This is a genomic window from Chromobacterium haemolyticum (genome assembly GCF_002081825.1).
In the GTDB taxonomy this organism is placed as follows: domain Bacteria; phylum Pseudomonadota; class Gammaproteobacteria; order Burkholderiales; family Chromobacteriaceae; genus Chromobacterium; species Chromobacterium fluminis.
Genome location: NZ_MUKU01000043.1, coordinates 1 through 40,816, shown reverse-complemented (window position 1 = coordinate 40,816; position 40,816 = coordinate 1). Strand labels below are relative to the sequence as shown.

Annotated in this window: 50 protein-coding genes and 1 pseudogene; 41 read left to right on the top strand and 10 right to left on the bottom strand. The window is 56.3% G+C overall.

Annotated features, from left to right (window positions below; genetic code table 11):
* A partial coding sequence (locus tag B0T39_RS25980) for a hypothetical protein (protein ID WP_217806313.1) occupies window positions 1-206 on the top strand: 206 nt, incomplete at its 5' end.
* A gap of 36 nt (window positions 207-242) precedes the next feature.
* Here B0T39_RS25980 and B0T39_RS25325 read toward each other — a convergent pair.
* A complete protein-coding gene (locus tag B0T39_RS25325; protein WP_141111351.1) occupies window positions 243-650 on the bottom strand; it encodes a hypothetical protein in 408 nt (135 codons plus the stop codon).
* Between the two features lie 351 nt (window positions 651-1,001).
* On the opposite strand from B0T39_RS25325, the gene B0T39_RS21760 reads away from it, so the two are divergent.
* Window positions 1,002-1,568, top strand: a complete 567-nt coding sequence (locus tag B0T39_RS21760) for a hypothetical protein (protein ID WP_081550426.1) — start codon at window positions 1,002-1,004, stop codon at window positions 1,566-1,568.
* A gap of 18 nt (window positions 1,569-1,586) precedes the next feature.
* On the opposite strand, the gene B0T39_RS21755 is transcribed toward B0T39_RS21760, so the two are convergent.
* Window positions 1,587-2,225, bottom strand: a complete 639-nt coding sequence (locus tag B0T39_RS21755; protein WP_081550424.1) for a DUF4145 domain-containing protein — start codon at window positions 2,223-2,225, stop codon at window positions 1,587-1,589.
* Between B0T39_RS21755 and B0T39_RS21750 the strand changes: the two genes are divergently transcribed.
* The 6 genes from B0T39_RS21750 to B0T39_RS25315 all read left to right on the top strand — a co-directional run bounded on the left by B0T39_RS21750 (window position 2,224) and on the right by B0T39_RS25315 (window position 6,192).
* Window positions 2,224-2,421 carry a hypothetical protein gene (locus tag B0T39_RS21750; RefSeq protein WP_081550422.1) on the top strand — a complete coding sequence of 66 codons (198 nt, stop codon included), beginning with the start codon at window positions 2,224-2,226 and terminating at the stop codon, window positions 2,419-2,421. The two genes, B0T39_RS21755 and B0T39_RS21750, sit on opposite strands and share 2 nt — an antisense overlap.
* The gene (locus B0T39_RS25750; protein ID WP_081550420.1) at window positions 2,418-3,281 is read left to right on the top strand and encodes a hypothetical protein; all 864 of its coding nucleotides are present in this window, start codon (window positions 2,418-2,420) and stop codon (window positions 3,279-3,281) included. The genes B0T39_RS21750 and B0T39_RS25750 overlap by 4 nt, the downstream gene beginning before the upstream one ends.
* Window positions 3,271-4,101: a hypothetical protein gene (locus tag B0T39_RS21740; RefSeq protein WP_081550418.1), complete on the top strand. Its 831-nt coding sequence runs from the start codon at window positions 3,271-3,273 to the stop codon at window positions 4,099-4,101. Before B0T39_RS25750 ends, B0T39_RS21740 begins: the two co-directional genes overlap by 11 nt.
* Window positions 4,098-4,304, top strand: coding sequence for a hypothetical protein (locus B0T39_RS21735; protein ID WP_081550416.1), 207 nt, complete (start codon window positions 4,098-4,100; stop codon window positions 4,302-4,304). Before B0T39_RS21740 ends, B0T39_RS21735 begins: the two co-directional genes overlap by 4 nt.
* Window positions 4,305-4,386: 82 nt before the next feature.
* Entirely contained in the window at window positions 4,387-4,773 is a 387-nt protein-coding gene (locus B0T39_RS21730; RefSeq protein ID WP_081550414.1) for a hypothetical protein, read from the top strand.
* Window positions 4,774-5,112: 339 nt separating this feature from the next.
* Window positions 5,113-6,192 carry a hypothetical protein gene (locus B0T39_RS25315; protein ID WP_141111349.1) on the top strand — a complete coding sequence of 360 codons (1,080 nt, stop codon included), beginning with the start codon at window positions 5,113-5,115 and terminating at the stop codon, window positions 6,190-6,192.
* Window positions 6,193-6,340: 148 nt separating this feature from the next.
* Here the strand turns inward: B0T39_RS25315 and B0T39_RS25310 are convergent, their stop codons facing one another.
* Window positions 6,341-6,553, bottom strand: a complete 213-nt coding sequence (locus tag B0T39_RS25310; protein WP_141111348.1) for a hypothetical protein — start codon at window positions 6,551-6,553, stop codon at window positions 6,341-6,343.
* Between the two features lie 416 nt (window positions 6,554-6,969).
* Between B0T39_RS25310 and B0T39_RS25305 the strand changes: the two genes are divergently transcribed.
* Entirely contained in the window at window positions 6,970-7,296 is a 327-nt protein-coding gene (locus B0T39_RS25305; protein WP_141111347.1) for a hypothetical protein, read from the top strand.
* Here the strand turns inward: B0T39_RS25305 and B0T39_RS25300 are convergent.
* Window positions 7,259-8,365: a hypothetical protein gene (locus tag B0T39_RS25300; RefSeq protein WP_176219630.1), complete on the bottom strand. Its 1,107-nt coding sequence runs from the start codon at window positions 8,363-8,365 to the stop codon at window positions 7,259-7,261. The genes B0T39_RS25305 and B0T39_RS25300 overlap by 38 nt on opposite strands.
* A 438-nt stretch (window positions 8,366-8,803) precedes the next feature.
* Window positions 8,804-12,688 carry a non-ribosomal peptide synthetase gene (locus B0T39_RS21720; protein WP_081550410.1) on the bottom strand — a complete coding sequence of 1,295 codons (3,885 nt, stop codon included), beginning with the start codon at window positions 12,686-12,688 and terminating at the stop codon, window positions 8,804-8,806.
* 335 nt (window positions 12,689-13,023) lie between these two features.
* On the opposite strand from B0T39_RS21720, the gene B0T39_RS21715 reads away from it, so the two are divergent.
* Both B0T39_RS21715 and B0T39_RS21710 read left to right on the top strand, forming a co-directional pair.
* Window positions 13,024-13,137: a Com family DNA-binding transcriptional regulator gene (locus B0T39_RS21715; RefSeq protein ID WP_217806312.1), complete on the top strand. Its 114-nt coding sequence runs from the start codon at window positions 13,024-13,026 to the stop codon at window positions 13,135-13,137.
* 45 nt (window positions 13,138-13,182) lie between these two features.
* A complete protein-coding gene (locus tag B0T39_RS21710) occupies window positions 13,183-14,007 on the top strand; it encodes a DNA cytosine methyltransferase (RefSeq protein WP_081550408.1) in 825 nt (274 codons plus the stop codon).
* Between the two features lie 16 nt (window positions 14,008-14,023).
* Here the strand turns inward: B0T39_RS21710 and B0T39_RS21705 are convergent, their stop codons facing one another.
* The gene (locus B0T39_RS21705) at window positions 14,024-14,452 is read right to left on the bottom strand and encodes an antirestriction protein (RefSeq protein WP_081550406.1); all 429 of its coding nucleotides are present in this window, start codon (window positions 14,450-14,452) and stop codon (window positions 14,024-14,026) included.
* Between the two features lie 207 nt (window positions 14,453-14,659).
* On the opposite strand from B0T39_RS21705, the gene B0T39_RS21700 reads away from it, so the two are divergent.
* The 20 genes and pseudogenes from B0T39_RS21700 (at window position 14,660) to B0T39_RS21610 (ending at window position 27,069) form a co-directional block, all read left to right on the top strand.
* Window positions 14,660-15,106, top strand: a complete 447-nt coding sequence (locus B0T39_RS21700; protein WP_081550404.1) for a JAB domain-containing protein — start codon at window positions 14,660-14,662, stop codon at window positions 15,104-15,106.
* A 45-nt stretch (window positions 15,107-15,151) separates the two neighbouring features.
* Window positions 15,152-15,424 (top strand): helix-turn-helix domain-containing protein, encoded by a 273-nt coding sequence (locus B0T39_RS21695; protein WP_081550402.1) that lies wholly within the window; start codon window positions 15,152-15,154, stop codon window positions 15,422-15,424.
* A complete protein-coding gene (locus tag B0T39_RS21690) occupies window positions 15,421-16,119 on the top strand; it encodes a phosphoadenosine phosphosulfate reductase (protein ID WP_254894624.1) in 699 nt (232 codons plus the stop codon). Before B0T39_RS21695 ends, B0T39_RS21690 begins: the two co-directional genes overlap by 4 nt.
* Window positions 16,112-16,558: a hypothetical protein gene (locus B0T39_RS21685; RefSeq protein ID WP_081550398.1), complete on the top strand. Its 447-nt coding sequence runs from the start codon at window positions 16,112-16,114 to the stop codon at window positions 16,556-16,558. Before B0T39_RS21690 ends, B0T39_RS21685 begins: the two co-directional genes overlap by 8 nt.
* Before the next feature lie 395 nt (window positions 16,559-16,953).
* Window positions 16,954-17,061 (top strand): annotated as a pseudogene (locus B0T39_RS26530) (HGGxSTG domain-containing protein); the annotation flags it as partial.
* A 102-nt stretch (window positions 17,062-17,163) separates the two neighbouring features.
* A complete protein-coding gene (locus tag B0T39_RS21680) occupies window positions 17,164-17,583 on the top strand; it encodes a hypothetical protein (protein WP_176219629.1) in 420 nt (139 codons plus the stop codon).
* An 83-nt stretch (window positions 17,584-17,666) separates the two neighbouring features.
* The gene (locus tag B0T39_RS21675; protein ID WP_217806311.1) at window positions 17,667-19,139 is read left to right on the top strand and encodes a hypothetical protein; all 1,473 of its coding nucleotides are present in this window, start codon (window positions 17,667-17,669) and stop codon (window positions 19,137-19,139) included.
* 45 nt (window positions 19,140-19,184) lie between these two features.
* Window positions 19,185-20,519, top strand: coding sequence for a DUF4055 domain-containing protein (locus B0T39_RS21670; RefSeq protein WP_081550392.1), 1,335 nt, complete (start codon window positions 19,185-19,187; stop codon window positions 20,517-20,519).
* Window positions 20,516-21,532 (top strand): minor capsid protein, encoded by a 1,017-nt coding sequence (locus B0T39_RS21665; RefSeq protein ID WP_081550390.1) that lies wholly within the window; start codon window positions 20,516-20,518, stop codon window positions 21,530-21,532. Before B0T39_RS21670 ends, B0T39_RS21665 begins: the two co-directional genes overlap by 4 nt.
* A complete protein-coding gene (locus B0T39_RS21660) occupies window positions 21,529-21,882 on the top strand; it encodes a hypothetical protein (RefSeq protein WP_081550388.1) in 354 nt (117 codons plus the stop codon). The genes B0T39_RS21665 and B0T39_RS21660 overlap by 4 nt, the downstream gene beginning before the upstream one ends.
* Window positions 21,883-21,981: 99 nt before the next feature.
* A complete protein-coding gene (locus tag B0T39_RS21655) occupies window positions 21,982-22,767 on the top strand; it encodes a hypothetical protein (protein WP_081550386.1) in 786 nt (261 codons plus the stop codon).
* A gap of 64 nt (window positions 22,768-22,831) precedes the next feature.
* Entirely contained in the window at window positions 22,832-23,776 is a 945-nt protein-coding gene (locus tag B0T39_RS21650) for a major capsid protein (RefSeq protein WP_081550384.1), read from the top strand.
* 39 nt (window positions 23,777-23,815) lie between these two features.
* Window positions 23,816-24,142, top strand: coding sequence for a hypothetical protein (locus tag B0T39_RS21645; protein ID WP_081550382.1), 327 nt, complete (start codon window positions 23,816-23,818; stop codon window positions 24,140-24,142).
* Between the two features lie 4 nt (window positions 24,143-24,146).
* Entirely contained in the window at window positions 24,147-24,617 is a 471-nt protein-coding gene (locus tag B0T39_RS21640; protein ID WP_081550380.1) for a DnaT-like ssDNA-binding protein, read from the top strand.
* A 1-nt stretch (window position 24,618) separates the two neighbouring features.
* On the top strand, window positions 24,619-25,008 hold the full coding sequence (locus tag B0T39_RS21635) for a hypothetical protein (RefSeq protein WP_081550378.1): 390 nt from the start codon (window positions 24,619-24,621) through the stop codon (window positions 25,006-25,008).
* A gap of 2 nt (window positions 25,009-25,010) precedes the next feature.
* The gene (locus tag B0T39_RS21630) at window positions 25,011-25,397 is read left to right on the top strand and encodes an HK97 gp10 family phage protein (protein ID WP_081550376.1); all 387 of its coding nucleotides are present in this window, start codon (window positions 25,011-25,013) and stop codon (window positions 25,395-25,397) included.
* A 2-nt stretch (window positions 25,398-25,399) separates the two neighbouring features.
* Complete coding sequence (locus B0T39_RS21625) at window positions 25,400-25,777, top strand: phage tail terminator-like protein (RefSeq protein WP_081550374.1); 378 nt, start codon at window positions 25,400-25,402, stop codon at window positions 25,775-25,777.
* 61 nt (window positions 25,778-25,838) lie between these two features.
* Window positions 25,839-26,276: a phage tail tube protein gene (locus B0T39_RS21620; protein WP_081550372.1), complete on the top strand. Its 438-nt coding sequence runs from the start codon at window positions 25,839-25,841 to the stop codon at window positions 26,274-26,276.
* A gap of 5 nt (window positions 26,277-26,281) precedes the next feature.
* On the top strand, window positions 26,282-26,743 hold the full coding sequence (locus tag B0T39_RS21615; protein ID WP_081550370.1) for a hypothetical protein: 462 nt from the start codon (window positions 26,282-26,284) through the stop codon (window positions 26,741-26,743).
* A gap of 14 nt (window positions 26,744-26,757) precedes the next feature.
* A complete protein-coding gene (locus tag B0T39_RS21610; protein ID WP_081550368.1) occupies window positions 26,758-27,069 on the top strand; it encodes a phage tail assembly chaperone in 312 nt (103 codons plus the stop codon).
* Between the two features lie 98 nt (window positions 27,070-27,167).
* Here B0T39_RS21610 and B0T39_RS21605 read toward each other — a convergent pair whose 3' ends face one another.
* From B0T39_RS21605 to B0T39_RS21585, 4 genes are all read right to left on the bottom strand, one after another.
* Window positions 27,168-27,458 (bottom strand): addiction module antidote protein, encoded by a 291-nt coding sequence (locus B0T39_RS21605; protein WP_081550366.1) that lies wholly within the window; start codon window positions 27,456-27,458, stop codon window positions 27,168-27,170.
* Window positions 27,459-27,461: 3 nt separating this feature from the next.
* The gene (locus tag B0T39_RS21600) at window positions 27,462-27,758 is read right to left on the bottom strand and encodes a type II toxin-antitoxin system RelE/ParE family toxin (RefSeq protein WP_081550364.1); all 297 of its coding nucleotides are present in this window, start codon (window positions 27,756-27,758) and stop codon (window positions 27,462-27,464) included.
* 555 nt (window positions 27,759-28,313) lie between these two features.
* Window positions 28,314-28,889: a mobilome CxxCx(11)CxxC protein gene (locus B0T39_RS21590; RefSeq protein ID WP_176219628.1), complete on the bottom strand. Its 576-nt coding sequence runs from the start codon at window positions 28,887-28,889 to the stop codon at window positions 28,314-28,316.
* A gap of 89 nt (window positions 28,890-28,978) precedes the next feature.
* A complete protein-coding gene (locus B0T39_RS21585) occupies window positions 28,979-29,215 on the bottom strand; it encodes a hypothetical protein (RefSeq protein WP_081550337.1) in 237 nt (78 codons plus the stop codon).
* Between the two features lie 137 nt (window positions 29,216-29,352).
* Between B0T39_RS21585 and B0T39_RS25745 the strand changes: the two genes are divergently transcribed.
* The 10 genes from B0T39_RS25745 (at window position 29,353) to B0T39_RS21555 (ending at window position 40,726) form a co-directional block, all read left to right on the top strand.
* Entirely contained in the window at window positions 29,353-29,520 is a 168-nt protein-coding gene (locus B0T39_RS25745) for a hypothetical protein (RefSeq protein ID WP_176219627.1), read from the top strand.
* 89 nt (window positions 29,521-29,609) lie between these two features.
* Window positions 29,610-30,230, top strand: coding sequence for a hypothetical protein (locus tag B0T39_RS25290; protein ID WP_141111343.1), 621 nt, complete (start codon window positions 29,610-29,612; stop codon window positions 30,228-30,230).
* Between the two features lie 128 nt (window positions 30,231-30,358).
* On the top strand, window positions 30,359-30,703 hold the full coding sequence (locus tag B0T39_RS21580; protein WP_176219626.1) for a phage antirepressor KilAC domain-containing protein: 345 nt from the start codon (window positions 30,359-30,361) through the stop codon (window positions 30,701-30,703).
* A gap of 221 nt (window positions 30,704-30,924) precedes the next feature.
* The gene (locus B0T39_RS25285; RefSeq protein WP_141111342.1) at window positions 30,925-31,290 is read left to right on the top strand and encodes a hypothetical protein; all 366 of its coding nucleotides are present in this window, start codon (window positions 30,925-30,927) and stop codon (window positions 31,288-31,290) included.
* Window positions 31,291-31,315: 25 nt separating this feature from the next.
* On the top strand, window positions 31,316-31,732 hold the full coding sequence (locus B0T39_RS25280) for a hypothetical protein (protein ID WP_141111340.1): 417 nt from the start codon (window positions 31,316-31,318) through the stop codon (window positions 31,730-31,732).
* A 59-nt stretch (window positions 31,733-31,791) separates the two neighbouring features.
* Complete coding sequence (locus tag B0T39_RS21575; RefSeq protein ID WP_081550333.1) at window positions 31,792-35,130, top strand: phage tail tape measure C-terminal domain-containing protein; 3,339 nt, start codon at window positions 31,792-31,794, stop codon at window positions 35,128-35,130.
* Between the two features lie 72 nt (window positions 35,131-35,202).
* The gene (locus B0T39_RS21570; protein WP_081550331.1) at window positions 35,203-35,562 is read left to right on the top strand and encodes a hypothetical protein; all 360 of its coding nucleotides are present in this window, start codon (window positions 35,203-35,205) and stop codon (window positions 35,560-35,562) included.
* A gap of 69 nt (window positions 35,563-35,631) precedes the next feature.
* Window positions 35,632-36,108 (top strand): DUF1833 family protein, encoded by a 477-nt coding sequence (locus tag B0T39_RS21565; RefSeq protein ID WP_081550329.1) that lies wholly within the window; start codon window positions 35,632-35,634, stop codon window positions 36,106-36,108.
* Window positions 36,108-36,485: a hypothetical protein gene (locus B0T39_RS21560; RefSeq protein ID WP_081550327.1), complete on the top strand. Its 378-nt coding sequence runs from the start codon at window positions 36,108-36,110 to the stop codon at window positions 36,483-36,485. The genes B0T39_RS21565 and B0T39_RS21560 overlap by 1 nt, the downstream gene beginning before the upstream one ends.
* Window positions 36,476-40,726 (top strand): host specificity protein J, encoded by a 4,251-nt coding sequence (locus B0T39_RS21555; RefSeq protein WP_081550325.1) that lies wholly within the window; start codon window positions 36,476-36,478, stop codon window positions 40,724-40,726. Before B0T39_RS21560 ends, B0T39_RS21555 begins: the two co-directional genes overlap by 10 nt.
* Window positions 40,727-40,816: the final 90 nt, after the last annotated feature.

Below are 40,816 nucleotides of genomic sequence, written 5' to 3'. Positions count from 1 at the left end.
ATACCACCAGCAGTGTTTGCGGCACGCTATCGCCAGCAGCGGACCACCGAACTATCAAGCAGTACCACTACCATGCAAACCTAGGACTTCTCTCCTTATCGCTGGTATGGCTGGAGGGGGAAGATCAAATTATCTATAAAGGAGATGTGGAGAATCTTTTAGGTGTGGTAATTGAGCGGATGCCGTCATTTAATATTTTTAAGTAAGCAAGGCGGCATTGTGCCGCTTGATTATAGTGAGTGTTATTTTTTTAAACTACTATTCTCTGCAAGTAGTTTTATTAGCTTTAAAACATGTTCTTGCCCGCTTGCTTGTACTTGTCGAGCGATCTCTTCTAAATCCAGGCTGTTGTTTTCTCTATTTGTGGGCAAATCTGCTGTATGGACTTGCGGAATGATTTGTCGTGATTCTGTATTTAGTTTTGATGTGCCTTCTTTGTGATCAATCGAGTCAAGCCAGAATGGCGGCAAGCTGAGTCGATGCTCTAAGTCTCTAGCAATTTTTTCGCCAAATGATTTTGTCCCACGGACCATGTCCGAGATCTGGGACTGCTTTTTGCCTGTTTTTCCCGCAAAGACGGTCTGGTTGTTGTCAAACCGTTCTTCGATGAGCCTGATGAGGTTTTGGCGGCGGATGTCTGAAATTTTCATAAAGCTATTCAAGCAGAAATTCACCAATTGGTGAAATCCCCTTTTGGTGTTGATTGCAATCACCGAACGGTGATAGTATCGGTGTATGGACCTGAAAACTTACCTCTTCAGCATGCCCCAGGCCGAAAGGGAGCAGTTTGCCGCCAAGTGCGGCACAACTTTTGGGCACTTGAAAAACATCGCTTACGGTGGTCGAAGATGCAATCTGCAGCTTGCCATCGAGGTGGAGCGGCATTCTATGCGGGTGGTGCGCTGCGAAAGCCTGCGACCTGACGCCAGCGCTTCGGTCGGCTACCTGAGAGGCACTGGGCCAGGCTTTGCGAAATCTAGCAGGGTACCAGGGGAGTGACTATGTTGATGTCCCATCACTTTCAATCGCCTACCGATACCTTGATTTACTGGGCCAAGGCGCAGCTGGATGGCCGTGGTCAGCCGCTGACTAGGTTTGCCGAAGCTCTGGCAGATAACTATTTGTCCATGACGCCACCGCAGCGTCGCTCATGTCCACTGGATGAGATCCCTGTCGATGGCAGCATGGACGATTTCTACTCCATCAAGGCCAAGAACGCCTTGGTGGTCGAGCGTTGGATGAAACGTGCAATCAAGTTACCGATGGAGATCCTTGCCGCATGGCTGGCCACGCTGGAGGGGAAGTACCGCGATGCGTGCTTGGTAGATTTGTTTCAGGTGCACGGTATGTTGGCGGTCCCCAGTGGTTCTACCGCAGATGCTGCCACCCTCGGCGCCACGATGCATTCCACCGCGGATATGTTCGTTCATCTCGCCGCGATTATTGCGGACGGAAAGGTGGACGCACACGATAGGGAGCGGATTATGCAAGCGCGCCTGGCGATGCGCCAACTGGCCGGGCAGTTGGCCGGCTGGGAGCTGGAGTTCGCGAAGGTGGATGAAAAGTAGGGCAGTTCTATGGACAAATCATTCGCTCTGAACTGGCTTTGCTTGTTCGATCTGCTTCGGCAGCGAGTACAAGTAAATGAGCAAAAAACGAGTCAACTCGTGCATTTGGTTGCAGAGGTCTTCATCAGCCTCGTCAACACCGTGAATGGCCTCATTGCCCTCCAAACGAAGCTGGTGAGCCCACTCCTGAAGGGCTGGAGTGATCCTGTGTTCTGCCGCGAGTTTATCAATGCGTTTCTCAAGTTTCCACGCTTCGATGTCTGGGGCCAAGGCCTTCAATGCCATCTCCATTGTCCGACGGTAGCCGGCGCATGCAGGAGAATACAAGCGAGATTTGCGAGCTTGTGCAGAGTCCTGAAAAGCTCTAGCAATATTGGCTGGCAAATGATCCGGCACTTCAATCGCCTCTGGGGTAGGCAAGATAGCGACGATGGTTGCTACTGCGCGACCATCTGGCCCGTTCAAATCTCCTGCAAAGTCTTTTGGGTCATACGAGCTTGTACAAAAAATAACGACGCATACAGGCCAGGAACAACCTGGGCATTGAAAAAAGATATTCCAAAGATTTTCTTGAAGAGGGTGGCGTTTCGAGGCTACGGCGGTAAATCCGAAGTTTTTCCCGTGACAGTGAGGGCAATCGTGCGTAAGGACAGCCATGAGCAACTCCAGTCTTGAAAAAATCATTCGACATGACATCGAGATTTCGAATGTTATCAAAAACTGGCCTGAACGTGCGCACACTCTGTTGATGCAGCAGTACCTGATCAGCAGGGACAAAGATGCATTCATTAGTGCCTTGATTGGTCAGCTCTGTGTCATGCATTCAATGAAGAGACTGCAGGGTGACGAATGAGCAACCAATGGCTGAGACTCTGGCATGACATGCCGAACGACCCTAAGTGGCGCACGATTAGCCGCCTGTCGGGGCAGCCCATTGCCTTGGTACAAGCCGTGTTTTTGCATCTGCTGGTTGATGCGTCACGCAATGTCACGCGAGGTCACGTGACTGTCACGCCAGAAGATTTATCCAGCGCCCTCGACGTGACAGAGGGAGAAATTCTGGCCATCCAAGAAGCCATGCAGGGCCGCGTATTGGACGGCAATAAGCTGTCCGGATGGGAGGGACGTCAGCCAAAGCGCGAGGACTCGGGCAATGAGAAAACCGGCGCAAAGTCAGCAGCAGAGCGGAAGAGGGAGCAACGGCAACGAGAGAAGGAAGCCAAAGAGTGCTCAGAGTCACAAGCAGAGTCACGGCATTGTCACGACGCGTCACGCAATGTCCCGCTAGATAAAGATAAAGATAAACCCACCTCACTACGTTCGGTGGGTGAACGCGCGCGTGACAGCTGCGACGGGTTCGCCGTCCCTGACGACTTTCAAGCGGCGCGGGTAGATGTGGCGAAAGCGCAGTCGCTAGGTTTGGACCTGCCGACCGAGATCGCCCGCTTTGTTGCTCACTACCAGGCGAGACGTGAGACCCGCGCTGATCTGCAAGCCTGGGAGGCTCAATTCCGCAAGTGGCTGCTGGACCAGCACCAGTTCAACGCCGACCGACAGCGAGTGACCGATGCCAGGTTGCAAGCTGCCCAGCACTCCACCACCAGCTCCAGCGCTAAGCAGGCCGCCCTGGGCTCCGTGCTTAACCCTCCGCCGCGGGGCCTACGGCCTGGCGAGCGTGAGATTCATGGGGAGGTGATCCCGGATGACGGATGATTTGATTCTGAATGCGAGCGGAAGCATCCCCTTGCGCTGGGTGGATGAAATTTTCCGGCGGCTCTCCGGCCGATTCGGAGCCCAGTTCACGGAGAAATTCCGTAGCGGAGTCATCGTCGACCAGCGCACCGGCAAGCTCCTGCAGCAGAGCGACAGCATGGACTACGCCGTAGACGCCGGCATCGAAGAGGCAAAGAAAGTTTGGGCCGAAGAACTCGACCTTGCTCGCATCTCCCCCGACCAGATCAAGCGCGGCCTGCTTGCCCTCCACCAGTATCCACCCAGTTGTGACGCGTTCATTCGCGCTTGTCTTGGCGGCTCGGACCTGGATCCAGAGTCGCTGTTCTACCGGGCCCAGGCCGAAATGGCAAAACGGCGCGCCCGTCGGCCGCAGAACTGGCCAAGCTCGATGCTGTTCTGGGCAGCGGCATCCCTCGGCAACGACCTACTGCACAGCGATTACCGCAGCATGCGCGGGCGCTGGATGGCGGCGCTGGATTCGAACCGACACCACCTTGGCGATATTCCCGACGTCAGCGACGAGGAGGCGTTGCCGGCACCTGAGCTGAGCCAGCAGGACGTGCAAGTCCGTATTGCCGATGTGCAGCGTGCGGCCAAGCGCATGAAATTCCCCAGCGACAACAGGGTGCGTTTGGAGTGGGCGTTCAAGATCGCCGACGAGACCGCCCGCGGGGTCTATCGCGGAGGAATGAGCGGCAAGCGCTTGGCCGCTGAGGCGATCCGTCAGTCGCATCAGGCCGTGCCTGAGTCCTTGCAGCCATTCCTGGCGAAAACGAAGCCCATGGAGGATGCGGCGTGACGGAATGGGCCAAAACCGCCGACAACACGAGGGAATGGCGCGGCTACCGCGTCGTGAAGTATGGCCATGGCACCGGCGCTGGCGCGATCTACCGGGCGTTCACGCCGGAGGGCGCCATGTTGTCCGTCGGCGCTGGCCCGGCTCAGGACCACATGGCGCGGTGCGAACAGCACCATGCCAACGCGAATGTGAAAGGGCGGTGATGGACATGTCGTTGCTTGTGCTTGGTGCGCTGCTTGGCAAGGGCCGCTCACCGCGGCGGGATGCTCGTGGGGAGGGGCCGCAATGATCGAACCAGCAGCAGCATTGGCACAGTGGGGGAAGTGGGCTGTTGATCATGGCAGCTTACGCAGTACCTGTTTCTCCATCGAGGGGCGTTACGCCAACGATCCTGTTCGATACCGGTTTGCCGAGGACAAGGAGACGGCGCGCCGCCGCAGCGAGAACCGCTATAGCCCGCTTATTGCCGGCCAGGTAGAGCAACTGGTGAATCAGCTTGCCAAGGGCGAGAGGGCAGTACTCCGCGCGAGGCATGTTCATTACCCGCATCTTGCAGATGAGGACATCGCACGTCGTCTAGCTATGAGCTTCAGTTCGTTTGATGGGCTGTTGCTGCAGGCAACGGTACGGTTTGGCCGGGCCTGGCGTCTGCTCCATCAGGAGGCGGCATAGCATGAGACGGCCACGTGGGAAGGGGCTTGCTTCGAAAATCTGCGATGTGCTGGCTGACGCGACGCGGCCGATGTTCTTGGGGGAGATCGAGGCGGCGTTGGACTTCCAATATGGCGCCGCGGAAATTATGTCGGTGTTGGTGAAGTTACAAAGGCACAAGTCGATTGAGGCTCAGGTTAGACCTCGTTGTGGGCCAGGGAGAAAAATTGCAAAAGCTTACTTACTTTCACCCAATCCTATTAAAATATTCTAATGTATTTTTGATTTCTACTATAATGCATTGCAAGGGTATGTATTATAAATGTTTTTCTATTTAGCTATTTGTTGATTGGAGTTTGCATGCAGAATCGTAAGAAATTGATATTTTGTTCAATCCTATTTGTACTTGTTCCTGCCTGCTCAGTTGCTATGGATAGATGCGATGCGGCTTTGCAGGACCACTTAAAGGATAATACTAAAATTATAAATTGGGAATCAAGAAATTTAGCACTCAATTCTGCCGCCTGTGTAGTAGGCTCTTCTACGCAAGGGGGCGGTTTGAGTGGGTTCGGTAGTGAAATATTGGGTAGTGCTGATTACAAGGAGACAAAAAGTAATGAAAAATGTGAATCAAGTAGTCAAGCTGAGAACATGGCCCGTTTCTATGGTTATGCTTCGCGATCGATAAAGCCAGAACTTGTTCAGGCCTGGTCAAAATGCAAAACTGAAACTATAGATGGGTTATTTTGCGAGTTGCAAATGGGAAGCTCATCTACAAGTGCTCGTATACGAGTTGTGTGGAGAGATGCTGGCCAGGCTACAGTTACACGTTCAACAGCCTATCTCATGAAGTTGGTTGGTCGCAATGATCAAGCCATTTTCAATGAAGGAGAAAAGCTACCATATGGCATATCAGAATTTATAGTGGAAAAATCTGCAGGTGATATCCGTAAAGAAGGACAGGGTGTTGTCAATGCAACGTCAGGTCAAAAGGCATTTTCATGCTTTTTTGTTTGGCTTCCATCTATTACGCCAGATGGTGAGGAGGGGCCTGAATGCGAAACTCTGCGGACAAAAATATCAGCTGTATTTTCAATGTTGAAATCCGTGCCTCTTGATGTTGTTAACTGTTGGGAAAGCTCAGATTCAAAGTGTGCGGAAGTCTTGGCTGGCATGAGCAATATGGATCGCCAAAATTATGGACAAGCACAAATAATGCTCGAGGATGCCATGAGACCTCTAAAAAGTATGCCAAAGAACATTTTGTTGGATAAGTTTGGTGCGTGTTCGATTTCAGAAAGTTATGGGCGATTTATAGGGAGGGTTTGTGTCAATTCGAACCCCATGGCCTGCATTCAGGGACGTACAGGGGCTGTTGCGCCAAATGCACCGTCGGGTGGCCCTGGGCCAATCCCAGTTCCAGGTGAGCATAGACAATAGTCAAAAGAATGGTTTGTTCCAGTTTTGAGGCTTTGTAGAATAGATGCTTATCAATTATAGTCAAATTATTGTTGCGCTAATTTCTGTCGTTCAATTATGGGTTGATTGCATCTCTAATCAACTCTTGATATTTGATCGTTTTGTTTCTTTAATCTTGCTTTTTCTTTTTTTGAGTGTTTTTGTGTTTTAATGAGTTTTCTGTTCTGGGGGTGAGTCGGTGTGTTATGTTTGGTGTTGAATCTTTTTTATTTGGTATACCTTCAGGGTGAGTTATATTTTTTTCTAGTAGGCCGCGCATGTAATTACACTTGTCTTCATGGTCCATGACTTTGTTTTCTGGTTGTGTCTCTTTGTTGTCCATGTTTGACTTTGTCCTTTGTTGGTTTACTGTTTGATTGGGTGTTTAATTTTTGGTGAATTGACTTGTGTCTTGATGCTAAGTATAGCTCAACGTATTATTTTGGAATTTTTGAGGTGCTTAATGGAGGTTGGGCAAGAAGTATTATTGCAAAGGTCGCAAAAAGACAGTACAGAAAGAAACATACATTGAAACATATAATGATTTTTGTTCGTTCTTTGGCTGACCATAGAATTGAGTAGTGCTCAACAAATGCGGGCCCGCCATTCGCGCTAACTACGGTAGATAAATCTCTGCCTTGAGCTATTTTCTCGCCATTTTTGTGGTACGGGGCACCAATGTAGGTATTGTATTTTAAGCTCTGAGTAAAATCTTCCGGGTAGTGATAAGTGTATTTATGTATTAGTGCAATTAAGCTAATGAATGTGGAAATAAAAAGCAAGATAAAGAAGGATGTTGTTGAAATCCAAAGCAGGAATGAATTGATTCTGGGTGTTTTGAATTTTAGACATGCTAGCATCGAAATTGTAAAAAAAACGGAAATGGTTACAAATGAGGGGGCAAGGTCATTACTCATGAATGTGTTGAAGATATTTTCAAATAACGTCAAGATTGCTGTAAATAATGTGCCTGCGGCTATTGTTAATTTGGTTTGTAATTCCACCTTGTTTGATGTTGAATTTATTGACTGGGTTTTGAGTGGGGATGTCATCGCATTTCCACGTTGTCAGGGTAGAGAAATGTAATTGGTTTTGTGTTGGGTGTGTTTGTGGATGGGTGTATGGGTTTGTAGTATTTAACTTTATTGCTCATGACTTTTTGAGTTGTTGCTTGGTATAAAAAATCAGGACCTATCCAAAGGCGCATCTCCGATTGGGGTACATTCCAAGTTGATGGCGTAGTTAAGTCTTGAAAGGTTAGTGCCGTGAGCATGTCAAAAATTAATTCTTGATTGTAATTTGAGGGGTGATCAAAAACATCACTGGGTAGTGTGTATACTCTAAGTGATGGTGGCTTGTGTTTTCTTGATTTAGTTGTGACATGTACTGTGACTTTGTGATAGGTAATTGGAGGTTTGTCATTATTTTTTGATACAATAAAATTATTGACATTATCGAGGAATGATTTGATTTCCATTATAAATTCTTTGCTGATGTACTTATATTTTGCGTCAGAAATAATGCTGCTAAATTTTGCTTGTGTGCGGGCTAGTAAGTATTGAGCTAGTATTAAGTCAGTGTTGCTCATCTGGTGTGCATGTTTGGCGAGTTCAATTGAATGTTGATAAAAAGTGAATGATAGCTCTTGGAACTCTTTGGGCTTGACGTCCGGCCGGTATACCGATATTGGCAATTGCAGTGTTTTTAACTGGGTCTGTTTGGCCGCGTTGATTTGTGGTCCAAAACTAGCCCTGGCGATGTCGCCCATATTTACTGAAGTATATTCCCCTATTGTAGGTGAAGGAGAGTTTGAACTTTTTGTTGGGGTGAAGTAAAAAAGCCTGCTTCCGGTTGGAATGGTTTTTAATTTATGTAACTGCGGGTTTAACGTCAGAAATGAGTTTGCAGTTTGTGAGTCCGTGGCTAGACCATTCAGTTGTAGAAAATCATTAATGGTTATGGGGTGTTCCACCCACTGTACTTGCTTTTCAAAATATTGAATTTTACTTGATTTTATCAAATCATTATTTTCTTGATAAATTACTTGGTGGGTTTTATCGGGTTCATCTATAGGAAGTGCAATTGTACGAATGTTAATCGTTTGTGCAGCCGTGCATTCCATAAAAATATAGAAAAAATACATGCGTAAATACATGTTATTTCCTAGTGAGTAACGTTTACTCGTTTATCATAGGTTGTAATGGTGAAATTGCAAGAACGCTTACGAATGTTGTTTGATTGATGCTGGAAGTGTGCTGGCTTAGATTAAGAGGATTCGCCAATACAATATGTAATTAGTTCTTTACTGCCAAGATAGGTTGTGTTTTATAATTAAAACTCGCCTAGTGGCGCGTTACCAACGCTTCATCCGACGTTGGCCGCTCGTGAGAGTAGCGAAATCGGATGACCTAATTGCAATAAAAAAAGCCCCCGGAAAGGGGTAATGCCAGTCAGTTAAGGATTTTGAAGCTACTTTTTTGATGCCAAATGTAGCTGAAACCATAGAAAAAACACCGTTCCCCATGCTTGGCGAACGGTGTTTTTCTCTTAACTGACTAGCATTACCGGAAAGGGGGCTTTTTGCTATCTGCGCTTAGCTCAAACGCCGCGCCAATTCCTCGCCTATCCTTCTCATCGGCTCCGGATCACTCATACCGAAGTGGTCGCAGTCCAGCTCCACGCACTCCAGCGTGCCGCCGAGGAAGGGCCGCCAGTCTTCCGGCTTGGGCGCGTCTTCCGGGTGGATGCCGGCGCGGAACAGCAACACATCGCCGTCGTAACGCGGGGTTTCGCTGTCGCGGAACAATTGCATGCCATGCAGCGAGGCCTCGCCCAGCCGCTCCAGCGCGGCGCGGCCCAGCGGCGCCAGCGGGCTGCCGGGGCGCAGTAGGCGTTGATAGATCGCCTCATTGTCCAGCGGCTGGCCGTTCTCGTCGGCGTCCACTTCGCCGTTGACGCTGAGCACCGTCACCAGCGCGTCGTGCAATGTCGGTTGCGGCCGGCCCTGCCAGCTGGCGGTTGGATAGCTGTCCATCAGCGCCGCCAGTTCCACGGTTTCGCCGGCGGCGCGTAGCTGTGCAGCCATCGCCTGCGCCAGTCCGCCGCCCAGCGACCAGCCCAGCAGCCGGTACGGCCCTTGCGGCTGGACTTCGCGCACGCGGGCCACGTAGTCCGCCACCATCGCGTCGAAGCTGGCCGGCTTGTCGCCGGTGATGCCGGTGGCCTGCAGGCCGTAGATGGCCACGCCGGGCAGGTGCTTGGCCAGGCCCAGATAGCACCAGGACAAGCCTTCCGCCGGGTGCAGGCAGAACAGCGCCGGCAGCGCGCCGGGCTGGATGGTCAGCAGCGGCGCGAACTCCTGGCCCTCGCTGGCGGACGGCGGCCGGTGCGCGGCGGGCGCGCTCAACGCCTGCGCCAGCGCCGCCACCGTGCTGTGGCTGAACAGCGCGGACACCGCCACTTCGCGGTTCAGGCGCTGCGCCAGCCGGTTGGCCACCTGGATGGCTTGCAGCGATTTGCCGCCCAGTTCGAAGAAATTGGCGTGGCGGCTGGGCGGGGTGACGCCCAGCACTTGCTGCCACACCTCCATCACCTGACGTTCCAGCGGGCTGGCGTCTTCCGCCGCGGCCGGCGCTTGCGCTTCCATGCCGGCGGCCAGCTGCTTGCGGTCTATCTTGCCGTTGACGTTGCGCGGCAGGCTGTCCAGCCAGCGCCAATGATCCGGGATCGCCGCCGCCGGCAGCACCTCGGCCAAGCGCGAGCGCATCGTCGCCGGCTCGGTCTCGCCGCCGCTGAGGAAGGCGGCCAGGGTATAGCCGCCGCCGGCCAGCGGCAGGCCCACCACCGCGGCCTCGCGCACCTCCGGGCAGGCCAGCAGCGCGTTTTCGATTTCGGCCGGATCGATGCGCAGGCCGCTGATCTTCATTTCATGATCCAGCCGGCCCAGGAAGCGCAGCTGGCCGTCGCTCAGACGCGCGCGGTCGCCGGTGCGGTAGGCGCGCGGCGCGCCGGGCAGGGCGTCCAGGGTGACGAAGCGGCGCGCGGTCAGTTCTTCGCGGCCCAGGTAGCCGATGGCCAGTGCGTCGCCCAGCAGGCACAGTTCGCCGTCCTCGCCCTGCGCCACGGGCTGCAGGCGCTCGTCGACGATGACGGCGCGCACGCCGGGGCGCGGCAGGCCGATGGGCACGCTGTCTCCGCCGTCCCACACCGCGCCGGGGCCGGACAGGATGGCGCTGGTGGCGATGATGGAGGCCTCGGTGGGCCCATAGCTGTTGAGCAGCACGCTGCTGGGCAACAGCGCCTGCCAGCGGCCGGCGCGTTCCGGCAGCGCGGCTTCGCCGCCGATGATGGTCAGCCGCACGCTGGCCAGCTGCGCGGCCAGTTCCGGCTGCAAGGCGAAGGCCAGTTCGTGCCAGAAGGCGGTGGGCAGGTCCAGCACGCTGATGCGCTGGCGCGCCACCGCGGCGGCGAAGGCCGGCATGGATTCCAGCATCGCGTCGGTGCGCAGCACCAGGGTGCCGCCATGGCACAGCGCCAGGAAGATTTCCTCGATGCTGGCGTCAAAGTGCAGCGGCGCGAATTGCAGAATGCGTTCGTCGGCGCCGATGCGGTACAGCTGGCCGGCGCTGCTGACGAACTGGGCCAGCGCGCCGTGGCTGACCAGCACGCCGTTGGGCTTGCCGGTGGAGCCGGAGGTGTAGAGCAGATAAGCGGCTTGCTCAGCCGCCGGCGCCGGGTCCGCGGCGGCTAGCGCGTCCTGTTGCGGCGGCAGGTCCAGGCACAGCGCCGGCACGGCGCCCAAGAGCGGACGCCAGGCGCTCAGGGTAACGGCCAGCCGCGGCTGCGCGTCGTCCAGCACCATGGCCAGCCGCGTCGGCGGGCCGTGCGGGTCCAGCGGCACATAGCAGCCGCCGGCCCACAGCGTGGCCAGGATGGCGACAATGGCTTCCGGGCTGCGCGGCAGCACGATGGCCACCCGTTCCTCCGCCTGCAGGCCGGCGGCTTGCAAGCGGCCGGCCAGTTGCAGCACGCGCTGCAACAGCTCGCGGTAGGACAGGCGCTCGCCATCCTGTTCCAGCGCCGTCGCGTCCGGCCGCGCGGCGGCGGCGGCGCGGATCAGGCTCAGCACCTCCCGCGGTTCGCGCTCCAGCGCCGCGCCGTCCAGCACGCTCAGCGGCGGCAGCTCCGGCAGCAACTCGCTCAGCGCGGCGTCCGGCGCGCGGCCGGCCCAGGCGTCCAGCCAGGCCAGCAAATCGTCGCGCAGGCCGTCCAGTTCCGTCTGCGGATAGGCGTTGGGGTTGGCTTCCAGGCACAGCCGCCATTCGGTGTTCAACAGACTGAAATTGATCGACACGTCCTCCACCGGGCCGGAGCCCAGCGGCAGCACCCGGCTGTCCAGGCCGGCGAATGGCGCGCGGCGGTCGAAAGGCATCAGGTTCACCACCGCGCCGAACAAGCGCTGCTGGCCGCCGACGCGCGCCAGATCGCCGCGCAGCTGCTCGTAGCGATAGCGCTGATGCGGCCGGATCGCGCGCAGGCTGTCCGCCAGCTGGCGGCTCAGCTCCGCCGCGCCCAGCTCTTCGTCCAGCCGCAGGCTCAGCGGCGCGATATTCATCGCCATGCACGGCACCGCCAGCGCTGGCGTGCCCAGGCGGTTCATCACCGGCAGGCCCAGGGTCAGCGCGCGGCGGCCGCTGTGTTTGGCCAGCCAAGCCCCCACCGCCGCCAGCAGCCAAGCGCCCCAGTCCACGCCGTGCTGTTTGGCGGAGGCCTGCCAGGCGGCGATCTGCGCCGGGCTCAGCCATTGCTCGGCCTTGTTCACCCCGTCCGCCAGCAAGGCGGCGGGCGCCAGCGTGCTGGCCGCCGGCTGCCGGCCCTGGCGCTGCAGCCAGAAGGCGCGGTCCTGCGCGCAGGCCTCGCTGGCCTGGTAGGCGTGATCGGCGGCGACGATCTTGTCCAGCGACCAATCCGCCAGCGGCGGCAGGGCCTGCTGCTTGACGCGGGCGCTGTAGCGCGCCGCCAGCGCCTGGCTCAGCAGGCCGTAGGCGAAGCCGTCCAGCGCGATATGGTGGGTCTGCAGATACCACCAGTGCCGCTCCGGCCCCAGCTTCAACACCGCGCCCAAATAGAGCGCGTCCCGCGCCGGATCGCACGGCCGCGCCAGCGCCTGAGCCACCCAGGCCCGCGCCGCCGCTTCCGGTTCCGCTTCCGCGCTGAAGTCCAGGCAGGCAATCTCCGCCTGTGCGGCCACCGGCTGCTGCCACAGCTGGCTGCCGTCAAACTCGAAGCGCATGTTCAGCGCCGCGCAGTGAGCCAACACCTCCGCGGCACTGTCGCGCAAGGCATCCAGGTTCAACGCGCCGCGCAACTCCGTGGCTTCGGCGGTGAGGTAACTCGGGTTGTCCGGGGAAAGTTGCTGCCCCATCCAGATGCCGTGCTGCGCGGCGCTGACGGGGAGGCGAGAAGCGGTCAAAGTCATAAGAAGGCGTGCCGATGCGGTTCCATGCCTGCGCGATGATGCGTGGGCAGATCAAGTGAGAGCCGCAATCTTACACCACAAACGGGAATGATTATCAATACTGGTTAGTTTTTTTTGTCATATTTCTTCACGCCAGATGGCCCAGCGACAGCTGAAGGGAAGAGGCCATGAATCCGCTTTGGCGCTAAAGCCGGCTAGCTTGTTCAAATTGTTGCAGTTCGGCATATATGAAATTGGGCAGGTCATATATCAATAAACACAAGGCTTTAGTATATTGACGACGTGGTGCCGAAGTTGCGTTCCACACATCAAAAACAAGAAGAGCGGGTAAATTCGTGGCAATTGAGGTCCGTTGCAAACACTGTTCACGAAAGCTTGCGGAGGGCATTTATTCGTATTTGTCGATTAAATGTCCGCGGTGCAAGATGATCAATACCTGGAGGGCCTAGAGCCCCTATCCAGAGCGTCCATGAGCGCCAGCCATCAAGGTGCTCATGGATGCCTCAGCAAAACCAACAGTTGGAAGCTTGTTCGCCGGGATCGGCGGATTTGACATTGGGTTTGAAAACGCAGGATTCAGAACGGTCTGGCAAGTCGAAATCAACCCCATATGCAGAGCAGTGCTCTCCGACCGATTCCCCCATGCAAAGCAGTATGAAGACGTCCGAGCAGTCGGCGCCGGCCTTGAACGGGTTGACGTCATTGTCGGAGGTTTCCCATGCCAAGACCTCTCAACCATGGGCAAGCGAAGAGGGCTGGAGGGCGAACGCTCAGGGCTGTTCTACGAAGTCTGCCGCATTGCAACCGAGCTTCAGCCTCGCTGGCTGGTCCTTGAAAACGTCACGGGGCTGCTCTCTTGCGGACATGGCCGAGACTTCCAGGAAGTCATTTCAACGCTTGCCGAATGCGGGTATGTGGGATATTGGCGGGTGCTTAATGCTCAATATTTCGGAATCCCCACGAGCCGCCGAAGGGTATTCATTGTCGCAGGTCTTCGCGAGCATCCCCCCGTGGAGTTGCTGGCTGACGCCGCGCCAATGGGAGTGTTACCAAGGCAGGAGATTACGGGACAATCGCAGAAACCTTTTCCTACCTTACTTGCAGGATCATCGCCTAGCCAGGTTGATCTTAGCGGCGCCAACATCGTCGTTGAGTCCAACGGATGGCGTGCGATGGCTGACAGGGCCCGAGCGTCTGACGATCATGGGCTTTGCCTCGGACTGGATGCGACCAACTTTACAGAGGCTCATGCTGCCGGCAACGCCGTTGCCCCGCAAATCGCGGCGTGGATCGCGGGGCACTTGATCAGGGCTATGTGATGGAGTGTTCGTCTACTTAGTCTATTGCGGAGAGGATTTGACTCGCTTCTTCATGCTGCTTTGCAAACGCCAGCAACCGGTGATAGCAATGAGTCAAATGCTCGGTAGAGCGGGGGCTTAGTTTGCTGAATAGCAACTGGTTAATTGCAAAAAGCGTGGCAACTATACCGGCTGCCGGTGCAGACATTTCGCCTTCAAAATAATTGCCTGGGCATGAGATTTTGAAATTCTGTCTTGCATCGGGAGCCATAAAATACCCGTTATTCGATAATTTATAGAATATCCAAGATCCACCGTTGTAGTCAGTGGATAGAGCCTCCATCCAAGAGTAAACCAAATTTTCGCCCTGAATCATCAGGCTGAGCCCAAAAAAGTCAGGAAGGAACTGGCTGCGCGAGCATGTAGGGACTTTAGCGGATTGGATATGGTCTCTTGTCGTAGTCATCAGATTTCTCCGGTTGTGACCTAGCATGAGCTGGCCTTCAGTGGGGAAGTTAGGTCAAAATGTCCTAGCAATCAAGGGTATATAGCTCCTTTGTGTAAAATGATGCATGTATGCAACAAATTGATTTTGTGGCTTGACCGTTAGGACATAATGTCCTAAATTGCTTGTGAAGGCCGCCTTCTGGCAGGTCAAAACCGGAGCAAACCGATGAATGCAAATGAGATCAAGGCTATCAACAAGGCTCTAGATATAGTTGAAAGCCATTTAAAGCGCCCTGGAGTTCTGTTGAATAGTCCGGATTTGGTGAAAAAATATCTTGTGTTGCAATTGGCTCTTGAGGAACAGGAGATTTTATCTTTAATCTTCTTAGATGTTCATATGCGACTTATTGCGTATGAGCCCATGTTCGTTGGGAGTTTGACAGAATGTCGCGTCTATCCGCGCGAGATCATTAAAGCCGTTCTTCACCATAATGCGGCAGCTATCATTATTAGTCACAACCATCCTGGTGGAGTGGCCTATCCGTCACCGGCTGATAAAAACCTAACAGTGTCCCTGAATGACAGTCTAAAAGTGATTGAAGTTCAATTGGTGGATCATGTTATTGTGGCTGGCAATACAACATTCTCATTTGCTGATAAAGGTTTGCTATAGCGTTTGGCGGGCATTGCCCGCCTAATAACGAAGCAAGGAATAGCAATGGAAAAAATCCAAGTGTATGGCGGAACGATTCGGCCCGAATGTTTTTTGCCGTTTGCCAAGGGTTGGATGCCGCCGACGCCTGAAGAAATAAAATTGATTTTAAGAGGCGCAGGCAACCTTACGGGTAGTGATGTCGGAGAATTAGTCGGAGTGACTTCGCGAACAGTACGACGATGGATTGGAGAGCCCGATAAGCCCATTCCCTATGCTTGCTGGGCAATTTTAGTAGAAAAGGCCGGTTTTGGTCGAATATGGGGAGGGACGCCGTGACTCAGCCACTATCAGGCGAGGAAACCATAAAGGCGGTCAGGAAGAGGCAGAGTGAAACGCTACTGGCTTTTTCGACTGGGAAGGATGCTATCGCGGCAATGTTGGCCATACAGCCTCATTTTGACGCGGTGCATCCCTATTATCTTTATCTGGTGCCTGGCTTGGAGTTTGTTGAGGAGTCAATTGATTATTATGAACGCTTTTTTGGCGTTCAGATCAAGCGTTTGCCGCACCCGTCATTGCATCGCTGGTTGAACAGCTTCATTTTCCAGCCCCCGGAGCGATGCCGGGTAATCGAGCAGGCCGGCTTGCCTAACTTTGAGTACACCGACATCCAACGGGCGATCGTGGAGAGTGAGGGCTTGCCACAAAACATGTTGGTAGCAGATGGGGTTCGCGCGGCGGACAGTCCAATGCGCAGAATCGCCATCATGACGCATGGGCCGGTTAGCTACAAACAACTCCGCTTTCATCCCGTTTGGGATTGGAGGAAGGCTGATTTAATCACCGCGTTCAAGAAGGCAAATGTTCGGCTGCCCGTCGATTACAAAATTTGGGGGCGATCTTTCGATGGCCTGGACCTGCGTTTTATCTTGCCGATGAAAAAGCACCTGCCACGCGATTACAAAAAGGTTTTGGAATGGTTTCCCTTGATCGAGCTTGAGGTGTTCCGCTGGGAGAAGACGCATGGCTGAAGAAAAGCTTACCAAAAAGCAGGAACTCATCCAGGCCTCAAAGGCTAAGGCCAAGCGCGCTCGTGAAAGCGCAGAGTTGGCCAAGGTGGCGCGCAAGGCGCCGGCGCTGGTGCAAATGCCAGATCCCACTGGAGACATTGAAGCGGATAGCCTTGCTGATCTGGATGCTGTGCAAAGAGGGTTCCGTGAGCGAGCGAAGAACGAAGACAAACGGTTTGAGCTGGTTGTGGATTCGGAATACTGGTTCGCCGTGTGCTTTCAGTCCCGAGCGCAAAAAGAGCGCTTTCTGATGGCTATGAAGTGGATTGAGCTTGGCGACAAATATTTAGACGGCCAGGAGGTCGCCAGGCTTATGGGGGTTGATCTGCCGGCTGAGCAGGTGCCTTTCCAGTCAACCGGCAAGATCGACAAGGACTGGCTGTCGTTTGTGAAGGATTGACGTTGTGAGAAACTTTCTGAGTCGAGCCGCGACCGCTGTGCGCGGTTTTTTTTCGCGCCGAGCAAGCGCGCCGAGTCGTTCGCGCTCCAGCGGCAGCTAAATGCGGGCTTTCATGGGAGGCCGCGGTTTCATGACCGCCAGGCCGGGATCCATTACTTTTCGACCTTCGGGTGGCGCGCAGTCGCGGCGCGCCGCGAGCGTGGCGAACTCCCGATCAAGTGGTTCGTAGACGAGCAGAAAGAGAGGCCACCGAAATAGGCGGCCTTTCCTTTTTATGGAGGGTATGGGGCAGCAGCAAGTGATGTTGTTCCGGTGATCAATCCAAGAACGTCCATCGAGAACTTGAATGTTGGCATAGGCCCGCTTTGGCGGGCCTTTTTTCACATGAGGTGTCCATGACTGTTTGTGGGGCAAAGACCCGGACAGGCGGGGCATGTCAGCGCAGGCCCTTAAAGGGGAAGAATCGATGCGCCTTGCACGGGGGCAAAAGCACGGGCCCGAGAGACTCCAGGGGCAACCGCAATGCAGCCAGGCCAGGCAGCCTGTACAGCAAATTTCTTTCCGAGGAGGAGGAGGCGATTGCTCTTGGCTTAGAGCTGGGCCAGGTGGACGAGGAACTACGGCTCACCAAAATCCGGTTAATGCGGGCACTTGCCGCGGAGCGGGATTCTGAACCGCTGGAGCTGGAAAGTAAGACGGTAAAGCCGGTGCTGTTCGGGGGCATACCTGATGACGAGGAAGAAGGGGTGATTGAAGAGTACACCTACCGCGTCAAGGATTACGCCGGCTTGATTGACCGGCTCACCGCGCGGATTGAGTCCCTTGAGTCGCGCCGTCAATCCTTGCTGTTGGGCGAGGTGGAACTGGAACTGAAGCGGCTTGATCTGGACCGGCGTCGCAAGGAGCACGAAAAGCAGGGCGGCGACCTGACGCACAATATTGTGCCGGTTCCGACCGCGGACAGCGTCGAGGGCTGGGAGGCCGTGGCCGAGCAACATCAAAACAAGATTTTAGGTAAGTCATGAGGGCGCGCACGGAATACAGGGCGGTTTGGCGGCCCTTGCCGGGCTCGCAGTCCTTGGCATTGTCCTGCCCGTGCAATGAGATCTTGCTCGAAGGCACGCGCGGCCCCGGCAAAACGGCCGCGCAGTTGATGAAGTTTCGCCAGCGGGTGGGCTTGGGCTATGGCAGCTTCTGGCGAGGGGTGATCTTTGATGTCGAGTACAAGAACCTGGCCGACGTCATCACGCAGTCGAACCGGATGTTCAAGCTTTTCAACGATGGCGCCCGCTTTCTGCGTTCGCCCTCCGAGTTGCGCTGGGTCTGGCCGACTGGCGAGGAGTTGCTGTTCCGCTTCGGCGACGACGAGGACGATTACTGGGCCTTCCATGGTCAGGAGCTGCCCTTCATCGGGTTTAACGAGCTGACCAAGCAGAAAAGCATGGATTTCTACGACGCGATGATGTCGTGCCGGCGCAGCTCCTTCAAACCGGAGAACTACCCGCTGGAGGATGGGGCTGTGTTGCCATCGATCCCCCTGGAAACGATCAGCACGACCAATCCGTTCGGCGTAGGCCATGCCTGGGTCAAGCGGCGTTTCATCGAACCGATGCCGCGCGGCCGGGTGCTGCGCACGAGTCAGATCGTGCACAACCCGCAGACCCGTAAGGAAGAGGAAATCACGCTGACGCGGGTGGCCATTCACGGCAGCTTCAAGGAGAACCCCTACCTGGATCCGGTGTACATCGCCACGCTGATGAACATCAAGGATCCGAACAAGCGCAAAGCCTGGGTGGAGGGTTCCTGGGATGTCACCAGCGGCGGCCGTTTCGATCACCTGTGGCGCGAGGCGGTGCATGTGGTCCGGCCATTCAAGATACCGCCCGGCTGGAAAGTGGATCGTAGCCACGACTGGGGCGAGAGCAAGCCATTCTCCAATCTGTGGTGGGCCGAGTCGAATGGCGAGGCATTTGAGTTGGGCGACCGATCATTACGTTTCCCGAAGGGCACTTTGTTCCTGATTGGCGAATGGTATGGCTGCGAGCCGGACCAGCTCAATGTCGGTTTGAACATGAGCTCCACCGATGTGGCCAAGGGCGTGAAATGGATAGACCAGCATCTTGCCGGCGGCGCGGCGGCACGGCCTGCCAGCCTCCAAAAAGGGCAGTTGAATGTGCGGCCGGGCTTGTGTGCCAATGTCCGCCCCGGGCCCGCGGACTCCATGATCAAAAACAGCGGCGACCACGAACTGAGCATCGCCGACAAGATGGCAAGGCAGGGCGTGCGCTGGACGGACTCGGACAAGCGTCCAGGATCCAGAGTCAACGGCGCCGCCGTTTTCTGCGACATGTTGGAAGCGGCGCTGTATGCCGCCGACAAGGAATCAGGGTTGCCGGAAGAACCTGCGTTCTACGTGTTCGATCATTGCCGCGGCTGGATCAGTCGGATCCCGATCTTGCCGCGCGACAAAGACAACCCGGACGACGTGGACTCGGATGCGGTGGACCACGATTGGGATGGAACCCGATACCGAGTCCTCAGCAAGCGGGTGACGGTGAAGCGTCAACCACTCAAATATTGACCCGCCGGCAGGCGGGATTTTTCTTGGTAGGAGCGACAGCGCGCCATGTCTGACCCGAGCATAAAAAGCCAAACCGTCAAATCCATGGCCGAGCATGACGTGATGATCGCCGCCCTGATTGGCGGCACCAGCGGCATGCGCAACGCCGGCAAGGCCTTGCTGCCCGCGTTTCCATTGGAGGAGGACGACGATTATCAGCGCCGCTTGAAGGCTTCTACCTTGTTGCCGGCTTATACGGAAACGGTAGACCAGATGGTGGGGCGGGTATTCGCCAAGCCGTTGCGGGTGGAAAGCGGCTTGCCGCCGGCCTTGCTGGCCGATGTCGATCGCGAAAAACGGAATTTGCACACTTTCGCGCATGACGCTTTTCTGCAGGCTTTCCATCGCGGTGTGACTTATGTCCTGGTCGATCAGCAGCGCATCGAGGTCGGCGCGACGCTGGCGGACGCAAGGAGCGGGGGCGTCAGACCCTATTGCGTGCTGATTCCGCGAACCGCCGTGCTGGGCTGGCGCGAAACGGATAAACGCCTCACTCAGTTCCGCTTCATGGAAAAAGTGATCGTCAACGATGGGGACTTTGGGGAACGCGAGGAGGATCAGATCAAAGTGCTGGAGCCGGGGAAGTGCTCCATCTACCGAAAGCAGGGCGGAAAAACAGCTTGGAGCCTGGTTGAATCGTTCGCCATGGGCGTCGCCACGATTCCGGTGGTGCCGATTTACAGCGAACGCACCCGCTTTATGTGCGGCGCGCCGGCCTTGCTGGAGCTGGCGCACCTGAACGTGAAGCACTGGCGCGAACAAAGCGATCAGGACCGGTCGGTACAGTTCGCGCGGGTGAGGATGGCCTACGTCTCGGGCGTGGAGGATGAGTCGTTGAGCATCAAGGCCAGCGCTGATGGCCTGATTCCTTTGCCCAGGGGCGGCACTATTGGCGTAGTGCAAGGCAGCGCGGAGTCGGTGACGGTCGGGCAGAACGCGTTGACTGCGCTGGAGGAGCAGATGAACACTGCCGGCGCCAAACTGACCACGAAGTCGGTGTTGTCGATGTCGGACCGTCAAGCCGGCGAAGAGCAGGCCAAGATGATTTCCCGCTTGGCGGCCATGGGCGAGGCGCTGGAAGACTCCCTGGACCAGGTATTGCAGTTGATCGCGGATTGGGCTGAGGTGAACGAGGGCGGTAGCGTGCAACTCGGTGTCGAGCTGAAGGACTTGATGTCGGCCAGCAAGGTGGCGGTGAAGGAGGTGCTGGAGATGCAGACGCAAGGCTTGCTCAGCAAGCAGTCCGCCTTCGAAATTTGCCAGACCCTGATTCCCGCCTTGGACGAGAAGTCCTGGGAAGACGAACAGGCCCGCATTGAAACCGATGCCCCGACGCTATGATCACGCTGTTCGATACCGCGACGGAGCGTCAACTTGAGCTCTTGCGATATGACGCCGATGTGCGCGAACAAATCGCCAAGATGCTGCGCCAGTTGGGACTGGAAGTCGAAGCCTTGATCGGCGGGGTTCAATTTGACCGCTTGACGGATTTTCAGTCGCGGCGCGCGCGGCGGCTGTTGGCCCAGATCAAGGCGACGCTTGGACAGGGCTATGGCGATATCGCCGAGCTGATGGATGATCAGCTCGCCGCGTTGGCGACGGTTCAGGCGCAATGGGGCGTTGAGGTGCTGGCGCCTGCGCTGGGCGTCTCTTTCGCTGGCTTGCCGGGGCCCGACGTGATTGAGGCCCTGGCGCGCGGCAAGCTGATTCAGGGTACGCTCATCGAGGACTGGTGGTTGCGTCACGAAGGCAGTATGCAGTTCCGCGGCGCCGGCATCATCCGCAGCGGAATCGTGAATGGCGCGACCAACGATCAGATCGCTCGTTCGATCCGGGAGTTGTTCGACATTGCCCAGCGCGATGCGATGGCCTTGGTGCGAACCGCGGTCCAGTCGGTGGCGAATGAAGCCATGACCGGGCTGTACCAGGCCAATTGCGATATTGTGCAGGGTTATGTGGCGCTGGCCACGCTGGACAGCCGGACCACGATTGAATGCGCCGCGCGCAACCTGCTGCGTTGGGATATGGAGGGTAGGCCCGTTGGGCATTCTCTGCCGTTTCGGAAACCACCATTGCATTGGAATTGCCGAACGGTGTTGATGCCCTGGCTCAAGAGCGACAACGAACTGCTGGGCGGGGGACGTTCCAGCGACGAAGGCTATGTGGATGCCGATCTATCGTTTGACGCCTTCCTGCAGCGCAAGGACCGCAGCTATCTGGACCGGATGTTGGGCAAGGGCAGGGCTCAGCTCTACCAGGACAAGAAGCTGACCTTGATCGATTTGCTGGACCAGCGAGGCAACCGCCTGCCTCTGGACGAGCTTGAACGCAAGGCGGCGAGGATCAGGCGATGAATCTGAAAAAGATGACGGAAGCCGAGTGGCAAGAGTCGGAAGCACGGCTTGGCAGCCAATGGCGCAACGGCGAACTGGCTCACTTGCAGCTTGAGCATGAGCATCCGGCGCTTTACCTCGATGTGAAGGCCTTTGCCGAGCGATTGCACGTCAGCAAACTGGAGTATTCGCGACTGGCTTACTACTGCCTGGATCGCGGGGTGGCTGAGACGGAAATCGTGCCCTTGTTCTGGGGCGCTGCCGAACAGGCCGGCGCCCAGTACCGGTTTGCCATCATGGAGATGGCGGATCGATGGAAGGACGGCGCCATCGTCAGCCATCTATTGAAAGCAAAGCCTTACCCGTCGTAAAGAGACGCCCGCGAAAGCGGGCTTCGGTTTATTCAGCCCCGGTTCTTGCCGGGGCTTTTTATTTGGGCGCAGCCCGAGCAACCCCGAAGGAATCAAAGCGTGAAATATCGAAATCAAGCAATCAAGTATTACCTGCGCGCGCCGGCCGGCGGCGAGGGCGGCGGCGCCGGAGCCGGCGGAACGGAGGGCGCCGCCGCCGCAGGGCCTGGCGGCGGCGAGGAGGGCAAGCCGAGCGTTGAGTTGGCCACGTTGGAAAAAGAGCTGGCCGGCCTGCGCGCGGAGAACACCGAGTTGCAGGGCTCGCTCAAGACCCAGTCCGAGCAGCTGGCGCGTTTCGACGGCATCGACCCCGATGCGGTGCGCAACATCTTGCAGAAATTCGCCAACGACAAGGAGGCCGCGCTGATCGCTAAAGGCGATCTGGATACGGTGCTGGAGATGCGAACCGCACGGATGCAGGAATCGCATGACAAGGAACTGGAGGAGTTGAAAAAGGAGATCACGCGACGTGACGATCAATTGGCGCGCGCGGAGCGCAAGGAGTTTCGCGGCGAAGTGGCCACCACGGCCAAACGCTACGGCGCGATCGACGAAGCGTCGGAAGACATCATGCGGCGGGCGATGGACGTGTTCAAGCTGGATGAGCGCGGCGAACTCGTCGCGAAGGATAGCTCGCTGGACAGCAAGGGCAAGCCGCTGACCGTGGATTCCTGGTTCGCTGAGCTGAAGGACAAGGCGCCGTGGTTTTTCCCGGCAAAGGGTGGCTCGGGCACGGCCGGCGGCGCTCATGGCGCGGGCGTGAAACGCTCGGAGATGAGCGCTACGCAGATGCGGGAATTCATCGCCAAGTACGGTCAGCAGGCCTATCTGAAATTGCCGCAGTGACCCAGGCAGTTCGTTATCGTTTTTCACGCCCTAACCGGGCGTTTTTTATTTTGGAGACATTGGCATGACCACGACCAACAAAGACATGGTGATCTACGATGATCTGGCGCAAACCGCCTATCTGGAGCGGATGCAGGATGTGCTGGAGGTGTTCAACGGCGCGTCCAACGGCGCGTTTGACCTGTCGAATGAAAACATCATCGGCGACTTCCGCAAGCGAGCCTTCTACAAAATCGGCGGGGTCATCGAACACCGCGACGTCAATTCCGAAGGGCGCGTTGACACGAAGAAGGTCGGCGCCAGCGAAATGGTCGGCGTGAAGGTGCCCTTCAAGTATGGCCCGTACTCGACCTCCGAAGAGGCGTTCAAGCGCCGCAGCCGCGACCCGGAGGAGTTTTCCGTGCTGGTCGGCCAGGACTACGCCGACGCGGTGCTGACCGGCTACATCCAGTATTCCACCGCGGCATTGCAAGCCGCCATCGGCGGCAACAAGGACATGGTGGCCAAGGCGAATATTGCCGTTGATGGCAGGAAGACGCTGACCAAAGGCTTGCGTAAGTTCGGCGACCGTTTCAACCGCATCGCCATCTGGGTCATGGACTCGAACATTTACTTCGACATCGTGGATGAAGCGATTGCAGCCAAAATCTACGAAGAGGCTGGTCTGGTGATTTACGGAGGCGTGCCTGGCACGCTGGGCAAGCCGGTGCTGGTCACCGATCAATCGCCGCAGGACGTGTTGTTCGGCCTGCAACGCGGCGCTATCAACATCAACGAGTCCCAATTGCCGGGCTTCCGCTCCTATCCGATCAACGATGGCGAGAACCTGGAAATCGGCTTCCGGGCTGAGGGCGTGTTCAATATGGATGTGATGGGCTACAGCTGGAAGGAAACCGCCGGCGCCAACCCGAACCTCGCCACGGTGGGTTCCAGCGCCAGTTGGCAGAAGCATGCTACCAGTAATAAGTCCACCGCCGGCGTGGTGATCAATCTGAGCCACGGACAGTAAGGGCCAGGGCGGCGGCCCGTTCGGTTTCAGGAGGATAAGGTGAATCTGATCTACACAAGCAGGACCGAGGGGTTTGAGCCGGGCGGCTTGTATCGAAACCCTAGGTTTTTTCAGGGGCCGGAAAAGGGTGTTTCCAGCGTGTTGGTGGAGGGGGACTGGCCTGAGATTGTCGAGGCCTACCGGGCTTTTGAGGTCCCGGTGGAGTTGCTGCCGGAGGTGGCGGCGCAGCACAGCGACCAAGACGGCCCGGCAAACGAACGGCCAGCGGCTGGCTTGCAGGCTGCGCCTGGCTTGGCGACGCCCGCCGCGAAGGCGCAGCGGGGAAGGCGTCCTGCCGCGGCCGGCGTGGGCACGACTGAGGCATGAGGAGATGGCTTTAATCGTCGAGGATGGCAGCGGCCGGGCCGACGCCGAGAGCTTGGTCACGCTCAAGGAGGCGGACGGCCACCATCTGGAGCATGGCAATGGGGCCTGGAGTGGTTTGAGCGAGGCGATGAAAGAGCGGCGCCTGCGCTATGCGGCGCTCTATCTCTCCAGCATGTGGCAGTTCGCCGGCAAACCGGTCAACGTGTCGCAGGGGCTGGCGTTTCCCCGAACGCCGGCTGGACTGCCAGTGCGGGTCAAGACGGCGCAAATGGAACTGGCCTTGGTGGACGACCTGGCCGAGTCAATGGCCCGGGTCGAGCGCGGCATGGTGACCCGCAAGCAAACGGAATCGCTGGTGACCGATTTCGCGCAGCCCATCATCAATCGAACGGCGGCCGCGCGCTTCCCGCTGGTCAACGCGATGCTGAAGCCTTACTTGGCCGCGGCCTGCCACATCAAGCTGATTCGGGGGTGAGATGGCCGACTATACGCAAGAGCGCGACGATGCGACACGGCAGATCCGTGAGGACGGCGGCCCGGTAGTGTTGCGCGTCAGCCTTGGCGAAAGCTATGTGCCAGGCAAGGGGATGGTCAACCGCTGGCAGGACTTTGGCTCCTACGCGGTGTTTTCCGACTTCGGGTTTATTGCTTCGGGACAAGCATTTGCCCCCGGCTCCACGATTCAGGTCGGAGACAAGAAGGCTTTGTTCGCGGTATGCGAGGCGACGCCGGCGCCTGGGCATCTGCTGGTGGTGAGCCCCAAGTCAGGCGATAAGGAAGAGGTCTGGAGGGTGATCAACATCAAAACCATTCAGCCGGAGCCGGGCGGCGTGATCGTCATGCACACGCTGCAGCTCAGGAGGTAGCCATGTCATTCGCCGTTGATCTCGAGCGCTTCGCAGATGGCGCCAAGAAGTCGCTGGACGCCAAGTGTCGTGAAATCACCCTGCACCTGTTCCGTGGGGTGATCCTGAAAACGCCGGTGGACACCGGCCGGCTGCGCGGTTCCTGGGGTGTTGGCGTGACGCCGACGCCTGGCCCGCAAGACGGCATGGACAAGGCCGGTAGCCAGGCATTGGGGCGGGTGGTGGCGGCGCTAAGGCCAGGGGTGTTTACCCATGGAGGAGTGATGACGTTGATGACGAACCTACCCTACGCCTATCGCATCGAATTTGACGGCTGGTCGCATACCAAGGCGCCGGCCGGAATGGCGCGCCTGGCGCTGGCCGAAACCGTCGCTAGATATGGGAGGTGACAATGGCGATTCGCGGCGCGCTGGAATCGCGCTTGCTGGCCTGGGCCGATACGAAGGGGGTTCCCGTTGCCTGGGAGGGCGTAGCGTTCAATCCGCCGGCAAACGTTTACCTGAAAGTGTTCCTGATGCCGGCCGAGCCGGTGAACATGGATCTCGACAGCGGCATCCGTGAATACGGCGTGTTCCAGGTGTCGATCTGCACGCCGAGCGGCACCGGCCCGCAGCAAGCGGAGGGCCTGGCCGATGAGTTGCGCGACGTGTTTGTCGCCGACGAGGTGATCGGTCCGGTCAGGATCAGCAAGACGCCTTATCGCTCGCCAGGTCTGCCGTCAGACACCCATTACATCGTGCCGGTCACGATTCGCTATTCGACGATCTGAAGCCGGCTTTGATCGACACAGACCCGCCTATTGGCGGGTTTGCCATTTTGAGGATCCAGCAATGACTTCCAATGCCATTTCCGCCCAGAAAACCAAGTTTTTCATCGAGTCCACCGGCACCACTCCGGAGTTTGTCCAGGTCAAGGAAATCCAGTCCTATAGCGGCTTTGACGGCAAAGCCTCCGAAATCGACGTGACCACGCTGGACAGTGATGCGAAGGAGAAAAGGAAAGGGCTCGCCGACAATGGCGGCTTCCAGATCGAAGTGAACCGGGTTTATACCGACCCCGGCCAGACCCTGCTGGACGAAGCGCAGTCCGACGTGGAGCCTAGGCGTTTCAAATTGGTTTTGCCGAACGGCTGGACTGGGCTGTTTTCTGCCCTAGTGATGTCCTTCGACCTCAAGGGCGGCGTCGATGCTGTGATCAAAAGCACGGCCGCGCTGAGCATTACCGGCAAGGTCGAATGGCAAAAGCCGGTGGTGAAGAAGGGGGCCTAAGCACGATGGACATCAATGACGATTTGCTGGTGGTGGGCGAGAAAACACACGAATTCACGCTCAAGCACTATGTGACCGGGCAAGACACCAAGGTCAAGGTTGAGGTGTTTTCCGCCGAGTCGGAGCAGGCCCAGCAACTGCAGCGAAAATTGCACGACGACGACGTGGCCAGGCTGGCCGCAGCCAATACCGCCGGCAGGGAACGTGCGGATCCGCTGAGCTATGTGGAGCGGGAGCAGTTGTTAGTCAGCATCGCCGTCGCGCGCACCGCCGGATGGTCAGGGCTGACGGAAAACGGCGCGCCTTTCGCGTTCACCCCTCAGAACGCTCAGCGGCTTTACAGCAAGGCTGCCTGGATCCGCGATGCCGTGATCAGCCAGAGCGCCGACTTGGGAAAATTCCTGCCGCCGCCTGCGCCACCGTCAGAGCCTACGCAGACCAGGAATTCCGACTCGACAAGCGGCTGAAGCAGGGCAGTTCGTTGCGCAAGCAAGGCCACGTCAACAAGCTAAAACTGCCCAATGAGGCGGCTTATTTGTGGGCGTGGTTTTGCGAGATATCGGCAGGGCGGCAGTACTCGGACTGCGGTCCGCAGGCTCTGGCTTGTTTGGAAATGGAGGCGTGGGCGCGTATCACGCAGCGCCGGCCGCGAGCATGGGAGTACACCTTGCTGCGGCGGCTGGATGTTGAGTTTTTGACCATCCAGGCGATGGACGAGGAGGCATTCATGCTAGATGTGCTTGAAGACGATGAGGCGCGGTCGCGGGCTTTGATGAGAATGCTCAGCGCCTGAGCGGCAAGGGCTTGGCTGTCGTTCAATAATCTAAATCACTGTACGGGTAGTTTGAGCAGCGTTTTACGACTTCCTTACGGCTTAGACCGCGCGCAGCATCAGTCCTCGACAGGACTGGCGTGCAACTTGACCCCCAGCCCACGCATCAGCTTGAGGATAGTGTCATAGCGTGGTTTTGCGCCGGGAGACAGCGCTTTGTAAAGGCTTTCACGCCCCATCCCGCAATTTTTGGCCAGTTGAGCCATTCCACGCGCGCGCGCCACATCGCGTACTGCGGCTAGAAAAACATCCGGATTGGGGTCTTCTAGCGCGGCGCTGAGGTACTCGGCAATGGTTTCTTCACTATCCAGATAGTTGGCCGCGTCAAACGGTTGCAGGTTCGATTCCATGGTTTACTCCGGCAGATTTTTGAGCAAGGTTTTGGCGTGTTTGATGTCGCGCTTCTGGCTCGACTTGTTTCCACCACATAACAACAGATAGACCACCTGGCCGCGCCGCGTGTAATACACCCGGTAACCGGCGCCGGTATGGATTCGCATTTCTGAGACGCCGTCGCCAACTGGCTCGCAGTCTCCAAAATTTCCTTGTTCGGCCGAGCGGATTCGAATGGCAATGCGGGCTTTAGCAATCGGGTCGCGAAGCTGGCTCAGCCAAGCATTGAATTCTGCGGTCGTCAGAAATGTGTTCATGGCTCAAACTGTATCCGATCGGATACAGTTTGACAAGGGTTGTGGGTGATTCATGTGGCGAGAAGGTTTGGCAAGCTGATTCCGCCGGCCGCCACTCTTCCGGGCATGGCCCACAGCCGCTGAGCTACGGTGACATTGCCGCAGGGGAGAGGCTTTTCTCGCGCCAGCACCGCGGCTGGGAGGTGATGCTGGACCTAGATTACCTAGAGGTCCAGGCCATGGGCGATGGTGCGTTGCTGGCAGAGCAGATGCAGGATGATGAGGCGAGGTCGGTGGTGATTATGGCGTTGCTAGCGAGAAAGTAAAAAGCCCATCTTGTGATGGGCTTTTTACTTTATTTCCCGCACTTTGAACACCGCCCAGGGGCGGGGGCAAAGTTAATCATGGTTCTGCTGGAGTCTTCAGTGCATATGGATCTATATGATTTCGGCTTGCCATTAAGTGAATTGTTGAAAATCTCCGCGAGTACTTTGAGAACATTTGCCTGATCTTTCTGGCTTAAGCTATTAAATGCAATTGCAAGCTGTTCTAGGTTGATTTCCAATTTAATTTCCTTTAAAAATTGCCGCAAGAATCACATTTGGACGGCTTTATGGTGGTTGGTGTTTCTTTGCATAAATGGCAAGACTTTTTATAGTAAATAAGAGCGGAACGATTTGCGAAACGTTTTTCCTTTTCAGTTATCGACTGTTTCATATCATTTCTTTCTCTTTCTTCGTACTCGCGCACGGACTCGTCAAATTTTCTTTGCTGCATTGTAGAGCCGAGTCGTGGTATCTTCTTGAAAGAGTTATAAAGAGCGGTATTGCTTATTGTTGACTCGATTGAATAGGAGAGTTTGTCATCCCATTTATCCACAACAGACCATGTTGAAAATATTAATTGGGCAGCTCCAATAATGCCTGCCATGTAAATAAAGTATGGCAAAAAACTCCATTTGATACCGAATGCTAAAGCTGCAGAGCCGATCAACAGAGGATTTATGATGCCTAGGAAGGTAATTATGCGGGTTTTATTTTGGATTGATTGGTATCGTTTTTCAAATATCTTTGCAGTTCCAAATGCGTAAAACTCATAATCAGTACAAGATTCTTCTATATCTTTATTACTAAGATTTTGCTGGTCTGTCATTGCTGTGTGATTTTCATGGTATATGAGGTTGATATTATACATGCCAATTATTTAGCATCAAGTTGATCCTTGACAATCCTTACCATCTCCTACGTCACATCCTTCTCGAAGAAGATCGGAGCCTCGCCACCCGGCCGGCTGTACGTACTGCGGCATCCGCATGAGCTGCCATTGCGCACGGTGTTGTACGGGCACGGGCAGTTGCCGTAGTACGACTCGATGGACTCCTTGATGATGGCGCGCTTGATCTGCTGATCCGACATCGGTTTGGCGCTGACGGGGCCGGCGGCAAGCAGAAGGGTGGAGAGGGCGATTAGCCTGAGCATATTTTTGTCCTGTTGTCCTGTTGTCCTGTTGTCCTGTTGGGCTGTTGGGCTGTTGGGCTGATGGCCAAGCTTCATGCTGGAGTTAGATTGTTGTCAATGTCATAATGGTGACTCCTTGACCCAACAGGACAACAAAGATGAAAAAAGCTCTCTTGCTGATCGCAGCCCTGGCACTGGCAGTTCCTACCATCTCCTTCGCCGGAAAGCACGGCGGTGGACACTACGCCGGCGGCAAAGGCTCCTCACACAAGGGAGGCCACTACAAGAACAAAGAGACGAATGACCACTACCGTAAGCGCCACTGAGGAGAGCTGGTGCAAATGAAAAGCCTCGCGATCACGCGGGATGTATTGGCTAGATATATTTTTGTTATGCGGTGTGAGAGGGGGTAGCGATGGTTGATGAGAAAACTGCAAAAACACTGACGTCTGAGAAGTACTTCAAACCAACGGTTTATGTCTTATTAGTGTTCTCGGCAATATTTGCTGTCAGTTTCTTATGGCTGTATAAAGAAAATGACAAGCTACATGAGGAACAGGTAAAGTTTACGGATAAAAGAGTTGAGTTTGAAAGGTATATTAGAAATGAGGAAGGAAAGCTTGCGGCCAAGAAAGTTGAACTTGAACGCAAAGAGGATATTGTTACTAAGAAAGAGCAGGACATTGCTGCAAGAGGTGCAGAGTTAAATGGAAAAATGAATAGTTATGAAGTCGGACTGACAAGTTTAAAAGAAAGAGAAGTGGCAGTTAGCAAGTCTTCGAAGATAAAAGAGGCTGAGGGGCGCATTGAAAAATTAATCTCTGAATACTCAGATTTAGGAGTCAATTTAAGTGCTCAAGTAGTATGTGGTGACCAAGAAGCAATCGAGAAGAAGAATCGCGCAGAAAATAAATTAACAGAGATAAGGTCTTTAATTAGGGCCAATGATCTTTCTGAGAGGTATGCTTATTTTCTGCGTAGCACTAGTCCGGTGATGATTCACTTTGGTTGTCTGCCGCGGGTAAAGGTTGGATAAAGATAGACCACAACGAACTTCAAAAGCCTCGCAGTTGCGGGGCTTTGTCAGTTCCAGCCTAACGTGTTGGAGCGGCGCGCGCCTGGGCGGAGCAGTTCGAGCAGCGGCAGATCGTCGAGCAGCAGAATGTGACGTTGGCGAACCAGGTGGCCGAGCAAGCGCCGAAAGTCGCTGCCCAAGAGCGGCTCGCGCTCTCGGAGGGCGAGCTGTGCCTGACAGATGCGGCGAAGGCGCTGGGCGTGCCGCCAGGCAAATTCACCGCCTACCTGATCCGCATTGGTTGGGCCTACCGGTGCCAGAGCAATAACCGGCCGGTGGGGTACACGGTCAAGGAGCAGCAGGGCTTGGTCGTTCACCGGCCAGTGACCATCTACCACAAGAGCGGGGACGTTGAATCCTCGTCCCAGTTGCTGATCACCCCCAAGGGGCTGGCTAGGCTGGCCGAATTGATCGCAACAGGAGATGTGGCATGACCTCGCCATGTCGTGCAGGAAAAAACAAATAGTTCTAACCGACTTAGTTGCAATTGTTAAATTGAAGCCCCGCAAGAGCGGGGTTTTTTTATGTCCTGTCAGTACAAATTATCTGTTGCACAAATAAAACATAGTTTTGCGAAAGGGAACACGCTGGCTGTCATAGGTAGAACGGAAGTGCTAAAGCTTTGTGCGATTTTTTCAGACTGAGGGAGATGGGCATGAGCAATGTTGAGAGAATTTCAGTAGTGGTGGTGAGTGTCATTATTCTTTTGATGGTTTTGGTGATTGCGTGGATGGCCGCGACCTCATCTACAAGAGTTGCAAAATCATTGCTGAAGAATGCCGTGCTTGATATTGATTCAGCAAAATTTGAAAATGTTTACTGGAATAATGAACGCAACCACATATGCGGATCGGTGAATGCAAAAAACAGAATGGGCGCATACGTTGGGTGGCAAAGGTTTGTTGTTCCTTATTGGCCTGGAGCTGAGGGCGGTAAAGGTTTTTATGCAAGCTTGGCTAAGCTTGAAGACAATGACCCTGGCGAGTTTTTCTCAGCATGGAATAGATTGTGTAATAAATAGGAGTCTTCGTTACAAAGGATGGGGTATGGCGCTTTCAATAGAGGCTAAAGCCAAAATGGTTGCTTGGATTGCTGTTTCTTTTCTTAGCTTAGTTGTGGTTTCTTGTGTTTCTTATTTCACAGGAGGCAAAGAAGTGAAGCAGGGGTCGGATTTAATAGAGTGCAATTCAATTGCAAAGTATGGTGCAGATGGTGTTGAGGCTGCAATAGTCTTGATGGAAGCAGTTCGGTCCAATCATAAAGTGTCAGAATATAATGGGCGTCTCGAAATTGAAATGGTGAACTTTGTTGATGAAAAAGCAGCTTTGTTAAAAGTTGCTAAGAAAATAGCAGATGCAGATGCCGTGCTAAATTGCATGGCTAGAACAATATACTTTTTTGACCCAAATGGCAAAAAGGTGGCGCAGGCTGATTCTGTACTTGGAGTCCGTTTGACGGATTGACTTGAGTTTGATATCGGTGCCTCATCATGTGATGAGGCATTTTTTATTGGAGATGTGCAATGGATATTGCGACTCTAATTATACGGGCAGATGCAAGAGAAATTGAAGGAAGTGGCCGAGCGTTGAGCGATTTGGCTAGAGTTGGGTCAGCCACCGAAAATAGCTTAGCCAGGATGGCCAGCAATATTGATGCGTCTTTTTCTCGTGCCACTAGTGTCATTAAGTCCTTTGTTGCAGCGTACTCCGGCATGAAGTTGCTTGAGTTCTCCAAGGAAGTGACCTTGATGGCGGCGCATTACAACACCTTGGGCGTGGTCATGAACACCGTGGGCAAGAATGCGGGGTATTCCACCGTTCAGCTGCAGCAGACCGAGTCTGCGTTGCGCCAGACGGGGATTTCTGCGCTGGAGTCCCGGCAAAACATCGCTCGCATGATTCAAGCCAATGTTGATTTGTCGCAGTCCACTCAGCTCGCGAGAATCGCCCAGGATGCGGCGGTGATCGGCAATCTGAACTCATCCGAGTCCTATACCCGCCTGGTCTACGGCATTCAATCCGCTCAAACCGAGATCCTCAGAACCATCGGGATCAACGTGAACTTTGAGGCGGGTTACCGGAAGCTTGCCGCGCAGTTGGGCAAAACGGCTGACGCTTTGTCTGAAACGGAGAAGATTCAGGCCCGGGTCAATGAAGTGATGGAAAAGGGCAAGATGATCTCGGGCGCCTATGAGGCTTCGATGGAAGAAGCGGGCAAACAACTTAACTCCATGAAGCGCTACGCGGATGATTTGAAAACCTCCGCGGGTCAGGAATTCATGGTGCCATTTACCCGAGGGGTAACGAAGGCTACCGATGCTCTTAAATTCTTGTCGGAAAATAGCGAAACCGTAGGAAAAACTCTGACGTGGGCACTGGGGGGCGCGACGCTGCTGGCCATCAGCAAGACTTCGGGCGCTCTTGGCCAATTGATCGTTGACACAAGCAAGCAAGGAGTTGCTGCGCGCGTCACCGCCACGGCGGCTTTGGAAAGCGCCAGGGCAGAGGCCACCAATGCTGCTGCCGCCCTGCGCAGCGCGCAGGCCAGCGCAGCTTTAGGGGGCTCACAAACCGCGCTGTCCGCAGCAAAAGCGCGAAACACTGTAGCCACAAATGCGTTGACGGTGGCGACAAACAACTATGCCCGGGCGGCGACCATGGCGGGGATCGCGGCACGGGGCGCCAGCGCTGCCCTGGCAGCTGTTGGTGGACCTTTCGGCTTGTTTATCGCAGCCGCGGCAGTCGTCGTATACAACTGGGACAAGATCGCCGAAGCGGCTGGTGATGCGGCTGCAATTAGTGAAAACTCTGCCCGCCGAATATCTGCAGCTATGAGTGCGGCTGCAAAGGCACCTCTTGCGGCACTGCAAACAGAAATTGCTTTGGCGAAAAAAGGGATGGCTGAAGCGGATGAAGAATTGAGAAAGGGCACGAAGAAACTATTTGATGGGACTGCGTACTACGAGATCCCCTTGAGCCGGGATGAGCTGAATGCAATAAAAGTTAGGAGTAATGCTTACCGGGCTAATTTATTAGAGGCCGAAAAGGCATATAGCATTGCCATGCCTAGATCAATGGCGGAGGGCTTGAAGGGAGCGACATTTGACATCCGAATCGAAGACCAAAAGAAATTTATTCGGGACAACCTACGGCTACTGAGTGACTCGGCTGCAATGTCCAAAATGAAAGCGGGTGCCAAGGAAGAGCTTCTTTCAGGCGTTGCGGCAGCCAAAGCAAAAATAAAAGAGCTTGAGGATGAGCAGAAAAATGCAGCAACAGGAGAGACATCCCTTACCAGAGTTGCGCAGCTAAAGGGTAGCTATACGCCGGCCGCTGAAAAGATCCGAGCGGATATTCGTGAGATAGAGAAAGCGGCGGCTGAAGGTGTGATCTCGCAAGAAGAAGCTGCAAAGTTGCTTGCGCAGGCCAACGAAAAGCTTAATAGCTCACTGCGTGGGGGCAAGGGAGGGCGAGGCCAAGGAGGGGGAGCCGACCGGTTGGCCAACATCCGAGCTGACCTCATAAGCTTGCGTGAATACCACGACAACCTCTCCAGACTAGGCGACGCGGCTCAGAAGCTTACCGAGGGAGAGAGGCAACTCAATCGATTAATCGCCCAGCGGCAGAGCCTGGCAAGCGGTGAAGGCAGCACGACCAAGGGGCAGGGCAACCGGGCGCCGTCGATCATCCTACTGGATCGTGAGATCGCGCTGATCAAGGAGAAGATCCGCCTCGAAAAATCCACCAAGGGGCTGGAAGTGTTGTACACGGACCTAGCGGAAACCACCTCGGGCGTCCGCGCGGCTGAGACCTACATCCAGCGGCTGGACACCTTGGGCCTTCGTGTTCAACGGCTGACTGACGCGGAGAAGAAGCTGCTTGAAGTCAAAACCGAACGTGAGGCATTGATCAAGCAGCCGGTTCCGTCCGATCCGGATGAACTTAGGAGTCGAAACGAACGAATCTGGCAGTTCGATCAAAGGATTGAAGCACGACAGGGACTGGTTGATATCGAAAACATGGCCACAGCGCGCAAAGCGTTAGCGGAGGCCAGGGAGGAGCTGGAGCGCTACAACGCCACGATGTTCATGTCGCAGGAGGCCAAGGAGCGCTACATCTACTTCCTGGACAAAGAGAGGGAAGGTGTTGCCACTTTGCCGGGCGAGTACGCCAAGCTGATCGCCTCCTACGACGAGAGCAGAGCCAAGGCGCGTGAGTTTACGACCGGCTGGAATCAGGCCTTGGCCCAATACGCCGATAACGTGGGCAACAAGGCCGCACAGGGCCAGAGGGCGTTTGAGACCGCCACCAATAGCATGACGGACATGCAAACCAAGTTCTTCATGACCGGCAAACTGGGCTGGCAGGATTTCGCCAACTCGGTGATCGAGCAGATCATTCGGATCCAGATGCAGCAAGCAACCTTGAGCATGATAGGAGGTGGGCTCAGCTTGGACTGGCTGCCGAGCGGCCTGTTCGGCCCGTCGGTGATCGGCAGCGCCAAGGGCAATCTCTTCTACAACGGCCAGGTGGTCCGTACCTTCGCCAGCGGCGGAGCATTCACCAACTCGGTGGTGTCGAGCCCGACGATGGCACCGATGGCGCTGTTTGGCGAGGCGGGGCCGGAAGCGATCATGCCGCTGACACGGGACAACGCCGGCCGGCTGGGGGTTAAGGCCCAGGGCGCCGGCACTGAGGTCAATCTGGCCTTGAACGTCATCAACCAGTCCAGCCAGCCGGTGAGCGCTTCGGCAAGCCAGCCGCGGTTTGATGGCCGGCAGATGGTGGTGGACATCGTGCTGACGGATTTACGGCGCGGGGGACCGGTGTCGCAGGGGATTAAGGCGATTGTTGGAAAATAGCGCAGAACGCTTCACCAATCTGGTGGGCCCACCGAAATGGTGGGCTTTTTTTTATTCTGAAATGGAGGTGATATGGTGCTGCCAAGGCTGCCCAGTTACGTGCGTCTACTGTTGGCGGGATATGGAGAGGCTCCAGACTACGGCGTGATCCGCTCGGATATGGAAGGCCCTATCGCCAAGCAGCGGCCGCGGTGGAGTTCTCCAGTGGCCCAACTCGATGTGACGTTGTTGATTGAGGGGCGCCAGGGAAAGCTGGACTTCGAGGAATGGTTCGGCAAAACGCTGGCCGGCGGATCGGGCTGGTTTCTCTACACGGATCCGATCAGCCAGGCTCAGAGGAAGGCGCGGTTCATCGGCGGGAAAATCCGCCTTATCCCTGACTCAAAAGGACTATGGCGAGCGGCGACCCAGATTGAAGCTATTGCAGCCTGAGTCCAACTGTACGCTCCAATTCAACCGACCCGCCTTCGTGCGGGTTTTTGCTTTCAGGAAGGGGATTTTATGGCGCGAGCAATTTCTCAAGCCGCGCGCGAGAACATCAATGCCACCAGCGCGGCGGAGCCGCTGTTGATGCTCTTGGAAATCAGCCATGAGGATCTGGCCGAGCCGGCTCGGGTGGTCAACGACTCCGTGCCAATCACCGTGGAAGGGCATGTCTTCGTGGCGTGCTCTTTTTCTTTCCAGTTGCCAGAAGAGTCGGAGGGCCAGGTACCGCAAGCACAACTGGCCATCGACAACGTCGGTCGGGAATTGACGAAGTGGATCGATGTGTCGCAGGGCGGCGCCGGTTCGCAATGCCGCGTGATCCAGGTGTTGCGCAGTCAGCCGAAGGTTCTGGAGTACGACATTACTTTGGACCTCTCCAACGTGGCAATGACGCCATTGCAGATCACCGCGACGCTTGGCTATGTGGACTTCTTGAATCAGCCGGCGGTGGCTTTGCACTACCGGCCGGAAACCGCACCGGGGGTGTTCTGATGCATTGGTCTGATCCTTACGTGGGCATGGAGTACGCGGACGATGGATTGAATTGCGCGGCTCTGGCCGAACAGGTCGCCGCCGAGGTGCTCGGCCAGGCGGTCAGCCTGCCGGGCAAACATCAGAAGACGCCGTTTGGACGCAACACTCAAATTTCGGCCCGCAAGGAGCAGTTCGCGGAGAAGGTGCCGGAGCCGGTGGATGGCCACCCGGTGCTGCTGCTGGCGCGCGGCCGGCTGCAGCATATTGGGGTGATGTGTTGGATAGGGCGGGAGTGGTGGGTGCTTCACGCGGACGAAGGCTTTGGCGAAGTGGTGCGCCAGCGGCTGCGTTCGCTGTCAGGGTATGAGGTGGAAGGGTTTTACCAATGGAAATGACAACACCGAACGCCGTCAGGCTGGCGTTTTTGCCGCACCCGCTGTTGCTGGAAGGCCGGCAACTGGTGCAAGCGGCGTTTCGCCGCAATGAAACCTTGGGCGGCTATTGCCGGCGCACGGGCATTGAGGTGGACGAAGGGCACGCCGTTTCCGTGAATGGCCGGACGCTGGCGCCGGAAACTTGGCGCAAGTACCGGCTGAAGCAAAACGACATTGTATTGGTTCGGGCTTTGGTGCGTGGCGGTGGTGGCAAGGTTTTTCGTTCTATCGCTCTGTTGGCGCTTGCCTTCACCGCTCCCTATCTGGCGGGCTTCGCCATGACGGGAACCTGGACCGCGATGAGCGGGGCCCTGGCTATTGGCATCATGGTAGGCGGCTCAATATTGATCAACACGCTGTTGCCGCCGCCCAAGCCGCAGTTAGGGGCGTTCGGCTGCGGCGCCGAGCAATCCCCTACGTATTCTTTGGCCGGCGCCCGTAACCGCCTGCGGCCGTTCGAGCCCATGCCGCTGGTGATGGGAAAGCACAGGATGGTGCCGGACCTGGCCGGCAAACCTTACACGGTGTTTGAAGGGGCGGAGCAGTTTCTGTTCCAGTCCTTCCATTTCGGCCTGCAGTCCGAACTGAAGCTTGAAAATTTCAAGCTGGGCGAAACCCTGTTGAGCAGCTATCAGGATGTGACGATTTTCGAGGCGGGGCCGGATGGCGTGCTGCCTGCCGAGTTCGGTAATGTCGATACCGAACAAGGGCGAGAAATCAAGGCGGCGGACGGCTGGGTAGAGAGAACGACAAGCCCAGACACGATTGCCATAGGCATCGATGTTCAAGGCTTGGCCTATTTTGCCCGGGACGATGGCGGCATTGAAAGCAGGTCCATCGAGTTTCAGGTCGAATACCGCGCCTTTCCGGACGGAGCCTGGCGCAACTTTGGCAATCGGACATTCACCTTGCACGGTCGGGGCATCAATATCGCACGGCTGTCGATTTCCGAAGCGGTACAACGAGGCCAATACGCTATCCGCGTCATTAAAGTCAGTGCGGATGGAGACTCGAGCCGGTACAAGAATCAATTCGCGGTGGCTCAGATCCGCAGCCATCAATTCGATGGCGCCGACTACACCGGACAACGGCGAGTTGGGGTCCGCATCAAGGCCAGCAACCAGCTCAATGGCACGATCGACGAGTTGTCGGCGGTGGCCAGCTCTGAAATCCCGGTGTGGGAGAACGGAGGCTGGGCATTGCGCGCAACTTTGAACCCGGCCTGGTGGCTGTTGTGGTGGTTGCGGGGCCGGAGGGCGGTCAATGGGCGTCGGTTGTTTGGCGGCGGCCTGCCTGATCAGCGCATCGAGATCGAGAGCATCAAGAGCTTTGCCGTGTGGTGCGAGGCCAAACGCCTGAGCTTTAGCCGTGTGCTGGATCGAGGAATGCCGATCAAGGAAGTGGCGGAGATGATTGCGCGCTGCGGCCGCGGGCAGATGACCTGGCAGTCGGGCCGCTACGGCGTGGTGTGGGATGCCGACGAATTGCCCGTCGTCGCGGTGTTCGGCCCGGCCAACATCAAAGCCAAAAGCTTTCGGATTAACTATCAGTCCGGCAAGTTGGCAGACGAAATCATCGTTAATTTCGTGAACCAGTCCAAGGACTGGAAGCCAGATAGCGTCAGGGTCGTGGTGCAAGGCGTTTCCGATCCGGCGAATCCCGCAACGCTGGACTTCATCGGCTGCACCGATGCGGACGTGGCCGGGCGCGAAGCCCGGCTGCTGGCGGCGTCGCAGGCTTTGCACCGTCGACGCATCAGTTGGGAAACCGACATCGAGGGCATGGTGGCGGGCAAGGGCGATGTGGTCTTGCTTTCCCACGATATGGCCAGTTGGTCATTTTCCGGCCGGCTGCTTGGCGGGAATCGCCAGGAACTGCGACTGGACAGGGCGGTGCCTTTAGGCGCCACGGCTTATGTCGGCATCCGCTTCCCCGACGGCAACTACTCAACATATCGGGTCAAGGGCGGCGGGGGCGAATCTGCATTGCTGCGCTTGCGCGATCCGATTCCGGTCAGCGATGCGGACGGCCCGCTTCCCGTGCCGGACGAGTCGCCTGATGCGGTCGCTCTGGATTGGATGTGGTTTTACGATCCGGCGACCCACCCCGGCCGCAAGGTCAAAATCATCGACGCCAAGCCGCTCGACAATGGCGATATCCAGTTCACGGCCTGCGACTATTTGCCCGAGTATTACGCGGCGGAAAAGGGAGACTTTGCCTATGTGCCGCCGCGCCCCAGCCGTCCGCCGCTGATTGGCTATCTGTCCCTGACCGAGTCTAGCCGCGTCAACGCCAGGCAGCAGCGCGTGCCGACGATGCAAGCCAGCTGGCCGCCGGTCCGCGGGGCGACGCAGTACCGTTACTGCTGGCGCCGCGAAGAAGGCATTTGGAACGAGGCTCTGACGAGTGAGACCCAGCATGCGGCGGATGTCGAGCCAGGCTATCACGAAGCGTCCGTTGCTCCGCTATTTGCCGATGGCGGCATTTCCCGGCCCGCTTTCGCCCATTTGACGGTCACGGCCATGGGCGAACCGCCGGCGGCGCCGCAATCCTTCTATGCCGTGGGCGATCTCCTGCTGATTGAGCTGGCTTGGCGCTACCCGCCGGCCGTGGATATCGCGGGCGTGGAGCTGTTCGGCCAGATCGGCGACGGGCCAAAGGCGCGCTTGACCTCCTTGCCGTTTCCTTCTGACCGCTGGACGCATATCGGTCTGTCTGTCGGGGTGACGGTGGAGTATGAGTTGGTGTTGCTGGATGGATGGGGCAACCGCTCGGCGCCGGTCAAGGCCAGGGCCAGTACCGAGAAGAACCCGGCCAAGTTGCTGGAGCAGCTGCAGGGCAGCATCGGCGGCGGCCAGTTGACCGAAGAACTGCAAAAGCCGCTCGGCAAGCTGCCGCAGATTGCGGACTCGGCGAACTCCGCGTTACAGGCGGCGTATGAGCTGATGCTGACGCAGGATGACCGCGATACCGCGCATACCCGCAACTACGCGATAGCGCGGCGTGAAATCAAAACGCTGAACACGGACCTGTCCAGCGAGGCATCGGAGCGCCTGCGCCTGGCCGCCGCCTTCGACGACAGCCGCGCTGATTTTTTGGAGGAGAAAAAGGCAACGGCCAGTGCGCGCGAAGCGCTGGCTTCGGATCTCAAGCTATTGCGCGCCAGCCATGACGATAGCGTTGCCGCATTGAAACGCGAGGAACAGGCGCGGGCTAACGCGGACGAGGCGCTGGCCCGGGCGGACGAAGTGCTGGGCGCGAAGTTGGGAGAGAACGAGGCGGCGCTGCGGCGCGAGGTCGAGGCCAGGGTCAACGGCGAGGGCGCCACGGCAAAAAGTCTGGAAGCCCTGGGCGCCAAAGTCGGCGAGAACGCGTCGGCCATCCAGGCGGAAAGGGAGGTCAGAGCAACAGAGGTCGGCGCGGTGGCGCGCTCGGTCGAGACGTTGGAAGTTACGGTCAACGGCAACACCGCGGCTATCCAGGAAACCAGCCTAGTGGTTGATGGCATACAGGCTGAAAAAGTCCTCAAGGTCACTGCTGGCGACAAAATCGCCGGCATGGGCCTGCGGGCGGATAAAGACGGCTCAAGAGTCGATTTTTTGGCCGACAAGTTCGCGGTGTCGCTGCCGGACGGTAGCGGCAGCCGGCAAATTTTCACTGCTGGCAGCGTGAATGGCCAGCCGATGGTGGGGATTGATGGCGATCTGATCCTGCGCGGCACCCTGTCCGGCGATCGCTTGTTAGCGAACTCGGTTGAGGCCGACAAGATCGACAGCCGCCAGCTGACGATCAAAGACCCTGCAGGCAATGTCGTGGTGGATTTCAACGGTATGGGTTCGCACAAGATCAATGGACAGCTCAACGCCGGGCAGATCGATACGCGCGGCCTCACGGTGCGGGATGGAGCCGGCAATGTCATTCTGGATGCGGGAGGGATGCATGGCACCTACATCAAGGATCTGACGATAGGCACGCTAAAAATAGCAAATGGAAGCGTTAGTTGGTATCAGAGTTGGGGCCGCGACTTTAGGTACGGCACATTTTATACGCCATACCCCACAACCCTGGTTATAGCTGGTGCAATGTGGTGGAATGGCGGCGGGGAGAGCTCAATCAGGTTTTACATCGACGGAAACATTTTGGTTTATGGCATGCATGGAGTCTCTGATCTGCTCCCCTTAGGCCTTACCAATCAAAAGTAGAGAGAAGTCCGTCACTGAAGGAGAATGACGGACATGAAGAAGAGCAGATTCACCGAAGAACAGATCATTGGCTTTCTCAAGCAGGCCGAA

Bases quoted from the DNA above. Each gene is read 5' to 3' on its own strand.
- B0T39_RS25325 (WP_141111351.1), bottom strand. From the start codon at position 650: ATGAAAATTTCAGACATCCGCCGCCAAAACCTCATCAGGCTCATCGAA.
- B0T39_RS21760 (WP_081550426.1), top strand. From the start codon at position 1,002: ATGTTGATGTCCCATCACTTTCAATCGCCTACCGATACCTTGATTTAC.
- B0T39_RS21750 (WP_081550422.1), top strand. From the start codon at position 2,224: ATGAGCAACTCCAGTCTTGAAAAAATCATTCGACATGACATCGAGATT.
- B0T39_RS21755 (WP_081550424.1), bottom strand. From the start codon at position 2,225: ATGGCTGTCCTTACGCACGATTGCCCTCACTGTCACGGGAAAAACTTC.
- B0T39_RS25750 (WP_081550420.1), top strand. From the start codon at position 2,418: ATGAGCAACCAATGGCTGAGACTCTGGCATGACATGCCGAACGACCCT.
- B0T39_RS21740 (WP_081550418.1), top strand. From the start codon at position 3,271: ATGACGGATGATTTGATTCTGAATGCGAGCGGAAGCATCCCCTTGCGC.
- B0T39_RS21730 (WP_081550414.1), top strand. From the start codon at position 4,387: ATGATCGAACCAGCAGCAGCATTGGCACAGTGGGGGAAGTGGGCTGTT.
- B0T39_RS25315 (WP_141111349.1), top strand. From the start codon at position 5,113: ATGCAGAATCGTAAGAAATTGATATTTTGTTCAATCCTATTTGTACTT.
- B0T39_RS25310 (WP_141111348.1), bottom strand. From the start codon at position 6,553: ATGGACAACAAAGAGACACAACCAGAAAACAAAGTCATGGACCATGAA.
- B0T39_RS25305 (WP_141111347.1), top strand. From the start codon at position 6,970: ATGAATGTGGAAATAAAAAGCAAGATAAAGAAGGATGTTGTTGAAATC.
- B0T39_RS25300 (WP_176219630.1), bottom strand. From the start codon at position 8,365: ATGTATTTACGCATGTATTTTTTCTATATTTTTATGGAATGCACGGCT.
- B0T39_RS21720 (WP_081550410.1), bottom strand. From the start codon at position 12,688: ATGACTTTGACCGCTTCTCGCCTCCCCGTCAGCGCCGCGCAGCACGGC.
- B0T39_RS21710 (WP_081550408.1), top strand. From the start codon at position 13,183: ATGGATGCCTCAGCAAAACCAACAGTTGGAAGCTTGTTCGCCGGGATC.
- B0T39_RS21705 (WP_081550406.1), bottom strand. From the start codon at position 14,452: ATGACTACGACAAGAGACCATATCCAATCCGCTAAAGTCCCTACATGC.
- B0T39_RS21700 (WP_081550404.1), top strand. From the start codon at position 14,660: ATGAATGCAAATGAGATCAAGGCTATCAACAAGGCTCTAGATATAGTT.
- B0T39_RS21695 (WP_081550402.1), top strand. From the start codon at position 15,152: ATGGAAAAAATCCAAGTGTATGGCGGAACGATTCGGCCCGAATGTTTT.
- B0T39_RS21685 (WP_081550398.1), top strand. From the start codon at position 16,112: ATGGCTGAAGAAAAGCTTACCAAAAAGCAGGAACTCATCCAGGCCTCA.
- B0T39_RS21670 (WP_081550392.1), top strand. From the start codon at position 19,185: ATGTCTGACCCGAGCATAAAAAGCCAAACCGTCAAATCCATGGCCGAG.
- B0T39_RS21665 (WP_081550390.1), top strand. From the start codon at position 20,516: ATGATCACGCTGTTCGATACCGCGACGGAGCGTCAACTTGAGCTCTTG.
- B0T39_RS21660 (WP_081550388.1), top strand. From the start codon at position 21,529: ATGAATCTGAAAAAGATGACGGAAGCCGAGTGGCAAGAGTCGGAAGCA.
- B0T39_RS21650 (WP_081550384.1), top strand. From the start codon at position 22,832: ATGACCACGACCAACAAAGACATGGTGATCTACGATGATCTGGCGCAA.
- B0T39_RS21640 (WP_081550380.1), top strand. From the start codon at position 24,147: ATGGCTTTAATCGTCGAGGATGGCAGCGGCCGGGCCGACGCCGAGAGC.
- B0T39_RS21635 (WP_081550378.1), top strand. From the start codon at position 24,619: ATGGCCGACTATACGCAAGAGCGCGACGATGCGACACGGCAGATCCGT.
- B0T39_RS21630 (WP_081550376.1), top strand. From the start codon at position 25,011: ATGTCATTCGCCGTTGATCTCGAGCGCTTCGCAGATGGCGCCAAGAAG.
- B0T39_RS21625 (WP_081550374.1), top strand. From the start codon at position 25,400: ATGGCGATTCGCGGCGCGCTGGAATCGCGCTTGCTGGCCTGGGCCGAT.
- B0T39_RS21620 (WP_081550372.1), top strand. From the start codon at position 25,839: ATGACTTCCAATGCCATTTCCGCCCAGAAAACCAAGTTTTTCATCGAG.
- B0T39_RS21615 (WP_081550370.1), top strand. From the start codon at position 26,282: ATGGACATCAATGACGATTTGCTGGTGGTGGGCGAGAAAACACACGAA.
- B0T39_RS21605 (WP_081550366.1), bottom strand. From the start codon at position 27,458: ATGGAATCGAACCTGCAACCGTTTGACGCGGCCAACTATCTGGATAGT.
- B0T39_RS21600 (WP_081550364.1), bottom strand. From the start codon at position 27,758: ATGAACACATTTCTGACGACCGCAGAATTCAATGCTTGGCTGAGCCAG.
- B0T39_RS21590 (WP_176219628.1), bottom strand. From the start codon at position 28,889: ATGACAGACCAGCAAAATCTTAGTAATAAAGATATAGAAGAATCTTGT.
- B0T39_RS21585 (WP_081550337.1), bottom strand. From the start codon at position 29,215: ATGCTCAGGCTAATCGCCCTCTCCACCCTTCTGCTTGCCGCCGGCCCC.
- B0T39_RS25745 (WP_176219627.1), top strand. From the start codon at position 29,353: ATGAAAAAAGCTCTCTTGCTGATCGCAGCCCTGGCACTGGCAGTTCCT.
- B0T39_RS25290 (WP_141111343.1), top strand. From the start codon at position 29,610: ATGGTTGATGAGAAAACTGCAAAAACACTGACGTCTGAGAAGTACTTC.
- B0T39_RS25285 (WP_141111342.1), top strand. From the start codon at position 30,925: ATGAGCAATGTTGAGAGAATTTCAGTAGTGGTGGTGAGTGTCATTATT.
- B0T39_RS25280 (WP_141111340.1), top strand. From the start codon at position 31,316: ATGGCGCTTTCAATAGAGGCTAAAGCCAAAATGGTTGCTTGGATTGCT.
- B0T39_RS21575 (WP_081550333.1), top strand. From the start codon at position 31,792: ATGGATATTGCGACTCTAATTATACGGGCAGATGCAAGAGAAATTGAA.
- B0T39_RS21570 (WP_081550331.1), top strand. From the start codon at position 35,203: ATGGTGCTGCCAAGGCTGCCCAGTTACGTGCGTCTACTGTTGGCGGGA.
- B0T39_RS21565 (WP_081550329.1), top strand. From the start codon at position 35,632: ATGGCGCGAGCAATTTCTCAAGCCGCGCGCGAGAACATCAATGCCACC.
- B0T39_RS21560 (WP_081550327.1), top strand. From the start codon at position 36,108: ATGCATTGGTCTGATCCTTACGTGGGCATGGAGTACGCGGACGATGGA.
- B0T39_RS21555 (WP_081550325.1), top strand. From the start codon at position 36,476: ATGGAAATGACAACACCGAACGCCGTCAGGCTGGCGTTTTTGCCGCAC.